We start from the raw sequence: 57,671 nt of genomic DNA on the forward strand, positions 1-57,671 counted from the left end.
CGGGGCTCCGCTTCGCTGCACTCCTCGCGCTCACCGGGCCCGCCTTCCGTTCGCGACTGCGGGGCTCCGCTTCGCTGCACTCCTCGCGCTCACCGGGCCCGCCTTCCGTTCGCGACTGCGGGGCTCCGCTTCGCTGCACTCCTCGCGCTCACCGGTCCACCTCGATTTCCAGGCCCGACGGCAGCGGCGCCACGTCGTCGCCGTACGAACTCTCCTGCGCGCGCTCGACCTCGGCCTGCTCGTAGGCGGTGACCAGGTCGACGTACCCGGGCACGGTGGCCAACAACTCGCTGTGGGTGCCCCGGGCGACCACCCGTCCCTGCTCCACGTAGATGACCTCGTCGGCGAGCGCGATGGTGGCCCGCCGGTACGCCACCACCAGGATCGACGCGGCCGGAACGCCCGCCGCCGCGGTCGACGACCGCAGCCCCGCCAGGATGGCCGCCTCCACTCGGGGATCGACAGCGCTCGTCGCGTCGTCGAGCACCAACAGGCGCGGTCGGCCGGCCAGCGCGCGGGCCAGGGTGAGCCGTTGGCGCTGACCGCCGGAGAGCGAGGTGCCCCGCTCGCCGACCATGGTGTCCAGACCGTCGGGCAGCGCGGCGACGAACCCGTCCGCCTCGGCCAGCCGCAGCGCCGCCCAGACCACCTCGTCGTCGACGCCGGGCCGGTCGAGGGCGATGTTGGCGCGGACCGTGTCGTCGAAGATGAACGGCACCTGGGCGACCAGGGCCACCGTGCCGGCCAGCGAGGCGGAGGTCAGCTCGCGCACGTCCACGCCGTCCAGGCTCACCGTGCCGGAGTCCGGGTCGACGAGCCGCACCGCCAGCGAGGCGATGGTGGACTTGCCGGCGCCGGTGGGCCCGACCAGGGCCACCGTCCGACCGGACGGCACCGTGAAGCCGACCTCGCCGAGGACCTGCGCGCCGGGCGGGTGCGCTTCGGCGGGCGGGTAGGAGTAGTGCACGTCGTGGAAGGTGAGGGTGGCCGGCGCGGTCTCGTTCGGGTCGAGCACCCGCTGCCCGTACGGCATCTCGCCGGTGGCGTCGAGCACCCGGCGGACCCGGTCCCAGCCGGCGACGCTGCGCGGCAGCTCGGCCAGCACCCAACCGATGGCCCGCACCGGAAACGCCAGCACGGTGAAGAGGAAGGCCACGCTGACCAGCTCGGTCACGCTGATCGCGCCCTGGCGCAGCCGGAACGCCCCGACCACCAGCACGGCGAGGGTGCCGAGGCTGGGCAGGGTCTCCAACAGCGGGTCGAAGATGCCGCGCAGCCGACCGACCGCGATCAACGAATCGCGCAGCTCACCGGCTCGGCCCGCGAACCGGGCGGTCTCCTGGGCCTCGCGACCCATCGTCTTGACCACCAGGGCCCCGTCGAAGCTCTCGTGGGCGATGCCGCTGACCTCGGCACGCAGCCGCTGCGCCCGGGCCTGCCGGGGTGCCATCCGGCGGGAGTAGATGACGTTGAGCGCGAACAGCGCGGGGAAGACCGCGAGGCCGACCAGGGCGAGCGCCCAGTCGGTGGCGAAGAGCGACACGATGGCGCCGACCAGCATCACCAACGTGCCGACGGCGAACGGCAGTGGCGCGATCGGGTACCAGGCCGCCTCCACGTCGGAGTTGGCGTTGGACAGCAGGGTGCCGGTGGAGTTGCGGTGGTGCCAGGACAGCGGCAGCTCCAGGTACCGACGGGTGACCCGGCGGCGGTAGGAGGCCTGGAGGCGGTACTGCATGTAGCCGGCGCCGAGGCGGCGGCCGAAGATGCCCGCGACCCGCAGCACGCTGATCCCGAACAACGCGGTCGCGGCCAGCGCCAGGGTGCCGGCGCCCACCTCGCCGCGTTCGATGGCCGGAAGCGCCACCTCACCGACGACCGACCCGACGACCCGGGCGCTGACGATGATCATCCCGCCGAAGAGCACGCTGCCGACGACCGCCACCGAGAAGATCCGCGGCTGCTCACGGATCGCCTGTCGCAGAACCCCCAGCCCTCGACTGAGAACGTCCCGACTTGTCTTGCTCGCCACGCTCTCCCCCGCCGTAAGCCGTAATTATCTCCCTCATCCTTACCGGTCAGGGCCAGCACCGCCGACCCTGACCGGATATGTCGACCGTCACGTACCGGACGACGGTGTCCGCGGGCGGCGACCGGCGTCCGTCGGCGCGCGCCGACGGGCCACCGGGCCTACGATCGGGCCATGCCGCGGTACGCCCGAGCCGAGCGCGAGGCGCTGGCCGATCTTCTGCTGGCCCTCGGGCCGGACGCCCCGACGATCAACGAGGGCTGGGCGACCCGTGACCTCGCCGCTCATCTGGTGCTGCGGGAGCGCCGTCCGGACGCGGCGGGTGGGATCCTGCTGCCGCCGCTGCGCGGATACGCCGAGCGGGTCCGGCAGCGCCTCGCCGCACAGGGGTACCCCGAACTGGTGGCGCAGGTACGGCGCCCGCCGCTGTGGAGCCCGGTCAGCAATCCGCTGACCGACGAACTGGCCAACACGATGGAGTTCTTCATCCACCACGAGGACGTCCGACGGGCCGGCTCCGGGTGGCAGCCGCGCGATCTGCCCACCGGTTTGCAGAGCGCGCTCTGGAAACGCGTGGCCCCGATGGCCCGGCTGGCCCTGCGCCGTTTTCCGGCGGACCTCCTCGTGCAGGCGCCCGGTCACGGTGAGATCTCCGTCGGTCGCGGCGGTGAGCCGCTGCGCCTGGTGGGCTCCCCGGGGGAGTTGGTGCTGTTCCTGTCCGGCCGGCAACGGGTGGCCCGGGTCCAACTGAACGGCTCGACGGAGGTGGCGGGACGACTGCGCGACGCCAGCCTGGGAATGTGACCGTCTGTACGGAAACGGTCACTGAATAGCTGTCGGATTCCCCACACCCAGCGAAGCACGCTGATACGCCCTCCCGTACGCTTCACCGCGCCGCGCCGCGCCGGGCGGCACGGAGTGGGGGCACACTGTGCGGGACTTCGCGATTTCGGCGCTGCGGGAACCGCCGTTCCCCACGGGGCGCCATGGTGCCACGGACCAAGTGGCGAGTGAGAGCATCGAGTGGGCACGCACGTTCGGGCTGGTCGATTCCGGCCAACGTGTGTACCGGCTGGAACGGGCCGACGCCGCCGGCCTGGCCGGCCGCGCCTGCCCGGACGGCTCGGTGGAGGGGCTTCGGCTGCTCACCGACCTGATCAGCTGGCTCTTCGTGATGGATGACGCCTGCGACGAGGACGGCCTCGGCGCCGACCCGGCGCGGTTGGGACCGGCGATCAGCACCCTGCTCGACGTGCTCGACCGGTGCGGTGACCCGGACGTGGCACCGCCCGCCGTCGGGCCCCTGGGTGACGCGCTGCACGACCTCTGCCGCCGGACCCGGCTGCACGATCACGCCGGGCTGCTCCTGCGGTTCGTCAGCCAGATGCGGGAGTATCTGTTGGCGCTGCTCTGGGAGGCGGGCAACCGGGAACGTCGGCGCGTGCCCGAGATGGCGGAGTACGTCCAACTGCGCCGGCACATCGGCGGTGTGCACCCCTGCCTCACCCTGACCGACCTGGCGTCGAGGCGACCCTCCGGGCCGACCCAACGCGCCGACCCGGGCCTGGCCACCCTCGACCTACTGGCGGTGGACCTGGTCTGCTGGTGCAACGACCTCTTCTCGTACGGCAAGGAGAGTCAGGCCGACCCGGACGCGCACAACCTGGTCACGGTGATCGCCCAGGACAGCGAGGCGGACGAGCCGACCGCGCTGCGGAGCGCGGCGCACCGGTTCAACCAGGGTTTGGCGACGTACCTGGACGCGGAGGAGGCGCTCCGCGCCACCGGCGACGACCGGCTGCGCGACGCGTTGGTGGTCCGGCGCAACTGGGTCCGGGCCACCTACGACTGGTCAGTGGTGGCTGCCCGGTACGCCTGATCGACCGTACCGGTTGGTGGGATGGGACGGCCGGACGATCACCAGGGCTAGCCGATGCATGGCGACAGGCAATACTCTTCGGTAACCATCATGACGTGACGACCGTCACGCCACCACCCCCGAAGGCGGCTACAGCGATGGCTCTCGATGTACCGTACCGCTCCATCCCGGACATGTTTCTCAAGCGCGTGGCGGCCACCCCCGACCGAAACGCGTTCGCATCCCCGAACCCCGACGACTCGGGGCCCGTCTGGCTGACCTGGGCGCAGGTCGGTCAGCGCGCCAAGGCGGTCGCCGCCGGCCTGCACGGCCTGGGCGTCGGCCAGGAGGACCCGGTCGCGATCCTCGCCAACACCCGGCTGGAGTGGGTGATCGCCGACCTCGGCATCATGTGCGCCGGCGGCGCGACCACCACCGTCTACCCGACCACCGAGCCGACCGACGCGACGTACATCATCGCCGACTCCGGTTCCAAGGTGCTGTTCGCGGAGAACCCGGCCCAGGCGGCGAAGATCGCCGGGGCGACCCTGCCCGCGCTCACCCACGTGGTGCTCCTCGACGGTGCCGCCGACCCGACCGCGGCGATCGCGCAGCTGACGCTCGCCGAGCTGGAGGAGCGCGGCGCCCAGGCGCTGGCCGCCGAACCGGATCTGATCGACATGCTGGTGGCCGGCATCGGCCCGGACCACCTGGCCACCCTGATCTACACCTCCGGCACCACCGGGCAGCCCAAGGGCGTCGAGCTGCTGCACGGCGGCTGGTGCTGGGAGGCGGTGGCGCAGGCGGACGTGGGGCTGCTACGCGACGACGACCTGCAGTACCTGTGGCTGCCGCTGGCTCACTCGTTCGGCAAGACCCTGCTCTGCGGCGCCATCCACGTCGGCCTGCCCACCTACGTCGACGGCCGGGTGGACAAGCTGGTCGACCTGCTCTCGGTCATCCGTCCGACGCTGATGTGCGGCGCTCCCCGGGTGTTCGAGAAGGTCTACAACAAGGCGGTGACCACCGCGCAGGGTGCCGGCGGCGCGAAGGCGAAGATCTTCGGCTGGGCGGTCGGCATCGGCAAGGAGAAGGTCACCCTTGAGCAGGCCGGCAAGCCGGTGCCGGCCGGGCTGAAGCTGCGCTACGGGTTGGCCGAGAAGCTGGTGTTCAGCAAGCTCCAGGCCCGCCTGGGCGGCCGGATGCGGGTGCTGGTGTCCGGCGCCGCGCCCCTCAGCCCGGAGATCGCCACCTTCTTCGCCGCCGCGAACCTGCCGATCTCCGAGGGCTACGGCCTGACCGAGACCAGCGCGGGCAACTTCGTCAACCCCCCGGCCGGGCTGCGGATCGGCACCGTGGGCCGGGCGATGGGCGACCTCGAGTGCAAGATCGACACCGACGGGGAGATCCTGGTCCGTGGTCGGCCGGTGATGCGCGGCTACCACAACCTGCCGGAGGAGACCGCCGCCGCGTTCACCGAGGACGGCTTCTTCCGCACCGGTGACATCGGCACCCTCGACGAACAGGGTTACCTGCGCATCACCGATCGTAAGAAGGACCTGGTCAAGACCTCGGGCGGCAAGTACATCGCGCCGTCGCACATCGAGGGGATGTTCAAGGCCATCTGCCCGTACACCTCGCAGGCGGTCGTCGTCGGTCAGGCCCGCAACTTCTGCACGATGCTGGTCACCCTGGACCCGGACGCGATCCGCGGCTGGGCCGCCGGCGGCCCCCTCGAAGGGCGCAGCTACTCCGAGATCGTCGCCTCGGCGGAGGCCCAGACGATGGTCGAGGAGTACGTCGCCCAGCTCAACGCCAAGCTCAACCGCTGGGAGACGATCAAGAAGGTGGCGATCCTGCCGCGCGATTTGACGATCGAAGACGGCGAGATCACCCCGTCCTTGAAGATCAAGCGGCGGGGCGTGGAGAGCAACTTCGCCGCCGAGATCGACAAGATGTACGCCGGCACCCTCGCCGAGCTCTGACGCCGTCGAGGGCCCCGTGCCCGGCTCCCGGCCGGCACGGGGCCCTCACAGGTGGTGGCCCCGCCACCTCGTCTGGTCCTCCTCCACGGCGAGCTGCTCCGCCAGCGCCACCTCGCGGACCCCGCGTCGACGCTGGGCGTCGACGATCGTCTGCGCCCCCACTGCCAGCCAGGCGGCCACGGCCAGCATGGTCAACGCGGACAGCTCGGGCAACGACCCGGCCACCGGCACCAGCACGAGCAGCAGCAGGATTCCGCCGATCGTGGGCCAGCGGGGGGCGGCGAGCATTTTCCGGCCGAGCACGATGAGCGCGAGCAGATAGAGCGCGACCCCGCCGTAGAGCGCGAGCAGGTCGAAGCCCGGCAGCGGAACCCCCCAGTTCGGCGTGCTGACGTCGGCTTCGTCGTTGATCAGCCCCTTGAGTCCGAGCGCGAACAGGATGACGCCGGCGATGACCGGCAGGTGCAGGTAGGTGTAGGCGTCGCGGGCCAGGGCGGCGCGGGCGACGGGGTCGCGGGTCCGGTGCAGAGTCTGTTCCATGCCGAGCGCCAGGGTGTCGAAGTAGGCCCACCACAGCGCTGCGGCCACCGCGATGCCGAGCACTGCGGCGATCAGCGCCGGCCAGGTCAGCGGCAGGCCGGCGCTGCCGCCGGGAGCGAACCCGAGCGCGATGATGGCCTCGCCGAGGGCGATCAGGACGATCTGGCTGTGCCGCTCCGCCCAGTGCCCGGCGGAGAGCACCGTCCACCCGGTGCCGCGCAGCGCCAGCCCGGCCCCGTACTCGACGGCCAGGGCGGCGAGCCACAGCGCCAGCCGGAACACCCCCTCGGCGGTGCCGTCGAAGAGCCGCTGCGGCACCAGGGCGGCCACGACGATGAGCGACGTGGCGAGCACCACCGGCAGGGCGAGCATCCGCCAGCGTCGACGCACGCCCCGGTCCCGACGGCCCAGCCACAGGAAGATGGACGTCTCGCCGACCCGGACCAGGAAATAGCCGGCCGCGAAGACCAGCGGGCCGGGCAGCCCACCGGGGCGGTCGGTGAACGCCTTCGGCAGGCTCAGCGCCAGCACGAAGGCGGCGGCCATGGTGGCGAAGCCGACCAGCGGGACGATGCCCTGGTCGGTACGGACCAGGTTGCCCAACACGGCGAATCCCGTCCAGCACCACCAGAGCAGCGCCAGCACCACCAGGCACCGGATCAGCCCGGCAACCGTCGGATTGCCGGCGGTGACGGTGGTGACGTTCAGAAAGGCGAAGACGAAGATCAGGTCGTAGAAGAGTTCGAGGCGGGTCGCCCGGGAGCCAGGCGCGCTCCGCTGGACCCCACGCACTCCCGCGCCCTCGACCACCAGGAGAGTGTGGCAGCCGGACCAGGTCGGATGACATATTCCCGGCATAACGGTGCCGGCGGATGCCCCTGGTGTGTTCGGTGCCGGCTCAGGCGATGACGGCCGGCTCGCGCCACCGCTGACGGGCGGCACGGTCCAGGTCGTAGCGGATCGCCGCGATCCGCCCGACGGCCTCCACGAGGTCCGCTGCGGGCAGGGTGAACGGCAGCCGCAGGAAGCGCTCCAGGGTGCCGTCCAGGCCGAACCGGGGGCCGGGCGCGAGTCGTACGCCGACCTCCTCCGCGGCGCGGGCCAGCGCGCTGGAGACCGGGCCGTCCAACTCGGCCCACAGCGTCACGCCACCGCGTGGCACGGTGACCCGCCACTCGGGCAGTTGGTGCGCCAGCGCGCCGAGCAGGGCATCACGCTGCACGGCCAACTGGACGCGGCGGTCGGCGACGATGGCCTCGGCGTCGGCGAGCAGGTGCACCGCGACCAGTTGGTCCAGCACCGGGCTGGCCATGTCGACTCCGACCCGCACGGCGGCCAGTCGCTGCACCTGCGGCGCGGACGCCCGCACCCAGCCGATCCGCAGGCCACCCCAGTAGGGCTTGCTCATCCCCCCGATGCTGATCACCCGACTGTGCCGGTCGTAGGTGGCGACCGGGGGTGGCGGCTCGGTGCCGTCCATCGACAGGTCCACGAACGACTCGTCGATGACCAGGTCGGTGCCGACCGCGTGCGCGGCGGCGACCACGCGCTCGCGCAGCGCGGCGGGCATCAGGTGCCCGGTCGGGTTCTGGAACTCCGGAATCAGGTACGCCAGCTTCGGCCGGGTCTGCCGCAGACTGCCCAGCAGCAGGTCGGGCTCCCAGCCGGCGTCGGCGGCCAGACCGTGGGTGGTGATCCGGGCCCGCCGGCCGGCCAGCGCGGCGAGGGCGTTGGGGTAGGTCGGGGACTCGACCAGCACGGTGCCGCCCGGGGCGAGGGCGAGCCGCAGCACCAGGTCCAGTGCGTGCTGGGTGCCGCTGGTGACCATGATCTGGTCGGCCGAGGTGGGCAGACCCCGGGCGCTGTACGCGTCGGCCACGGCCTCACGCAGCTCGATGATGCCGGTCGGGTGGTAGCCGGCCCCGCTCAGGTAGCGGGGCAGGTCCTCGGCGGCGGCCCGGGCGGCCGACAGCAGCTGCGGCGGGGCGGCCAGCGCCGCGACGCCGAGGTCGAGCATCTCCCGGTCGTCCAGCGGGGTCCACAGCCCGGTGCTGGCCACCCGGTGGTTGCCGGGCAGCATCGTCCAGCTGCCGGCGCCTCGGCGGCTGGCCAGGTGCCCGCTCTCGCGTAGCTGCCGGTAGGCAGCGGTGACGGTGGTCCGGCTGATCCGCAGCGCCTCGGCCAGTTCCCGTTCGGCCGGGAGGCGGACGCCCAGCGGCAGACGGCCGTCGGCGAGCAGCCCGCGCACCGAGCCGGCCAGCGCGGCGTAGTCGGGGCTGCGTCGCCGACCCGGGAGCGCATGCCACTGCCCGAGCAGACGGGCCAATTGGACACCGCGTACCTGCCCGGTCATGGCCACTCCTCGGATATTGGCTTCTTCCTCGATGAGGATTGGCACCTAGGGTGGCATGCATGGCACTGCTTGGCAATCTGCGGCACCGGCCGGTTCGACGGCTGGTCCAGCTCTACCTCGGGCTCACGCTCTACGGCGTCAGCATGGCCCTGATGATCCGCTCCGACCTGGGCCTCGACCCGTGGGACGTGTTCCACCAGGGGCTCTCCGAGCTGACCCGGCTCTCCTTCGGGACGGTCACCATCGGCGTCGGCGCGCTGGTCCTGCTGCTCTGGATCCCGCTGCGGCAGCGGCCCGGCCTCGGCACGGTCAGCAACGTCGTGGTGATCGGCCTGGTGGTGGACGCCACGGTGGCCCTGCTGCCGGAGGGTGGCCCGCGCAGTGTCCGGATCGCGATGCTGATCAGCGGGATCGTCGCCAACGGCGCCGCCACCGCTCTGTACCTCGGCGCCCAGTTGGGCCCCGGCCCGCGCGACGGCCTGATGACCGGGTACGTGGCCCGCCGGCCCGGCCGGTCGGTCCGGCTGGTGCGCACCGTCATCGAGGTCACCGTGCTGGCGCTGGGCTGGCTGCTCGGCGGCACGGTCGGGGTGGGCACCGTCGCGTACGCGTTGGCCATCGGTCCGTTGGCCCAGTTCTTCATCCCGCTGTTCGCCGTGCCGGAAGCTCCGGCACCCGAGAGCGCCGTGCCGGAGGGCGGCACACCCGACAGCCCCGCACCGCCACCGGGCAGTCCCGCGCCGGTCACCCCCGCCGGCTGAAACCTCACCGACCGTCCGCGAACCGGTACGTGGTGGTGGTGCTGCACACCGGTTGGCGGGTGGGTGTTCCCTTCCGCGACGCGCGCCGTCATCATCTCTGCATGGGGGAGAACGGTTGGCGCTGGACGGACGCCTGGATCTTCGTGTCGCTCGTCATCGCGAGCGGCGCCGGACGGCACCGTCGGTCGGCGACAAGCCGACGACCGGAGGGCGTTCGCCTGGCCGACGTGCTCTCCACCGCCGACCACCTCAACCACGCGATCCCGCAGCGGCACGAGGTGGAGGCCGCGGTCCAGCGGCTGGTCGGCGCCGGGCTGGTCAGCGTCGCCGACGGCTGGTTCCGGATCACCGCCGAGGGTGAGACGCTCTGGCGTACCCGCCCGCGCGCGGGTGTGGCGACCATGGTGGACACCGTGCAGGGTGTGTTGACCCGCCGGCACGCGCCCGGCAGCGCCGACTGGATCCTGGACGAGGCCGACCACGCGGCGGCTGTCCAGGAGTACGCGGTCCGTTCGATCCCCACCCCGCGTCGGTCACCGGAGGGGCACTCCGGTGAGCGCTGAGCGGCTCAGCGCACCGGGTGGCCGTCGAGGCGCAGCGCGTCCTTGACCTCGGCGACGGTCAGCTCGCCGAAGTGGAAGACGCTGGCCGCGAGCACCGCGTCCGCGCCGGCGCCGATAGCGGGCGGGAAGTGGGCCACCTCACCGGCACCCCCGCTGGCCACCACCGGCACGTCCACCACCGCCCGCACCGCGGCGATCAGCTCCAGGTCGAAGCCCGCCTTGGTGCCGTCGGCGTCCATCGAGTTGAGCAGGATCTCCCCCGCGCCCAACTCGGCGCTCCGGTGTGCCCACCACACGGCGTCGATGCCGGTGCCGCGTCGACCCCCGTGCGTGGTGACCTCGAAGCCGCTGGGCGTGGCACCGGTCGACGACCGACGCACGTCGAGGGAGAGCACGAGCACCTGCCGGCCGAACCGGTCGGCGATCTCGGCGATCAGCTCCGGCCGGGCGATGGCGGCGGTGTTGACGCCGACCTTGTCCGCCCCGGCGCGCAGCAACGTGTCCACGTCGGCGACCTGCCGGACCCCACCGCCGACGGTCAGCGGGATGAACACCGACTCGGCGGTGCGGCGCACCACGTCGAGCATGGTGCCGCGGTCGCTGGAGGACGCGGTGACGTCGAGGAACGTCAACTCGTCAGCGCCGGCCCGGTCGTACGCGGCGGCCAGCTCCACCGGGTCGCCGGCGTCCCGCAGGTCGAGGAAGTTGACCCCCTTGACCACCCGCCCGGCGTCCACGTCCAGACAGGGGATCACCCGTACCGCCAGCGTCATGCCGCGAGCCTATCCTCCGCCCGCGGCACGGCGGTCGACCCGATCGGGTCGACCGCCGTGAACGAGGCCTCGGTCACACCTTGACGAGCATCTTGCCGAGGTTGTCGCCGCGCAGCAGGCCGAGGAACGCGGCCGGGGCGTTCTCGATGCCGTCCACGATCGTCTCGTCGTAGGACAGCGTGCCGTCGCGCAGCCAGCCCGCGACGTCGCGCACGAACGCCGGCCGGACGTCGTGGTGGTCGTTGACCAGGAAGCCGCGCAGGGTGAGCCGCTTGCCGATGACCAGCGCCAGGTTGCGCGGCGCGGGCGACGGCTCGGTGGCGTTGTACTGGGAGATCATGCCGCAGATCGCGGCTCGGCCGTGCAGGTTCATGGCCGAGATCGCGGCTTCCAGGTGGTCGCCGCCGACGTTGTCGAAGTAGACGTCGACGCCGTCCGGGGCGGCCGCCCGCAACGACTCACGGACCGGCCCGTCGTGGTAGTCGAAGGCGGCGTCGAAGCCCAGCGCCCGCAGCCGCTCGACCTTGGCCGGCGAGCCGGCGCTGCCGATCACCCGGCCGGCGCCCTTGAGCTTGGCGATCTGGCCGACCAGGCTGCCGACCGCGCCGGCCGCGGCGGAGACGAAGACCGTCTCGCCGGGCTTCATCGCGGCCACCTCCAGCAGCCCGGCGTACGCGGTCAGCCCGGTCATGCCGAGCACGCTCAGGTACGCGCTGACTGGGGCGACGCCCGGGTCGACCTGACGGGCGGCGGTCGCGTCGAGCAGCGCGTACTCCCGCCAGCCGAGCCCGTGCTGGACGGTGGTCCCGACGGCGATGTCCGCCGCCTCGCTGGCCACCACCTCGCCGATCGCGGCCCCGTCGAGCGGCGCGTCGAGCGCGTACGGCGGCACGTACGACTTGACGTCGTTCATCCGTCCGCGCATGTACGGGTCGACCGACATGAACTGGTTGCGGACCACGATCTGGCCCGGTCCGGGCGTCGGGACGTCGGTCTCGACGAGCCGGAAGGTGTCTTCGGTGGGCCAGCCCTGGGGGCGGCTGGCCAGGTGGATCTCGCGGTTGCCGGTCACTGGATGGTTGTCCTCTCGTCCGCGGGTGGGGGCCTGGTGCCGCGGTGTCACGCGGGCAGGGTCTCGCGGACGGTCAGCGTGACGTCGACGTTGCCACGGGTGGCGTTGGAGTACGGGCAGACCTGGTGCGCCTGCTCGACGAGCTGCTCGGCCACCTCGCGGGACGCGGCGGGAAGGTCGACGACGAGCTGCACGGTGAGCCCGAAGCCGCCGCTGCCGTTCGGGCCGATGCCCACCTCGGCGGCGACCACGGAACCGGTCACGTCGGCCTTGGCCCGGCGGGCCACCACCCGCAGCGCGCTGTGGAAGCAGGCCGCGTAGCCGGCGGCGAAGAGCTGCTCGGGATTGGCCGCACCGCCGGCGCCGCCCATCTCCTTCGGCACGGCCAGGTCGAGCGCGACAGTGCCGTCGGAGGTCTCGACGTGGCCGTCCCGGCCGTCGCCGGTGGCGGTAGCGGACGCGGTGTAGAGAACCTGCATGGTGCTCACTGCTCCTTCTGTCGGTGGATGGTGTCGGTGACCCGGGTGAGGGTGTCGCGCAGCGCCACCAACTCGCCGAGGCCCAGCCCGGTGGCCTGAGCGATCCGCAGCGGGACGTCGCAGAGCTGCTCGCGCAGCGCCCGGCCCTGCTCGGTGAGGCCCACCTCGACCCGCCGCTCGTCGCGGGCCGACCGCCGCCGCACCACCAGGCCCGCCCCCTCCAGCCGCTTGAGCAGCGGGGAGAGCGTGCCGGAGTCCAGCCGCAGCTCGGCGCCCAACTCGGACACCGTGGGGGCGTCGTCGGGACGCTCCCAGAGCACCAGCAGCACCAGGTACTGCGGGTAGGTCAACCCGACCTCGTCGAGGATCGGCCGGTAGACGTCGGTCAGTGCGCGCGACGCGGCGTAGAGCGCGAAGCACACCTGCCGGCGCAGCACCAGGTCATCGGTCACCGTTGAAAAGTAGCCCACAATTAAGTTGTGCACAACTTATCTGTCCGTGAGCCGGCCGTCAGGCCGACCGGACGCGTACCTCAGCGATCGCCGAGGTACGCCTCCAACTCCACCTCGACCAGATGCTCCGGGTCCAGCAGACCGGCCACCACCACCAGGGTCGCCGCCGGCCGGACCGCACCGAAGACCGCGTTGTGGGCCCGACCCACCTCGTCGGCGTGCGACCGGTCCGTCACGTACATCCTCGTGCGCACCACATCGCCCGGCTCCGCACCCACCTCGGCGAGCGCGGCCAGCCCGATCCGCAGCGCCTGCGCGGTCTGCGCGGCCGGATCACCCACGTGCACCACCCGGCCGTCCACCGTCGCCGTGCACCCGGCCGTCCAGGCCCGCTCACCGGCACGGACCACCCGGGAGTAGCCGTAACGCTGCTCCCACGGGCCACCCGACCCGAGCCGGGTCGTCGTCACGCCTGCGCCAACGTCCGCAGCGCCTCGGCCACCGTGAAGGCACCCGCGTAGAGCGCCTTGCCGGCGATGACACCCTCCACCCCGACCGACTCCAGGGTCGCCAACGCCCGCAGGTCGTCCAGAGTGGACACCCCACCGGAGGCGATCACCGGCCGGTCGGTACGGGCACACACCTCGCGCAGCAGATCCAGGTTCGGCCCGCGCATGGTGCCGTCCTTGGTGATGTCGGTGACCACGTACCGGCTCGCGCCCGCCTTGTCCAACCGCTCCAGCACCTCGTACAGGTCACCGCCGTCGCGGGTCCAACCCCGCGCCGACAGGGTGTGGCCCCGCACGTCCAGCCCGATGGCCACCCGGTCGCCGTACTCCGCCACCACCCGGTCACACCAGACCGGATCCTCCAACGCGGCGGTCCCGATGTTCACCCGGGCCGCCCCGGTGCCCAGCGCCGCGCGCAGCGACTCGTCGTCCCGGATGCCACCGGAGAGCTCCACCTTCACGTCCAACTGGCGCACCACCTCCGCCAGCAGGTGCGCGTTGGTGCCCCGACCGAACGCCGCGTCCAGGTCGACCAGGTGGATCCACTCCGCGCCGTCCCGCTGCCAGGCCAGCGCGGACTCCAACGGGTCACCGTAGACGCTCTCGCTTCCGAGGGCGCCCTGCACGAGCCGGACGGCCCGGCCGTCAGCGACATCGACGGCGGGTAACAGGGTGAGGCTCACGGTCTTCTCCTCGATCAGGTACGACGGTCCAGGGCGATCACGACGATCGCCGGCAGTACGAGCAGCAAGAGCACGATCAGCGCGATACGCAACGCCAGGTTGTCAACGAACGTCCAGATCAGGATCAACGCCGCGCCGGTGAGCAGCACGATCGCGGCCCGCTCACCCCGACTGTGCCGGGCCAGCCGCCCGGAACGACCCCGCCGCAGCCGCGGCGTCAACCGACGGACCACCGCCCGACGGCGCTGCCGGCGAGCGACCTGGCGCTGCCGGACCGCCCGCTCCCGGGCCTGCTCCGCCTCCCGCTGCGCCCGCCGGCGGGCCCGCTCCCGGCTCACCGCGACACCCGCCGACCGGGCACCGCGCGACGACGCTCACCCACCGTTGGGCAACGTGGCGAGCCAGTTGCGCAGCAACGCGGCACCGGTCTCGGCGGACTTCTCCGGGTGGAACTGGGCCGCCGACAACGAGCCACGCTCCACCGCCGCGACGAAGTCCGTGTCGTGGTGGGCGGTGGTCACCGTGGCCCCCGCGGCGGCCAGCGCCGCCGGGTCGCCCATCGCGTACGAGTGGACGAAGTAGAAGCGGCTCTGCTCCGGCAACCCGGCGAACAGCACCGACTCCCGGGGAGCCCGGACCGTGTTCCAGCCCATGTGCGGCAACCGGGCGGCAGCCAGCCGGGTCACCCCGCCGGGCAGCAACCCCAGCCCCTTGGTCACCACGCCGTGCTCGTCACCGTGCTCGAAGAGCACCTGCATGCCCACGCAGATGCCCAGCACCGGCCGGCCAGCAGCCACCCGCTCGGCGATCACCGGACCGGCGCCCAACGTCTCGATCCCCGCCATGCACGCCGCGTACGCGCCCACACCCGGCACCACCAGACCATCGGCGGCAGCCGCGGCGGCCAGGTCGTCGGTCACCCGGACATCCGCTCCGGCGGCGGCCAGCGCCCGCTCCGCCGAGCGCAGGTTGCCCGAGCCGTAGTCGAGCACCACCACGTCACTCATGCCGTCACCCCGATCACCCGTTCTCCGGCAGCAGCCGCAGAACCCCGGCGACAGTGGCGAGCACCGCGAGCGCCGCGGTGACGAACACGGCGACCTTCGGCGCGCCCTGCCGGTAGAGCGACCAGGTGCCACCCACCAAGACCCCGGCCAGGATCAACAACAACGTCGGCAACGCCGCACCCATCAGAGCCACCGTCCATTCGCGACTGCGGGGCTCCGCTGCGCTGCACTCCTCGCGCTCATCAGAGAGCACCCTTCGTGCTCGGGATCGCACCTGCCGAACGCGGGTCGATCGAGGTCGCCTCGCGCAGGGCGCGGGAGACCGCCTTGAACTGTGCCTCCACCACGTGGTGCGCGTCCGGGTGACCGCCCGGCCGGGCCGCCCGCAGCACGTCCACGTGCAACGTGACCCGGGCCGCCTGGCCGAAGGACTCCCAGATGTGCCGGGTCATGCTGGTCGCGTACACCGGACCGATGTACGGGGCGAGCACCGGCTCGTCGTGCACCACGTACGGCCGACCGGAAAGGTCCACAGCGGCCCGGACCAGCACCTCGTCCATCGGCACCGTCGCCGAGCCGTAGCGCCGGATGCCGGCCTTGTCGCCCAGCGCCTGGTCGAACGCGGCACCCAGGGCGAGCGCGGTGTCCTCGATCGTGTGGTGCGCGTCGATCTCCAGGTCGCCCACGGTGCGCACGGTCAGGTCGAAACCACCGTGCCGGGCGATCTGGTGCAGCATGTGGTCGTAGAAACCGACGCCGGTGCTGATCTCGGCGGCACCGGTGCCGTCGAGGTCGATCTCGACGAGGACCTTGGTCTCCTTGGTGATCCGCTCCACCCGGGCGGTCCGGCTCATTGAACAGTCTCCATCGCAGAAAGGAAGGCGTCGGTCTCGGCGGCGGTGCCGGCGGTCACCCGCAGCCAGCCGGGAAGGCCGACGTCACGGACCAGCACCCCCTGCGCCAGCAGGGCGTTCCAGACTACGGTCTGGTCGCCGCCCACCTCGAAGAGCACGAAGTTGGCGTCACTGTCAGCGACCCGCAACCCCCGCTCGCGCAGCGTCGCCACGATCCGGTCCCGCTGCGCCATGATCGCGCTCACCGTACCGAGAAGGGCATCGCGGTGGGCCACCGCCGCGCGGGCGGCGGCCTGGGTGAGCGCGGAGAGATGGTACGGCAAACGGACGAGCTGCACCGCCTGCACCACCGCCGGGTCGGCGGCCAGGTAACCCAGCCGGCCGCCGGCGAAGCCGAACGCCTTGCTCATCGTCCGGGTGACCACCAGCCGCGGGTGCCCGGGCAGCACCGCGAGGGCGCTGACCGTCCCGGGCCGGGCGAACTCGGCGTACGCCTCGTCGACGACCACCATGCCGGGCGCGACGTCGAGCACCGCGGCGATCACCGCCGGGTCCAGTGCCGTGCCGGTGGGGTTGTTCGGCGAGCAGAGGAAGACCACGTCCGGCTGGTGCTCGCGGACCTGGGCGACCGCCTCCTCGGCGGTCAACCCGAAGTCGACGCCGCGCTCGGCGGGCACCCAGCGGGTGCTGGTGCCGAGGGCCAGCAGCGGGTGCATCGAGTACGCCGGAACGAAACCGAGCGCGCTGCGCCCCGGACCGCCGAACGCCTGCAACAACTGCTGCTGGATCTCGTTGGAGCCGTTGGCCGCCCACACCTGCTCGACGGTGAGCCCGTGCCCGAGATATTCGGCCAGGTCGGCGCGGAGCGCCAACGCGTCCCGGTCCGGGTAGCGGTTCAGCTCGCGCAGCTCGGCCGCGACGGCCTTGCTGATCGCCTCGACCACCGGCTCCGGCACCGGGTGGGAGTTCTCGTTGGTGTTGAGCCGCACCGGCACGTCCAGTTGCGGCGCCCCGTACGGCGACAGCCCCCGCAGGTCGCCGCGGATCGGCAGGTCGTCCAGGCCGCTCACGCCGACCCTCCCGGGAAGCGGGCCTGGACCGCCTGGCCGTGCGCGGGCAGGTCCTCCACGTTGGCCAGGGTGACCACGTGCGGGGCCACGTCGCGCAGCGCGGCCTCGGTGTATTCGATCAGGTGCACGCCGCGCAGGAAGGACTGCACGGACAGTCCGGAGGAGTGCCGGGCACAACCGCCGGTGGGCAGCACGTGGTTGGAGCCGGCGCAGTAGTCGCCGAGCGACACCGGCGACCACGCGCCCACGAAGATCGCCCCGGCGTTGCGGACCCGCAGCGCCCACTCCCGGGCGTCGGCCGTCTGGATCTCCAGGTGCTCGGCCGCGTACGCGTCGACCACCCGCAGCCCCGCCTCGAGGTCGTCGACCAGGACCACGCCGCTCTGCTCACCGGTCAGCGCCGTGGTGACCCGCTCGGTGTGCTTGGTCGCCGGCACCTGCCGGGCCAGCTCCGTCTCGACCGCCTCGACCAACGCCACCGACGGGGTGACCAGCACGCTCGCGGCGAGCGGGTCGTGCTCGGCCTGACTGATCAGGTCGGCGGCCACGTGCGCCGGGTCGGCCGTGTCGTCGGCCAGGATGGCGATCTCGGTCGGACCGGCCTCGGCGTCGATGCCGACCACGCCGCGCAGCAGCCGCTTGGCGGCCGTCACCCAGATGTTGCCGGGCCCGGTGATCAGGTCGACGGGGTCGCAGCGCAGCTCACCCGCCGGGTCCACCGCCGCGCCGTACGCCAGCATCGCCACCGCCTGGGCCCCGCCCACGGCGTACACCTCGTCGACGCCGAGCAGCGCGCACGCGGCGAGCACCCGGGGGTCGGGCAGGCCGCCGTTGTCCTTCTGCGGCGGGCTGACCACCACCAGCGAGCGCACCCCGGCCGCCTGGGCGGGCACCACGTTCATCACCACCGTCGACGGGTACATCGCCAGGCCGCCGGGCACATAGAGGCCGACCCGGTCGACCGGCAGCCACCGCTCGGTGACCGTACCGCCGGGCACCACCTGGGTGGTGTGGTCGGTGCGCCGCTGGTCGGCGTGCACCCGACGGGCCCGGGCGATGGACTCCAGCAGCGCGGCCCGCACCGCCGGGTCGAGCACCCCCTCCGCCTCGGTGATCGCCTCGACCGGCACCCGCAGCACCTCCGGGGAGATGCCGTCGAACCGGACACTGGCCTCCCGGATCGCTGGGTACCCATGCTCACGGACGGCCTCCACCAGGGGCCGGATGCGCTCGACGGCGACGGACACGTCGAGCTGGGCGCGGGGCAGCAGACGGCGCGGGTCTCCGAGACCGTCGCGCAGGTCGATCCGATTCAGCACCCTTGCGAGTCTAGGCGGCCGACCGGAGGTCCACCCGAGCCGCCCGTCCGCCGGGACGGTGAGCCGGGCCACGCCCCGGTGGGCGAGATTGGTTAGGCTCGACCCTGTGACCGCACGGCTGCCGGTGTTCCCGCTCGCAACGGTGCTCTTTCCCGGGTTGGTGCTGCCGCTGCACATCTTCGAGGAGCGCTACCGGGCGCTGGTCCGACACCTGGTCGGCCTGCCCGAGGGCGCCCCCCGTGAGTTCGGCGTGGTGGCCATCCAGGCCGGCTGGGAGGTCGCGCCGGCCGGTCCCGGCGCCCGGGCGACGCCGGGCGTCGGCGAGGTCACCCTGTACGAGGTGGGCTGCACCGCCGAGCTGCGGCAGGTGACCGAGCTGGCCGACGGTGGTTTCGACATCGTCACTGTCGGCCGCCGCCGGTTCCGGATCGCCGAGGTCGACGACAGCACCGAGCCCTACCTGACCGCAGACGTGGAGTGGCTGCCCGACCCGGGTGGCCCGGACGAGTTGGCCGACCTGCTGGCCGCCCGGGTGATCGCGGTGTTCCGGCAGTACCTCGGCCTGATCCGCTCCGACCCGGAGGAGATCTCCGAGCAGCTGCCGGAGGACCCGACGGTGCTCTCGCACCTGGTGGCGGCGACGGCGGCGCTCACCGTCGACGACCGGCAACGGCTGCTGGCGATCGACGACACCACCTCCCGGCTCCGCGCCGAGCTGCGGCTGCTCAACCGCGAGGCGGCTCTGCTGCGTCAGGTGCGGGCGGTTCCGGTGCCGCTGGCGGAGCTGGCGTCCCCGCCGACACCCAACTGAACTCTCCCGGCTCGGGCTCCGGGCGCAGCCCCGGCCACCGTGACCAGCCGGCCAGCAGGGTGTACATGACCGCGGCCCCGAACGCCGGCAGCAGCAGGTTGCCGTGCGGCACCGGCAGCACCCCGAGCAGCCAGTCCACCCCGCCGGCGCGCAGGTCGGCGGGCTTGTTGAAGGCCTGCCCGGCCGGGGCGGTCACCAGTAACCGGTCGAAGGTGGCCAGGCCGATCCGCCGTCCCACCTGCCAGGCCACCGGCGCGGCAACCAGAGTGCCGAGCACCGCGGCGACCAACCCGACCGGGCCCCGCCGCCGACGCAGCACGACCCACACGGCGAGCGCCACGAGCAGCCCGAAGGCGAGCCCGAGCAGGCTGAACCAGCCGTCGGCGGCGATCGGCTGCTCCGGTTGCGGCTCGGCGTAGATCGCCCCCTCGGCGGTCTTCAGCACCGGGGTGTCCGGCGCGAGCGCGGCCCAGAGCAACCCGAGCGGGACACCCAGCGCGGCCAGCGCGAGCACGGCGCCCACCACCGTCGCCACGGCCCGCAGCGGACGACGCGGTTCGTCGAACCGAAGTTCCAAGGAGCTCTGGTACGCCGCCGAGGTGGGCGGCTGACCTGGGTCGAACCCATCCGGCGCCGCCCCGGGCGACGGGTCGGCCTGCGGCGGATCCGCTTCCGGCGTGCGGGGTGGCGCGGGTCGGTCGGGCTCGTCGACGGGCCGCTCACTGTCGGGGTTGTCCGGGCTCACCCGATGATCCTCTCAGGCCCGGTGCGGGACCGGGGCTCCGGTGGCGGCAGACCAGCTCACCGGGCGAACGGCTCCACCATCATCGCCGCGGCCCGCAGCCACGCCTGCCGGGTCTCCGGCTGGAGTTGGTGGTACTCGATCGACGACCCGGTCTCCAGAGCCGGGTCGTACGGCACGACGGCGACGCCACGGGTGCGGGTGGCGAAGTGCCGCTCCAGGTCGTCCTGGAGCGTCGAGCGACCCGGGGTGGGGCAGGAGATGAGGGTGATCGCGTTGTCCGCCAACTCACCCATGCCCTCCTCGTGCAGCAGGTCGAGCATCCAGTCCGCGCTGAACGCCGCGTCCTCCCGGGGCACCGTGGTCACCACCAGCTGGTCGGCGGCCTGCATCACGGTGCGCCAGTTGGGGCTCTCCACGTTGTTGCCGGTGTCCACGCAGACCACGTCGTGGGTACGCCGCAGCAACTCCAGCACCCGCCGGACGGTGAACTGGTCCAGTCGTTGGGCGAAGCGCGGGCTCTCCTCGCCGGCCAGCACGTCGTACGAGCCGTCGGAGGCGTGCCGCAGATAGTCGTCCAGTCGGTCCAGCAGGGTCGCGCCCTCCAGGATCTCGATCTGGGCCAGGTCGCTGATCAGGTGCCGGATCGTCCGGGCGTGCCGGGCGCTGCCGGCGCGCAGGCCGAGGGTGCCGCGCAGTTCGTTGTCGTCCCAGGCCAGCACGCCCTGGCCGCGGACGCTGCCGACCGTCGCCGCGGCGAGCACTGTGGCGGTCGTCTTGTGCACGCCGCCCTTGGGGTTGGCGAAGGCGAACACCCGGGGCGTGCCCAGGTCCCGCTTGAGCACCCCGTTGGCGCGTTCCTGCTCCTGGTCGACGGCCTGCGGCCGCCACTCGATCCGGGCCGGGTAGGCACGTTCGGCGACCGCCGAACCGATCGCCGGGGCGGGTGGCGGAGTGACCGGCGGGACGACCGGCGGTGGCGGGGCGACGACCGGCGGCGGGGCGACCGGCGGTGGCGCGGCCGCCGGGTAGCCGGTTTCCGGCTGGTAGCCGGTCTCCAGCAGGGCGTACCGCGACTCGACCGGCGGTTGACCCGATCGGTAGCCGTTGTCCAGCAGGGCGTAGCGCGACGGGACCGGCTCGGGTCCACGGGCCGGCGGCTCGGGCTCGGCCCGGTACGTCGGCTCGGCCCGGTAGCCCGGATCAGCCCGGTACTCCGGCGTGACGCGGTAGTCCGGCTCGGCGCGGTAGCCGGGATCGGCGCGGTAGCCCGGCTCGGCCCGGTAGTCGGGTTCGGCGCGGTAGTCGGGCTGCTCGGTCCGGTACGCCGGCTCCGCGCGGTAGTCCGGCTCGGCCCGGTAACTCGGCTCGGCCCGGTACGCGGGCTCCGCCCGATAGTCCGGCTCGGCCCGGTAGTCCGGCTCCGCGCGGTACGCGGGCTCGGCCCGGTAGGCCGGGTCGACCCGGTAGCTCGCCTCGGCCCGGTAACCGGGCTCCGCGCCGTACGACAGGTCGGCGGGATGCCCGATGGCCGGTGCCCGCCCGGCGTAGCCGTTCGGGGCCGCCCGCCGGGGCAGCGGGTCTGGCGGCGGCTCCTCGCCGCGCCGCTCGGGCTCGGTCTGCTCGGCGCCGCGACCGCCCAGCCGGGCTCGGTCCAACAACGCACGCCACCGCGGCGCTGGTTCGGCCGGCCGGCCCCAGCCGGTCTCACTGCCCTCCACGGCCCGCCCTCCCAGCGCCATCGATCTCTGTCTGACAGGCTACGAACCCAACCCTATTCGGACCACACCTCAGAGCGCACACCAGCCGGCGCAGATCACGACGACGGCGACGGCGACGGCGGCTCGGCGACGGTGGCGTCCGGCGAGGTGGTGACGCTCGGCGGCGTCGACTCGGTGGGCTCCGGCTCCGACGGTTCGGGTGACGGGGTCGTCACGGCTGGTGCGGGTTCCGACGATTCGCCCACGGTCGGCGAGGGCGCCGGTGCGCTGATCAGTGGCGCGGGCGGCTCGGACCGGGTCGGTGTGGGGCTCAGCCCGCTGTCGGCTGGCGGGCGCGCCACATCGCGCTGCTCGGGCAGCGGCGGCGTGAAGACCGTGCGGTCCAACCGGTACACCTCGGGGGCGGGGTCGACAGCCCGTACGTCCGGCCGGGTCGCGACGCCGCGCAGCGCCACCGGCGTCGCGCGGACCACCGCCGCGTAGACGCAGGCGCAGCCGGCCCGGTAACCGGCCGCCTCGGCGGCGGCCACCTCGGCGCCGCTGGTGTACTGCTCCCGCAGCTCCCGCTCGCCCTCCCCGTCGCCGTCGACCGCGGCGGCCCTGGCCCGGTAGTCGGCGGCCTCGGTCTCCTTACGGGCCGCCACCTGTCGCATTCCGGCGACCACGTCGTCGGGCACCCGCATCGCGGGGATCTTGACGATCTCGGTCTGCCGGCCGGGCAGCGGAACCCGCCCGAAGACGGTCGACACCCCGACGTCGCCGAGCACCGTCGCCAGCCGCTGCGGAGGCAGGTACGCGTCGAGCGTGACCAGCGCGTACGTCGTGCCCTCGGCGGCCGGGGCGGACGCCGGCAGCGCCGCCAGGTCGGCCGCGGCCGACCGCAGGTAGGCGGGGACCGAGTCGCCGTCGACGACGCCGACCCGGGTCACCTCACCGACCGTCCGGTCGCCGACCGGGGCGTCATCGACGGCCCAGACGGCGGTGCCCAGCACCGCCGCCGCGGAGAGCACGGCGGCCCAGCTGAGCACGCCGAACCGCGCCGACCGGTCGCCCAGCCGGGCCACGGCCCGGGTCAGCGGCGGCAGCAGCCGCTGGTCCAACTGCCGCAGCAGGTTGCCGGCGCGCACGGGCGGGATCCCCTCTGTGGATCGGTGTCGGGCGGTCGCCGCTCAGTCACGCAGGATCTGGAGCGCACGGTCCAGGTCGTCAGGGTAGTCGCTGACGAACCGGACCTCGTCCCCCGTTCGGGGGTGCAGGAAGCTCAGTTCGCGGGCGTGCAGCCACTGTCGGGACAGGCCGAGACGGGCCGAGAGGGTGGGATCGGCACCGTAGGTGAGGTCACCCACACAGGGGTGCCGCAGGGTGGAGAAGTGGACCCGGATCTGGTGCGTCCGGCCGGTCTCCAGCCGGACGTCGACCAGGCTCGCCGCCGGGAACGCCTCCAGGGTGTCGTAGTGGGTGATGCTCGGCTTGCCGCCGGAGACCACCGCCCACCGGTAGTCGTGGGTGGGGTGCCTGTCGATCGGCGCGTCGACGGTGCCCCGCAGCGGGTCCAGGTGACCCTGCACCACCGCGTGGTAGCCCTTGTCGACCTCGCGGTACTTGAAGGCCCGCTTCAAGGCCGTGTACGCCTGCTCGCTCTTGGCCACCACCATGATCCCGGTGGTGCCCACGTCGAGCCGGTGCACCACACCCTGCCGCTCGGCGGCGCCGCTGGTGGAGATGCGGTGCCCGATCGCGGCAAGCGCGCCGATCACCGTCGGCCCGGTCCAGCCGGGGCTGGGGTGCGCGGCCACCCCCACCGGCTTGTCGACCACCACGATGTCGTCGTCGGCGTAGACCACGCGCAGGCCGGGCACCGCCTGCGGCACCACTGTCGGCGGTGCGACCGGGGCGGGCAGCGTGACGTCCAGCCAGGAGCCGGCCTTGACCTTGTGCGAGTTGGGCCGGGCGGCGCCGTCGACCAGCGCGTCTCCGGCGTCGACCAGGGCTGCGGCGGCGGTGCGGGAGAGCCCGAACAGGCGGGACACGGCCTGGTCCAGGCGCATGCCGTCGAGGCCGTCCGGAACCGGAAGGGAACGGTGGTCGCCGCCAGCGGCGAACGCGGAGGTCATGCCCGCTCCCGCTGCTCGGCGCCCGACGCGGCGTCCGTGGTGGCCGGGTCGTCGTCGCGCCCCGCCCGCCGGCCGTCACGCTGCCGGCCGGTCAGCTCCAACAGGACGGCCAGCAGCACACCGCAGACCAGCGAGCTGTCGGCCAGGTTGAACACCGGCCAGACCTGACCGTACGGGTCGAAGAGGCTGATCATGTCGACCACGTGCCCGTGGAAGGGGGACGGCGCCCGGAAGATCCGGTCGACGAGGTTGCCCAACGCGCCACCCAGCACCAGGCCGAGGGAGACCGCCCAGGGCAGCGAGCGCAGGCGCAGTGCCATCCAGACGATCCAGCCGACCACACCGATGGTGATCAGCGGGAAGACCCAGGTGTGGTCGGCACCGATGCTCCAGGCCGCGCCGCTGTTGCGGGTCAGGCTCAGGTAGACGAACCCGCCGAGCAGCCGGACCGGTTCCCGGTCGGTCAGCGCGGCCAGCGCGAGGTGCTTGGTGACCAGGTCGGCCAGCAGGGCCACCAGGGCGACTCCGGCCAGAATCGCGACGGCCCGGGGCCGGCGTGTGCCGCCGCCCGGGTCGGTGCGGCCGGGTTCGGCGGACGGTGCTGCGGTCATGCGCTCCCCATCGACAGTCTTGGCGGTGATCGCTCACCGTCTCATCGCCGCCGGGGAGCGGACCTCAGCGCCGCTCCTCCAGCTGCTTGCACGTCACACACAGGGTGGCCGACGGGAAGGCGGCGAGGCGCTCGACCGGGATCGGGTTGCCGCACCGCTCGCACCAGCCGTAACCACCCTCGTCGAGACGCTCCAGAGCGCGCTCCACCTGCGTGATCCGTTCCAGAATGCTGTTGGCGAGAGAGATCTCCTGCTCCCGCTCGAGCGTCTTGGTGCCCGTGTCGGCCTGGTCGTCCCCGGCCGAGTCGGTCAGCCGATCGCGCTGCAGCTCGGTGATCTCACTCAGCGTCTGATCGTACTCGGCACGAAGCTCGTCCCGCCGCGCCGCCAGCGCCGCCCGGATCTTCTCGGTCTCGGCCGTGCTGCGGGTGGCCTTGGCCACCGGCTTGCGCCCGGCGGTCCTGGTGTCGGCTGGCTTCGCCATGGGGTCGCTCCCTCGGCCGGGGAACCGCGCGGTCCGCGGCGCCTGGGTCAGGGGGCGCCGCCCAGGGCGTCCCCTATGTACGAAAAGGGGCGCGCGGCGACGATGGCCGCGCACTCCGGAGGTTGGCAAGAATACGGAACGTACAGGCGTCCGACAACGTGCCGCACCGTCGCACCGTCTAACAGCCCCGAGCCCTGCCAAACTGGGGCAAAGGGAACGCTAGCAGATCAATTGACCACCTCATCCCCGTACTCACCAAACCATCGGGCCAGGTGACCCCGCCGACTGACCGCCCGCAACCGCCGTTCCGCGGCGTCCCGCACCCCGGCGGTCGCCACGATCAGCAGACTGTCGCCGGTCTTCAACCGGGTGTCCGGTGCGGGCACGAAACCCACCCCGTCGCGCAGCACCAGGGTCACCGATGCGCCCAACGGGAGCCGCAACTCGTCGACGTGCACACCCGCCAGTCGCGAGCCCGGCGGCACCTCCACCTGGAGCAGATCCGCCCGCATCCGCTCCAGCGGCGCGGTCTCCACATGAATCTCGGCGGCCTCGGCCGGCGCGGTCACCCGCAACCAGCGGGCGAACGACCCCAGCGTCCCGGTCTGCACCAGCGTGAATATCACCACCAGCACGAAGACCACGTCGAAGAGCCGCTCCGCGCCGGGCACCCGCTCGGAGAGCGGAATGGTGGCCAGCACGATCGGCACCGCCCCGCGCAGCCCGGCCCAGGACAGGAACGCCTGTTCTCGAAGGCCGACCCGGAACGGCAACGCCGAGACGGCCACCGACAGCGGCCGGGCCAGCAGCACCAGCGCCAGCCCGGCGACCACCGCGGGCAGCACCGCCGCGTCCAGCCGGCCCGGCGAGGCCAGCAACCCGAGCAGCACGAACAACCCGATCTGGGCGAGCCAGGCCAGCCCGTCCGCGAAACCGAGAATCGCCTGCCGGTGCGACAGGCGGGCGTTGCCCAGCAACACCCCGGCCACGTAGACGGCGAGGAAGCCCGAGGCGTGCAGAACCGCCCCCGCGGCGTACGCCAGCACCGTGATGCCCACCGCGGCGATCGGGTAGAGCCCGGCCGAGGGCAGGGCCGCCCGGCGCAGCGCCCAGGTGCCGGCGACACCCGCGCCCACCCCCACCGCCGCGCCGACGCCCAGCTCGTAGCAGACCAGCGCGACCTCATACCACCACGGGTGCGAGAAACCCCGGTGGGACAGCAGCACCACCAGCAGCACCACCGGGGCGTCGTTCATCCCCGACTCGGCCTCCAGCGTCGCCACCAGGCGGGGCGGCAACCGCAGCCGGCGCAGGGTGGCGAAGACGGCAGCCGCGTCGGTGGACGAGAGCACCGCTCCGTAGAGCAGCGCCAACCGCCAGTCCAGCCCCAGCAGCAGGTGCACGGCGACGCCGACCACCACGATGCTGACGATCACGCCCACAGTGGAGAGCACGGAGGCCAGCCCGAGCACCGGACGCAGCGTGGTCCACCGGGCGGTGAGGCCGCCCTCCGCGATGATCACGATCAGCGCGCAGAAGCCGAGGGTCCGGGTCAGCTCGACGTCGTCGAAACGGATGCCCAGCCCGCCCTCGCCGATCGCCACACCCAGTGCCAGATAGACCAGGAGGCTGGGCACGCCGAGGCGGGTGGAGAGTCGCACCGCGCCGACCGCTACCAGCAGCACCGCCGCACCGAGCAGCAGCGCGATGTCCAACCCGGGGGTCACGGCTGCCTTGCCCGGGCTGTCCTCACTCGGCGGATCCGTCGCGCAGGCGGCGCAGCACCTCGGGCAGCTCCGGGCCGGGCCGATCGACGATGAAGAGTTTGTCCCGGCTGGCCGCGCCGGAGCGCAGTGACACCGCGGCCCGCCGGACGCCCAGCGCGCCGGCCAACGCCCGCCGGGCCGCCTCGGTGGCCCTACCGTCCACGGCCGGATCGTGGACCGCGATCACGAGGGCGGGGCCGTGCGGGCCGTCGAAGCGGCCACCCACCCGGTCCCGGGAGGCGCCGGGCTTCACCCGCACCGCCACGGTGAGCGTGTCCTGCGCGGGCACCGGGCGCCGCTTCAGATCGGCCGGACGTCGGCGAGGAGAGCGGTCGCCGGCGCGCAGTGCGCGCACGGCGTGAAGCCGAGCTCCACGGCCTCGGCGACCGGCAACGTCTCGGGCTGCCAGCCAACCAGGTGGGGGCAGGTGGCGAGGTGGTAGCGGGGGCGGCCGTCGACGACCTCGACGGCGTCGTGCAGTCGGGCCACCCGGGCCGCCTCGGCGGTAGTGATCTGCTGGGCGGCCGGCTCGTCGACCGCCGTGACCGCGCCGTCGAACCCGTCGTCGGTCGAGGCCACCGTCGGCGACGCCGGACTGACGGGCCGGGCCCGCGAGGACACCTCGTCGGCCACGACCGGCGACGCCTCGTCGACGCGCGGCGGGTCGTACGGCGACGCCTCGTCGATCGGTGGGACGTGGTCGACCGGCGGCCCGGGTGGTTGCCGCCACCCGGTGCCGCCGGTACCAAACGTCGTGGGCACGTGCTGGACCGGCACCTCCGGCTCGACCAGCGGCGGCCCGTACGCGACATCCGGCGTGGCCTGGCTGGCCGTGCGGGGTGCGTCGGGGTGCCGCCGGTCGGTCCGGCCGGGATCCACCATGGCGCGGTTGGCGGCTGCCTGGCGAGCGCCCACCACCAACGCCACGGCGGCCAGCAGACTGGCCGCGATGGAGATGACCAACAAGAAGCTGGAGCCACCGGCCAGGCCGAGCACCAGGAGCACCACCGCGACGAGGATGAGCAGCAGACTTGCGACTATCACGGCTCACCCCCGCCGCGTCGAACCGTCCAGGCCGGGCCGGCGACCGTCACCATTGGCGGACAGCGATCGCCGGCCGGTGCTCAGCGTCCGGCTTCGAGGGCGCCGGAGCGCCCGCCGCCGCCGTACGAACCAGCGAGGCCCGCTGCGGCCAGCCCGTTGCCGCCGGCGACCCGGCCGGCTTCGGAGCGGGTCATCTCGGCCTCGAGGCCCTGGCCACGACCGTCGAGGTCACGCAGCTGGCTCTCCAGGTACGCCTTGAGCCGGGTGCGGTACTCGCGCTCGAACTGCTTGAGCTCCTCGATGTGCTTCTGCAGGGCCGTGCGCTTGGCGTCCAGGCCGCCCATGGCCTCCTGGTGCCGCTGGCGGGCGTCCCGCTCAAGGGCGTCAGCCTTCGCGCGCGCCTCCCGGGTCACCTCCTCGGCCTTGCTGCGAGCCTCGGACAGCAGCTGGTCGGCCTCGCGACGCGCGTCGGACACGTGGTCGTCGGCGGTGCGCTGGGCCATCATCAGCACGCGCAGAGCCTGCTGCTCACCGTCACCGGTGACGCCGCCGGCCGGGCCGCCGGTCGCGCGGACCTGCTCCAGCTCGGCCTGCATCGCGCGGGCAGCCTGCTCGGCCGCCGACTTGTCGCGCTGCACCCGGTCCAGCTGGGCCTTGACGTCGTTGAGCTCCGCCGCCAGTCGGGCGTCGCCGCCGGGGCCGGCGGGGGCACCGCCACGGCCGCCGCGCTCCACCTGGGCGCGCAGCTCGTTGTTCTCCTCGATGAGACGGGCGAGCTCGCGCTCGACCTCATCCAGGAAGGCGTCGACCTCCTCCTCGTCATACCCCCGTTTGCCGATCGGCGGCTTTTTGAAGGCGACGTTGTGGACGTCGGCCGGGGTCAGCGGCATCGAAACTCCTCGGGTCAGTTGCGGCCGCGAAAGCGCGTCGGTCATCAGGCAGATGCCCTGATCGACGGCCCTAACACGAACTCCATCAGCACGAACAGGATAACCAGGAGCACAAGGGAGGCCAGGTCGATGCTCACGGTACCAATTCGCAGCGGAGGGATCACACGCCTCAACGCGTTGAGAGGGGGATCAGTGACGCTCCACACGGATTCCAATCCTGCCGATGCTCCACGCCCCGGTTGCCAGCGACGGCCGTACTGCAGGACGGCGCTCAACACGAACCGGGACAGAAGAAGGAGCAGGAAGACATAAAGGATCAGGTACAGCACTTGCAGTAAGATCGACAACACGGTCAGCGACGTCCCTCGGGTCGGGCGGGGTCAACTCAGACTGAAAAAGCCGCCCTCAGCGATCTTGGCTTTGTCCTCAGCGGTGACCTGGACGTTAGCCGGTGAGAGCAGGAACACCCGATTGGTCACGCGCTCGATCGTACCGCGCAGGCCGAACGCCAGCCCGGCGGCGAAGTCCACCAGACGGCGGGCATCGGCCTCATCCATCTCGGTGAGATTGATGATCACCGGGACGCCGTCGCGGAAGTGCTCGCCGATGGTGCGCGCCTCGCGGTACGTGGTGGGGTGCAGCGTCGTGATCTGGTACCGCTGCTCTTCCTCGGGCAGGGCGCGCTCGCGCGCCGTGACCTGCGGCGCGAGAGCCAGGTTGTCCCGGGTGTGATAGGTCAGCGCGCCGGAGGTCTCGCCCGCCGACGACCGGGTGATCGACCGTACGCTGGACCGCTCGATCCGCTCCGGACGCTCACCGTCACCGCGCTCGGACTCGCTCAACCGCCCGCTCGGCCGCTCGGAGAGTCGGCCCCGCCCGCTGTCGCGCGGCCGCGGAGCCGGCGGCTCCTCGGCGTCGTCCTCGTCGTCGTCGGCGAACTCCTCGGCGTACCGGCTCTGCCGGTAACGCGAGTCGCGGTAGCCACCCTTGTCGTAGCCACCGTCGTCGTAGGCCCGCTCGTCGTCTTCTTCGACCAGACCGAGCCAGACCCCCGCCTTGCGCAGTGCACCCATCCCGCGCCCTTCCGTCCGCCGTGCGGCACGCGCCCCCGTGCCATGTCGCCCGTCGCGAGTGGACAACCATGCCCATCGGACCGGAACGGCAATCCCCCGGCGCGCGATTCGCGTCGCGCGCCACGACCCCCGACTAGGAGACGCCCGCCCCTGAAACAACACTGATGTAATTTGCTTGTCTCGCGGTCAGGCTACCGCAGCGTGGGACGCATTCCGAGCAACGCGCTACCGACGCGGACATGTGTCGCGCCGTAACGGATCGCGATGTCGAAATCTCCACTCATTCCGGCGGACAGCGCGGTCGCTCCCGGATGGACGACCCGAAAGGCGTCGGCGACCTCGGCGAGCCGGGCGAATGCCCGCTCCGGCTCCCACCCCAGCGGGGCGACCGCCATGAGACCGACCAGACGCAGCCCGGGCGCCTCGGCCACCGCCTCGGCCACCGGTTCCAACCCGGCGCCCGGATCCGCCGAGCCGGGCAGTGCCCCGCCCCGGGCCGCGTCGCCGTCGATGCTCACCTGAACCAGGGCGTCGAGCGGCGCCTGCCGTTCGACGGTCGCGGTGGCCAACGCCCGGGCCAGCCGGACACTGTCGACGGAGTGCACCACGTCGGCGTAACGGACCACCGAGCGGGCCTTGTTGCGCTGCAACTGGCCGATGAAGTGCCAGCGGGGACGCACCCCGGCGGCAGCCACCTCGGCGGCCTTACCGGCCGCCTCCTGGTCGCGGTTCTCCCCCATGTCGGTCACCCCGAGCCCGGCCAGCGCCACCACGTCGCTGGCCGGGTAGGTCTTCGTCACCGCGATCATCGTGACCTCGGCGCGGTCCCGGCCGGCCTGCGCGCAGGCGTCATCGATCCGGGACCGAACCTGTGCGAGACCGGCCGCGAGTTCGGCGCGCCGATCCGGTCGTACCGTGGCTGAGCTGTCGGTCATCGGCGGTGCTCAGGACCCGTTCTTGAGGAAGTCGGGAACGTCCACGTCGTCGAAGAGCACGCGACGTGGCGACTGGGCCGGCGCCGGGTTGGTGGCCGGAGCTGGCACCGGGGTGCTCTGCGGTGCCGGCTGGTTGGTGTTGCTCTTGCGGGTCGGCTCGGCCGCCTTGTACGCGGGCGTGCCGCCGTCGAAGCCCGCCGCGATGACCGTCACCCGCACCTCGTCACCGAGCGCGTCGTCGATGACCGCGCCGAAGATGATGTTGGCGTCCGGGTGGGCCGCGTCGGTGACCAACTGGGCGGCATCGTTGATCTCGAACAGGCCCAGGTCGGACCCGCCGGCGATGGAGAGCAGCACGCCCCGCGCGCCGTCCATGCTCTGCTCCAGCAGCGGGCTGGAGATGGCCGCCTCGGCCGCCTCGACCGCGCGGTTCTCGCCACGGGCGCTGCCGATGCCCATCAACGCGCTGCCGGCGCCGCTCATCACGCTCTTGACGTCGGCGAAGTCCAGGTTGATCAGACCCGGGGTGGTGATCAGGTCGGTGATGCCCTGCACACCCGAGAGCAGCACCTGGTCGGCCGTGCGGAACGCGTCCATCATGCTGATGTTGCGGTCACCCAGGGCCAGCAGCCGGTCGTTCGGGATGACGATCAGCGTGTCGCACTGGTTGCGGAGTTCGTCTATTCCCGACTCGGCCTGCACCTGGCGGCGCTTGCCCTCGAAGGAGAACGGCCGGGTCACCACGCCGATGGTCAGCGCGCCGAGCTTGCGGGCGATGTTGGCCACCACCGGCGCGCCGCCGGTGCCGGTGCCGCCGCCCTCGCCGCAGGTCACGAAGACCATGTCGGCGCCCTTGAGCACTTCCTCGATCTCGTCGCGGTGGTCCTCGGCGGCGTTCTTGCCGACGTCCGGGTTGGCCCCGGCCCCCAGGCCACGGGTCAGCTCGCGCCCGACGTCGAGCTTGACGTCGGCGTCGCTCATCAGCAGCGCCTGCGCGTCGGTGTTGATCGCGATGAACTCGACGCCCTTGAGCCCAACCTCGATCATCCGGTTGACGGCGTTGACGCCGCCACCCCCGATGCCGACGACCTTGATGACCGCCAGGTAGTTGTGCGGAGGTGTCATCTCCGGTCCTTTCCTTCGAGATTGGCTTCGGCCGACCGGGTACGGCGTGGCCAGCCCAGCGGCCGACAACAGCTGTCACCAGCGAGGATCAGGGGTGAGCCCTAACCCTCTACTAGAGGCTTACAGTTATGTCAACCACTGATCCTCTTCGGGGCAACGTAAGCGCCACCGCCCGATGAGCCAAGGACCCGGGCGGCGTGTCGCCGAGCGGAGCGCGACGGGTCACCTCCCCGCACGCTCACCGGTCAACGGAAGGTCACCACATCCGGCGCACTCACGTCGATCCGGTCGGTGTCCTCGTCGAGCAGCGCGGTGGCCACCCGGGCCTTGTCAGTGCCCCGCGTCGCGTCCCCCCAGATCACCGTCCGGTCCCCCCGCAACCGCAGGCTGATCCGGGCCAGCCCCTCCACGTTCACGTCCACCAGCTCCGTGCGCAGCTGCGGCGTCAGCGCGACGAGCACCTCCAGCCCGGCCCGGGTGCCCGGGTCGTCGGCGGCCGGCCGGGCCACCGTCACCTGCGGCAGGCCGGCCGGGCGTCGCTCCACAGTCCGGAACGCCACCCCGCTCCCGTCGATCATGGCGAACGCCTCCCCCTGCGGCACCACCGCCACCGCGGTCCGCTCGGTCACCCGCACCACCAGCGCGTCGGGCCAGTCCCGGGACACCGTGGCCCGCTCCACCACCGGCAGCGCGCCGACCCGTCGGGCCGCGGCGGCCAGGTCCACCCGGGCCAACGGCACCCCGTCCGGAACGCCGACCGCGTCGTGCACCTGCACCGGAGTGGCCAGCTTCGCACCCTCCACCCGCACCTCACGCACGCCGAACAGCCCGGTGCCGAGCACCGTCCAGGCGACCAGCCCGGCCAGGGCGAGCACCCCGGCGGCCACCGCCCACGGCAGCGCCGCACGCATGCGACGCTGCCGGGCACGCGCCATGAACCGGCGGGTCGACGGCGGCACCGCGTCGCGGCCCGCCCGGACCAGCTGCCACCGCCGGGCCGGACCTCGGCGCGGGGCGCCGCCGTCGGCGGCGCTGGTCCGCCCCCGGGCCGGGCCGGGACTCATCCGGCCGTCGGCGCCGAGCCGCCGGGCACGGCGGTGCCACCGAGAGCCGCACCGTCGCCACCGGACGTGGCCCCACCCGGTACCGGATCACCGATCGCCGGGGAGGTGGCCACCGGGTCGACGGTCGCGGTGGATGCCGAGCCGGCCGTACGCTCACCCAGGGCGGCCAGCAGCTCGTCGCCCATCAGCGAGATCGGCGGGGCGCCCATGGTGACCACCACGTCCCCCGAACGGGCCCGACGGGCCACCTCGACCGGGGCCTGCTCCCACGACTCCACGAAGACCTTGCGGTCGGCGGGCAGCTCCACCGCCGCGATCAGCGCCGCCGAGCCCTCGCCGGGCTGACGCAACTCACCCGGCCCGAAGACCTCCAACAGCACCACCTCGTCGGCGATGGCCAACGCCGCGGCGATCTCCGCCTGGTTGTCGCGGGTGCGGTACAGCCGGTACGGCTGGAAGACCACGATCAGCCGGCCGTCCCCGGCGACCTCGCGCAGCGTCTGCATCGCCAACGTCATCGACGTCGGGTGGTACGCGTACTCGTCGTAGACCAGCACGCCGTCCGCGACACCCTTGCGCTCGAAGCGCCGACGCACGCCGGGGAAGACCGCCAGCGCGGCCTCCGCCGCCTCCAGCGGCAACTCCAGCAGGTACGCGGTCAGCACCGCGGCGGCGCTGTTCAGCCCCATGTGCCGTCCCGGCACCGGCAGCCGGAACTCGCCCAGCGACCGTCCGTCGATGGCGGCCAGGTAGCGCACCCCCCGGGCGGAGGAGACCATCTCGGTCAACCGCAGGTCGGCGTCGTCCGCCTCGCCGTAGGTGAACACCCGCCGCCCCTCGGACCGCAGGCTCTCGGCCAGCCGTCGACCGCCCGGATCGTCGGCGCAGGTGATGATGAACCCGTCCGGGTCGGTGAGACGGGCGAACTCCACGAACGCCGCCTCCAGCGTCGCGTAGTCACCGTAGGTGTTCAGGTGGTCCGCCTCGATGTTCGTGATGATCGAGACGTACGGGCGGTAGATGAGGAACGAGCGGTCGCTCTCGTCCGCCTCGACCACGAAATGTTCGCCGGTCCCGTGGTGCGCGCCCGAGCCGACCTCGGAGATCTCCCCGCCGATCACGAAGGACGGGTCCACCCCGGCCTGCTGGAGCACCATCGTCACCATCGAGGTGGTGGTGGTCTTGCCGTGCGTGCCGGCGACGGCCACGGCGCGACGGCCGGTCATCGCCGCCGCGAGCGCCTCCGAGCGGTGCAGCACCCGCAGGCCGCGCCGACGCGCCTCGACCAGCTCCAGGTGGTCCTGGGGGATGGCCGACGAGTAGACGACGGTGTCGACCCCGTCGAGGTTGCTGACCTCGTGGCTGAGGTGGATGGTGCCGCCGAGCGCCCGCAGGCCCGCCAGCGACGGCCACTCCCGCAGGTCGCTGCCGGAGACCCGGATGCCCCGGGTGAGCAGCAGCCGGGCCACGCCGAGCATGCCCACCCCACCCACCCCGATCAGGTGGACGGCGCCCAGGTCCTCGGCGGTGAGCGTGCCGGCCGGGGTGAACTGCGCGGTCATCGGGCCACCGCCGCCAGCACGAAGGAACGCAGGGCCTCGTCGCCGTCGCGCCGGCCGTACGCCCCGGCGGCGGCGCCCATCGTGTACAGCCGCTGCGGGTCACGGATGAGCGGGATGACGGTGCGCTCCAGCCAGTCCGGGGTGAGCTCCGCGTCGTCGACCAGCAGCCCGCCGCCGGCCTCCACCACCGGCAGCGCGTTGCGCCGCTGCTCCTGGTTGCTGTGCGGGTACGGCACGTAGATCGTGGGCAGCCCGATCGCGGCCACCTCGGCGACGGTCATCGCCCCGCCCCGGGCCAGCATCAGGTCGGCCGCCGCATAGCCCAGCTCCATCTCGGACAGGTACGGCAGCGTCACGTACGGCACCGGCAGGTCGGTGGGGATCGGCACCGGTTCGTTGCGGGCACCCATCACGTGCAGCACCTGCACGCCGTTGCGGGCCAGTTCCTTGGCCGCGCCGGAGACCGCCAGGTTGATCGAGCGGGCGCCGGACGAGCCGCCGGAGACGAAGAGCACCGGCAGGTCCGGGCGGAGCCCGAAGTGGGCGCGGGCGGCGTTGCGCAGCGCGTACCGGTCCAGACCGGTGATGGCGCGGCGCAGCGGCACCCCGACCACTGTGGCGTCCCGCAACGACTCGGCCTGGCTCGGCTGGTTCGGGAAGCCGACGGCGACGTTCTTGGTGAACTTCATGCCCAGCCGGTTGGCCACGCCCGGTGGCACGTTCACCTCGTGGATCACCATGGGCAGCTCACGACGCCACGCGGCCAGGTAGGCGGGCACCGAGACGTACCCGCCGAAGCCGACGACCACCTCGGCGCGCACCTCGTCGATCACCTTGCCCGCCGCGCGGGCCGCCGTCCACATCCGGCCCGGGGTACGGACCAGGTTCATGTTGACCGACCGGGGCAGCTGGTACGCCGGGATCTGCCGCAGGTCGTAGCCCTGCGGCGGGATCAGGTCGTTCTCCATGCCCCGGGGTGTGCCGAGGCAGGTGATCCGGACGCCCGGGTCGTGTCGGCGCAGGCAGTCGGCGAAGGCGAGCAGCGGGTAGACGTGCCCCCCGGTGCCACCTCCCGCGAGCACCACCGAACGCAGCGGACCCATCAGCGTCTCCTCTCGCTCGCCGTACCCCTGCGGTTGCGGTCCTGGCGGACCCCGCGCGGCACGGCCTGGTCGTCGTGGCGCCGCTCGCGGGACCGGGGCACTGACCCTCGGCCAGCGGGCGGCGACGCCGGCCGGCGACGCCGGCCGGGAAGCGGCGGCAACGGGGCCCAGAGTAGTCGGACCCACCGGGCCGGCGGACGGGCATGCAGTGCTCTGGCCGCATCGGGTTCGGCGCGGGCGAAGGACGCCAGCATGCCGATGCCGGCCAACGTCACCACCAGGGCACTTCCGCCGTCGGAGATGAACGGCAGCGGCAGGCCGGTGATCGGCAGCAGCCCGACCACCCCACCGATATTGATCACGGCCTGGCTGACCAGCCAGGTGGTCACGGCCGTGGCGGCGAGCCGGCGGAACGGGTCGTCGACCCGTCGGGCGATCCGGAACCCGGTGTACGCGAGGACCGCGAACAGGCTGAGCACCACGGTGCAGCCGATCACGCCCAGCTCCTCGGCGATGATCGCGAAGATGAAGTCGTTGTGCGCCTCGGGCAGCCAGTCCCACTTCAGGCTGCCCTTGCCCAGCCCGACACCGAACCAGCCGCCGTGCTCGATGGCCAGCCGCCCCTGGTAGAACTGCAGGCAGTCGTTGAGTTTGCAGGTCTCCGGGTCCGGTGGGTTGAAGAACATGTCCAGCCGCGCGAGCCGGTAGTTGTCCGCGCCGCGCTCGCCGGAGCCGGCGCCCAGCGAGGCCACCGCGACGAGCAGGCCGATCCCGACCAGACCGGCCGCCGCCAGGGCGCCGAACACCCGCATCCGCACCCCCGCGGCCCAGAGCAGGCCGACGACCAGGGCCAGCAGGCAGAGCATCGTGCCCGTGTCGTTGTAACCGACCAGGACGAAGAGCAGGCCCACGATCGGGAACAGCGGGGTCGCCAGTTCGCGCCACCAGCCCAGCGCGGCGCCCTTGCGGGCGACCAGGTGCGCGCCCCAGAGCACCATCGCGAACTTGGCCAGCTCGGACGGCTGCAGCTGGATCCCACCGATGAACAGCCAGTTCAGCCGTGCCTCGACCGGGCCGATCTGCCCTGACTCCTGCCGGGTCAGCCGGGCGTAGGCGAGCAGCAGGTTGAGCAGCAGCAGCAACCCGATCGAGGTGAACAGCAGCGGCCGGCCCAGCGACCGGTAGGTGCTGGCCGGCAGGCGCTGGCAGATCCAGAAGGCGCCGATGCCGATCACCGCGAAGATGGCCTGCTTGGTCACCGAGGCCGAGGCGTTGCCGTCCTCGGCGTAGTCCTTGACGCTGGTCGCCGAGAAGACCATGGTCAGCCCGATCAGCAGCAGCAGGCCGGCGCAGGACAGCAGCAGGTAGTAGGAGGTCAGCGGTCGGTCCAGCAGGCCGCGCAGCGCGGCGAGGCCACCGGCCGCGTCGATGCCGCGCAGCGGGGTGGCCGCCACGGCCTCCGGCTCGCGTCCCGCCGGCCCGGACTCCCGCGCCCCCGGTCCGGACTCCCGGGCCGCCGCGCCGGGCTCCGGGCCGCGCGCCCCGGCGGTCACCGGTGTACGCGCCGCGCTCGGCGACCGTCGCGGCCGTCCGACAGTCCCATCCCCGGTGCCGATTTCCTCCCCCACCCCGACATCATCACCGCTGAACACGCCCCACCGCCCCACAACGCCCCACCGGGCGTGTCGAACCCGCCCCACCGCACTCCCACGACACCGCCCACCCACGTCGATCTTGCACTTTCTGTGCCGACAAAACACCCGTGAAAGGATGTTTCGTCAACCGAAACTGCAAGATCGACGGGTGAGAGGGTGAGAGGGGGCGGGGGCGGGGCCGGGTCAGGTCATGTTGGCGAGGAACTCGCTGTAGAACAGGCCCAGGGCGATGGCCACGCCGATGCCGGCGATGATCCAGAAGCGCACCACGATGTTGACCTCACTCCAGCCGGCCAACTCGAAGTGGTGCTGCAGAGGAGACATCCGGAACACCCGTTTACCGGTGGTCTTGAAGGAGATGATCTGGATCACCACGGACATCGTGATGATCACGAAGAGTCCGCCGATGATCGGCAGCAGCAGGATGGTGCGGGTGGACATCGCCATGCCGGCGATCAGACCGCCCAGCCCGAGCGCCCCCGTGTCACCCATGAAGATCCGGGCCGGAGAGGTGTTCCACCACAGGAAGCCCACACAGGCCCCGGCCGCCGCCCCGGCGATCAGCGCGATCTCCAACGGGTCGCGGACCTCGTAGCAGTACGGCTGGGTGTAGTTCGGGTCGGCGCACCAGTGCCGGTACTGCCAGAACGCGATCAGCGCGTACGCGGCGAGCACCATCACCGACGCGCCGGTGGCCAGACCGTCCAGACCGTCGGTGAGGTTGACGCCGTTCGTCGCCGCCATCACCACGAAGATGAAGATGATCACCGCGCCGACCTTGCTGACCTCCAGGAAGTCGATGTCCCGGATGAAGCTCAGCGTGGTGCTGCCCACCGTCTCGGTGTTGGTCGCCAGACCCGAACCGTTGGTCATCGTGCTCGGGAACCACAGCGCGATCACCCCGAAGACCGCACCGACCAGGATCTGCCCGAGCAACTTGCCGCGCTTGTTCAGCCCGGCACTGTTGCGCTTGCGCACCTTGAGGAAGTCGTCGAGGAAACCCACAGCGCCGGAGAAGACCATCAGACCCAGCAGCACCAGGGCGGTGATGGTCGGCTCCACCTGGGCGATCTGCTGGTCCGGCAGGGTGGTCAGGGCGAGGTGCCCGGCCACGTACGCGATCACCGTGGCCAGGATGAAGACCACGCCGCCCATCGTGGGCGTGCCCTTCTTGCCCTGGTGCATGGCGGGGCCGTCGGACCGGATCGGCTGACCGGCCTTGAGCCGGGTGAACACCTTGATCGCGATCGGGGTGCAGAAGAGCGAGACGAGGAAGGCCACCCCGATGGCGACGATGACCGCCCTCATCGAATCGACTCCCCGTCGGCGTCGGCGCGCAGGGCGTCGGCCACCTCCCAGGTCCGGTACCGGGAACCCTTGACCAGGACGACGTCACCCGGTCGTAGCTCGTTCCGCAGCACCTCGACGGCCGCCGCCTGATCGGTGAGCAGCACCGACTCTCCTCCCCAGTTCGCTACCGCTGTCGCGCCTTCGTGGATCGGCGCAGCCGGCTCACCCACCACGAGCAGCCGGTCGACACCCAGCTCGGCCGCGAGTCGGCCGACCTCGGCGTGGCCGTCGTACTCGAACGGGCCCAGCTCGGCCATGTAACCAAGCACCGCGACGGTACGCCGCCCCTGACCCATGCTGGCCAGAGCCCGCACCGCCACCGCCATCGAGGCCGGGTTGGCGTTGTACGAGTCGTCGATCACGGTCACCCCGTCGGGACGGTCGAAGACGTCCATCCGGCGGGTCGAGACCAACCCCAGCTCGCCCAGGGCCGTGGCCAGCTCGGCCAGCGGCATACCCAGCTCCCGGGCGACCGCCGCCGCCGCGAGCGTGTTCCCGACCTGGTGACGGCCGGCCAACCGAAGCCGCACCGGCGCGCGTCCCTCCGGCGTGACCAGGGTGTACGACGGGTGCCCCCGCTCGTCGAGCGTGACGTCCTCGGCGCGCACGTCGGCGTCGGGCGCCTCGCCGTAGCGGACCACCCGGGCCCGCGTACGGCCCGCCATCGCGTCGACCCTGGGGTCGTCGGCGTTGAGCACGGCCAGCCCGTCCGGCGGCAGCGCCTCGACCAGCTCGCCCTTGGCCTGCGCGATGGCGTCCTGCGAGCCGAACTCACCGATGTGCGAGGTGCCGACGTTGAGCACCACGGAGATCTGGGGCGGCACCAGCTCGCACAGGTACCGCACGTGCCCGACCCCGCGCGCGCCCTTCTCCATCACCAGGTAGCGGGTGTCCCGGTCGGCCTGCAGCGCGGTGTACGGGTGGCCCAGCTCGTTGTTGAACGAGCCGGGCGGTGCCACGGTGGCCCCGAGCCGGGCGGTCAGCTGACCGATCAGGTCCTTCGTGGTGGTCTTGCCGGACGAACCGGTCACGCCGATCACGGTCAGCCCGGGCAGCCGGTCCACCGCGGCGCGGGCCAGTCGACCCATCGCGGTCAGGGCGTCGTCGACGAGCACCATCGGCACCCCGGGCACCTCGCGGCTGCCGAGCACCGCCACCGCGCCGGCCTGGATCGCCGTCTGAGCGTAGTCGTGCCCGTCGACCTTCTCCCCCGGGAAGGCCACGAAGAGCGAACCGGGGCCCACCTTGCGCGAGTCGAACTCCACCGAACCGGTGACGGTGACGTCCGGGTCGGCGGACACCAGCCGACCGTCGACAGCGGCGGCCACCTCGGCCAGGCTCAGCGCGATCACCGCTGGCCCGCCAGGTCCCCGAAGCGGGCCCGCAGGGCCTCGGCCAACTCGGTGCTGTCGTCGAACGGAAACACCTCGCCCGCCACCTCCTGGCCACGCTCGTGTCCCTTGCCGAGCAGCGCGATCACGTCGCCCGGCTCGGCCAGCCGGACCGCCTCGTCGATCGCGGCACGGCGGCCCGCCACCTCGATGATCCGGGCGGACGTGCCGGCCCGGTACGCCCCGGCGAGCACCTCGGCGCGGATCTCCCCCGGGTCCTCGGTACGCGGATTGTCGTCGGTCACCAGCACCACGTCGGCTCCCTCCGCCGCGGCGGCACCCATCACCGGCCGCTTGCCCCGGTCCCGGTCCCCGCCGGCGCCGATCACACAGATCAGCCGGCCGGCGCTCAACTCGCGCAACGCGGCCAGTGCGGCCACTATCGCGTCCGACTTGTGGGCGTAGTCGACCACCCCGCGCACCGGCGCGGCCACGTCGACAAGCTCCAGCCGGCCCGGGACGCCACCGCAGGCGGCCACACCGGCCGCGGCGGTCACCGGGTCGACCCCGGCGCCGACCAGCGCGGCGATGGCCAGCAGCGCGTTGGCCACGTTGTGTCGACCGGGCAGCGCGACACCGGCGGAGAGGGCCACCCCGTCCGGGCCGTGCGCGGTGAACCGCTGTGCGTACCCCTCGCCGCCCACCCCGTCGGCCCACCAGGTCGCACCCTGGTCACCGGCCGCCGAATAGGTGACGGTGCCCGGCTTGAGCAGCGGCTTCAACGCCGGGTCGTCGTGGTTGAGCACCTCGACGGCGCAGCGCCCGTCGAAGAGCTGGGCCTTCGCGGCGAAGTAGTCGTCGCTGTCGGCGTGGAAGTCCAGGTGGTCCGAGCCGAAGTTGGTGTAGCCCCCGACAGCGAACCGCACCCCGCCCACCCGGCCCATGGCCAGGGCGTGGCTGGAGACCTCCATGACCACGGCGGTGACCCCACGCTCGCGCGCGGTGGCCAGCATGGCGTGCAGGTCGGTCGCCTCGGGGGTGGTGCGCACACTGTCGATCACCAGGTCACCGAGCCGGGTCTCCACCGTGCCGACCAGCCCGGTGGTGTGCCCGGCGGCCCGCAGCCCCGACTCGATCAGGTACGCGGTGGACGTCTTGCCGGCGGTGCCGGTCACCCCGATCACGGTGAGACCGGCGGTCGGGTCGCCGTACACGGCCGAGGCCAGTTCGCCGAGCACGGCGCGCGGGTCGGGCACCACCAGGGCGGGCAGACCACTCTGCGCCGCCAGCTCCGCGCCCGCCGGGTCGGTCAGCACCGCCACGGCACCCGCCTCGGCGGCACCGGTGGCGAACTCCGCACCGTGCCGGCGGGCACCGGGCAGCGCCGCGTACAGGTCGCCGGAGCGGACCTCCTGGCTGGCGTGGGTGACCCCGGTGACGACCACCGCGGCGGCGTCCGCCGGGAGGTCGACGGCGAGCCGGATGGCGAGATCACCGAGCCGAACTCCGGTCACGGTACGTGGACGTGGATTGCCGGGCACGGCGTCAGACCCTACCCGGTCGTCCGGTTCCGGCCGCACAGCCGCCCCGGTGGTTCGTCGGCACTCACCGATGATGTCCCGCCATTGCTGCTCAGCGCGGATAGACCACAAACTTGGGCGCGGATCCGGCGGCGGAAGGTGGCACCCGGTAGTGACGCAGAGTGAACTGCATCATGTCCCGGAACGCCGGCCCGGCGACCGCCGCGCCCCCGTTGTTGGGTGCGTACACGAAGACCGAGATCACGTACCGGGGGTTCTCGGCGGGAGCCATCCCGATGAAGGAGGACACCTCACCGGGCTGCTTCTTGCCGTTCACCAGCCGCCACCCGGTTCCGGTCTTGCCGGCCACCCGGTAACCGGGGACGGCGGCGGTCAGACCGGTGGCGCGGTCGACGGTGGTGACCGCCTCCAGCATGGTGCGCAGGGCCGCCGCGTTCTGTGGGCTGAGCACCGAGCGGGTCACCGGGGCCGGCGCGGGGGTGCGCTTGCCGTCCGGGCCGATCACCTCCTTGACCAGGTGCGGCTGCACGTACGTGCCGTTGTTGGCGATGGCGGCGTACGCGGCGGTCATCTGCAGCGGCGTGGCGTCGACGCTGTGCCCGATCGGCACCGACCCGTACGACGACCCGCTCCACTCATCGGCCGGCAACAGGCGCCCGCTGGCCTCCCCGGGCATCCCCTCACCGGTGGGCTTACCCAGCCCGAACCGCTTCTGGTAGTCGATCAGCCGGTCCCGGCCGAGCCGGTCGGCGACAGTGATGGCGCCGACGTTGGACGAGTAGGCGAGCATGCCCGGGATGCTCATCCGCTTGCCGTCGGCCGGGTGGGTGTCGGGGAACCAGGTGTCGCCCATCTTGATGCCGTTGGCGACGGGGAACGTGGTGTCCGGGGTGATCACCCCCTCCTGCAGCGCCGCGCCGTAGGTGATCGCCTTGTGCACCGAGCCCGGGTCGACCACGAAGCTGGTCGCGGCGTCCTCCCGGGCGACCGGGTCGCTGGGGAGCGGCTTCGCCGCGTCGTAGGTGGGGTTGCTGGCCTGGGCCAGCACCGCGCCGGAGGGAATCTCCATGATCACGGCGGCGCCGGTGCCGCCCGGCACCTTGGCCATGCCCGCGCTGAGGATCTGCTGGGTGCGGAACTGCAGGTCACGAACGATGGTGAGGCTCAGGGAGCTGCCCGGCTTGGCGGGAGTGGTCCGGCTGTAGCCGCCCGGGATCGGCGCTCCGAGGTCGCCGAGGCCGGCCTCGTACACCCGCTTGCCGTCCTGCCCGGCGAGCACGTCGTCGTAGCGGGCCTCCAGCCCTTCCAGGCCGTCCATGTCCTGGCTGGTGAAGCCGATCAGGTTGGCCGCCAGGTCACCGCCGGGCACGTCGCGACGTTCGTCGCGGTGCACCCCGATACCGGGCAGCTCCAGCGCCTGCACCCGCTTGGCGGTCGGGATCTCCACACCCCGCGCCAGGTAGGCGAACGTGGACGCGATGCCGTTCTCCAGCTTGCGCGGCCTCATCAGCTCCATCAGCTTCGACACCGGGATGCCGAGCAGCGGCGAGAGCGCCTTCGCGGTGCCAGCGGGATCTTCGACCTTGGTCGGGTCGGCGTACACGTACCGCGCCTCGACGCTGCGGGCCAGCGGCGCGCCGGTGCTGTCGTAGATCGCGCCGCGCGGCGCCGGCAGCTCGACGGTGCGGGTGCGGTCGGTGACGCCACCCCCCGCGTACGCCGGAGCGTCGACCGCCTGGAGGAAGATCAGCCGGATCCCGATGACGGCGAACAGGGTCAGCGCGAGCACGGTGCCCAGCCGCAGCCGCAGCCGCGAGTCGGCGAGCTTCGGTGGGCGTCGCGGCTTGCGGGACGGCCGCCGGGCCGCCGGTCGGTCGGTGCGACGCGGCGCGCGTGGCGTGGTGCGGCGACGCGGCGGCGGCTCGTCCCCACCGGGACCCCGTGGGGTACGCGGCACGACGGTCCGCACCACCCCACCGCGTCCGGCGGCCGGAGCGTCGCGCCGGCCGGAACGGGCGGCGGCCCGGCCGCCGTCGAGCACCTGCAACGCCGGCCGGAACGGGTCACCGGAACGGGTGCTGCGCGGCGTACGCCGCTGCTCGGCACCCTGGCCACGGGTCGGCGTGCCGCGCTCCTCGCGGACCGTGCGACCCCTCGGGGTGTACGCGCGCGCGCCGGAGATGCCCCCGATGCCCGGCTCGCCGGTGCGCGGCTCGCCGTCGACGGGCTTGGCATCACGTGCAGAACCGCGCCGGGACCCCGTAGGGTCCCGGCGCGGCTCGTCCGACCTTGGTGGCACCGGTCAGCCTCCCGCACCCTGGCTGGTCACCGACGGCTGGCCGTTGGCCGGCTGCGGCACCTCGAGGGTCTTGCCGTCCGGCAGCCGGATGTAGCCGGGCTCGCCGGCGTCGACCAGACCCAGCCGCCGCGCCTCGGCGGTCAGGTTGCCCGGCGCCTCGGCCTCGGCGATCTGCTTGTCCAGCTGCTGCTTCTCCAGGTCCAGTCGAGCCTGCTGCTGCTGCAACCGCTCCAACCGGAACGCGTTCTCATTGATCTTGGTGTTGACCGCCAGGATGCCCAGCACCCCGCCGACCACCAGCACCACGATCAGCGCCGCGAACGGCGCACGCGGCACCGAGATCGGCGGCGGCGGCGCCACCCGCAACCGGGGCGGGCGGGCGACGGTCGCACTGCCGGCCTTCTCGACCGGACGCAGCGCGGCGGTGCCCTGAGTCGGGAACTCGCGTGCCCCCCGGGCGCGAGTCTCCCCCTGCCGGTTCACTCGATCGATGCGTGGCGTACCGTTTCCGAGGCGTGGAGCCCGCTCCGCCGCGATCCGGCCCCCCGACCGCGGTGCGCGCTGCCCGCCGCCGGTGACGTCCCGGCGGTCGCGCTTGTCAATGCTCATGTCCCTCCCCCTCAACATCCGTCCCTCTAGCCGTCCCGGTGCCCCTGACCCCCCACGGATCAGGCGGACCCCGTGCCCGGTTGGTGCATTCCCTTCACCCGTCGGCGGGACCGTTCGCGGTCGGTCCGCCCAAGCTCTGTCGCGTTCGGGTCGAGTCGCTCCGCGGCCCGCAGCCGCACCGAGGCGGCCCGCGGGTTCGCGGCGACCTCCGCCTCCCCGGGCAGTTCGGCGCCCCGGCTGAGCAGCCGGAACGTCGGACCGGACCCGGGAAGCTCGACCGGGAGGTCAATCGGGCCCTTACTGCGGACCCGGTCCGTGAGGGCCGCCTTGGTGAGCCTGTCCTCCAGCGAGTGGTAGGACAGGACCACCATGCGACCGCCCACGGTCAGTGCGTCGAGTGCGGATGGCAACGCTGTCTCCAGCGCTGCCAGCTCTCTGTTTACCTCGATCCGTAAAGCCTGAAACGTTCTCTTTGCCGGGTGACCGCCCGTTCGTCGGGCTGGCGCCGGAATGGAGTCCCGAACCAGCTCCGCCAGCAGCGCGGACGAGGTGATCCGGGCCCGCTCCCGCTGCCGGATGATCGCCGAGGCGATCCGACCGGCGAACTTCTCCTCGCCGTAGACCCGCAGCACCCGGGCCAGATCCGGATGCGCATACGTGTTGACCACCTCCTCGGCGGTCACCCCCCGGGTCTGGTCCATCCGCATGTCCAGCGGCGCGTCCTGGGCGTACGCGAACCCGCGGTCGGGCGCGTCCAACTGCAACGACGAGACACCCAGGTCGAACAGGATGCCGTCGATGGCCGGATAGCCCAGCCGCTCCAGCACGTCCGGCAACTCGTCGTAGACGGCGTGCTCCAGGTGCACCCGATCGGCGAACCGGGCCAGCCGGACCCGCGCGTGAGCGAGCGCCTCGGTGTCCCGGTCGAGCCCGATCAGGACCGTCTCCGGATGCGCCTCGAGCACCGCCTCCGCGTGCCCGGCCAGGCCGAGCGTCGCGTCGACGTAGACCGTCCGGCCGCCTCGACCCAGCGCGGGGGCCAGCAGCTCGAGGCACCGCTCGAGCAGCACCGGCACGTGCGTGCCGCGCAACTCCCCCATGTTGACCCCCACTGGTTGAAACGTCCGTTCTTGTCGTGCGCCTGTCGTCGGACGGCGCTGCCGTCGTACCGCCAGATCCCCATCCGCTCCCGCCTGACACCGGACCGTCGCCCAGTGACTGGATCGTGCGCCTGGCACCGGGGAAGTGATGCCAGGAACTCGAAAGCGGCTGGAGATCTCGCAGTACGTCGGGCGCCGTTACCGCCCTACAGACCGCCGGGCAGCACCCCCTCCTCGATGTCGGCGAAGTCGTCTTCGCTCTCGGCGAGGTAGGTCTCCCAGGCGACCTTGTCCCAGATCTCCACCCGCGTGCTCGCGCCGATCACCACCAGCTCGCGGTTGAGTGCGGCGTAGGCGCGCAGGTGGGCCGGAATGGTCACCCGACCCTGCTTGTCCGGAACCTCGTCGTGCGCACTGGCGAAGAAGACCCGGCTGTAGGCCCGGGCCGCCTTGTGTGTCATCGGCTGTGCGCGCAACTGCTCCGCGATCCGCTGGAACTCAGGAGTCGGGAAGACGTAGAGGCAGCGCTCCTGCCCTTTGGTGACCACGACACCCCCCGCCAGCTCATCCCGGAACTTCGCCGGAAGGATCAACCGGCCCTTTTCGTCCAGGCGCGGAGTGTGGGTGCCGAGAAACATCGGCCCAACCCCCTCGCCCTTGAGCGGCGTTCGCGGCGCCGCTGACCCCCCGGGCCGGTGAGCCCTCCCGGCCTCACCATTGGTCCCCACTCTACTCCACTTCCCTCCACCCGCAACCAAATTCACCCGCGCGGCGCGCCTTACTCGGGGGCAAAACCGCACGTCACGAGGGGTGGAGCGGAGTGGAGGGCGCCGGCCGCCCCTCGGCGTGGTCCGCTTTCCGACATAGATCGACTCCGTCCGGGGGACGCCGACCCGGCCGCCCGCGCAGCCACCACGGCCGAACGGTTCACCGTCGGCGGCGATCTGGTGGGGCCAGCGGTCCGGTAACCTCGCTCGCGTGACGGACGCGAAAATGCCCCTACGGGCCAAGGTGGCCAGCTCCGTGTCACGGACCGCCGCGGCGCTCTCCCGGGCGGCTGGCCGTGGCGACGGTTCGGTGATCGGCGGGTGGATCGGCCTGAAGATCGACCCGGACCTGCTGGCCCACCTGTCGGCCGGGCGCGCGATCGCGCTCGTCTCCGGCACCAACGGCAAGACCACCACCACCCGGTTGACCTCCGCCGCGGTCGGCGTGCTCGGCCGGGTCGCCACCAACTCGTTCGGCGCCAACATGCCCAGCGGGCACACCTCGGCGCTGGCCAAGGCCGGCAGCACCCCGTACGCGGTGCTGGAGGTCGACGAGCACTATCTGGCCCAGGTGCTGGAGGCGACCGAGCCACACGTGGTCGCGCTGCTGAACCTCTCCCGCGACCAGCTCGACCGCGCCAAGGAGGTCGCCATGATGGCGCAGCTCTGGCGCGCGGCGCTGGTCCGGCACACCGACGTACGGGTGGTGGCCAACGCCGACGACCCGCTGGTGGTGTGGGCCGCCACCCCGCCCGGCGACCCCGCCCGGGGCATCAAGCCGCCGCACGTGACGTGGTTCAGCGCCGGCCAGCGCTGGCACGACGACTCCTGGGTCTGCCCCGAGTGCGGCTCGACGATCCAGCGCTCCGGCGAGCAGTGGTGGTGCACCGGCTGCCCGCTACGGCGACCGGAGCCGCACTGGGTCGTCGAGGACGAGGGCGTGCTCGACCCCAGCGGCGCCTGGCACAAGGTCTCCCTCCAGCTGCCCGGCAAGGTCAACCTCGGCAACGCGGCGACGGCGCTGGCGGTGGCGGCCGAGTTCGGCGTCCGCCCGGTCGACGCGGTGTCCCGCCTCGGCATCGTCACCTCGGTCGCCGGCCGCTACGCGCAGGTCGACAAGGACGGGCGCAACATCCGGCTGCTGCTGGCCAAGAACCCGGCCAGCTGGCTGGAGGCGTTCGACATGGCCGACGAAGCGCCGACCCTGCTCTCCATCAACGCGCGCGACCCCGACGGCATGGACACCTCCTGGCTCTACGACGTCGACTTCGCCCCGCTCCGGGGCCGGCAGGTGCTGATCACCGGCGACCGGGCGTACGACCTGGCGGTGCGGCTGGACGTCAACGACGTCCCGTTCCAGCACGTCCGGACGTTCGACGACGCGCTCCGGGCGGTCCCGCCCGGGCGGCTGGAGGTCATCGCGAACTACACCGCGTTCCAGGACATCCGAGCGGAGTTGGACCGTGTCATCTGAGAGTCTGCGCATCGTCTGGATCTACCCCGACCTGCTCTCCACCTACGGAGACCGGGGCAACGCCCTGATCCTCGCCCGTCGGGCCCGTCAGCGCGGGATGCCGGTCGAGGTGCTGGAGGTCCGCTCGGATGAGCGGCTGCCCGCGACCGCCGACATCTACCTGGTCGGCGGCGGCGAGGACGGCCCGCAGGCGCTGGGCGCCCAGCGGCTGCTCGCCGACGGCGGCCTGCACCGCGCTGTCGCCCAGGGCTCGGTCGTGTTCGGCGTCTGCGCCGGCTACCAACTGCTCGGCACGTCGTTCTTCGCCAAGGGCGTGCAGTGCCGCGGGCTGGAGCTGCTCGACCTGCAGTCCGACCGGGGTGAGACCCGGGCCGTGGGCGAGCTGGCCGGCGAGATCGACCCCCGGCTGGGCCTGCCCCCGCTCACCGGCTTCGAGAACCACGGCGGTCGCACCCACCTCGGTCCGGAGGTCTCGCCGTTGGCCCGGGTCACCGCCGGGGTGGGCAACGACGGCGCCACCGAGGGCGCGTGGCGCGGCAAGCTCCTGGGCACCTACTCGCACGGCCCGGCGCTGGCTCGCAACCCGGCCCTGGCCGACCTGTTGCTGCGCTGGGCCACCGGGGCGCACCAGCTCCCGCCGTTGGACGACACCTGGTCGGACCGGCTCCGCAACGAGCGCCGCTCCGCGGTGGCCGCCGCCCGGGCATGATCCGCGCCGTCCGGCGGCTGCTCCGGCAGCCGTCGGCCGTCCGGTTCGCCCTGCTCGTGCTGCTGATCGGCGCCTGCGGGTTACTGCTGCTGCTGGTGCCCCACCCGGATCCGGAGCAGCTGCCGCTGGTCGCCGACCGGCTGGGCGATTTGGCCCCGGTGGCGGCGATCCTCGGGGGCGCGCTGCTGCTGGTGGCGCTGGTGCCCCGGACCTTCATCACGCTCGCCGCGGGCGCGATCTTCGGCCCCCTGGAGGGCGCCGGGTACGCACTGGGCGCCGCGCTGCTGGCCGCGGCGATCGGGTTCACCGTCGGCCGGTTGCTCGGTCGGGAGTTCGTCGCCGAACGGGTCCGCGGTCGACTGGCCCGCCTCGACCGCTGGTTCGCCCGGCAGAGCGTGCTCGGGGTGGTCACCGTCCGGCTGCTGCCGATCGCCGGCTTCGGGCTGGTCAGCTACGGCTACGGCACGACCGGCGCCCGGGTGCTGCCGTTCCTGGCCGGCAGCGTGATCGCGTCCGCGCCGACAGCCTTCGGCTACGCGGCGATCGGTGCGGCGGTCAGCTCCCCGGGCGAGGTCAACTGGTACGCCGCCGCCCCGGCCAGCCTGGGCCTGATCGCCAGCCTGGTGCTCATCCACCAGTGGTGGCGCGCCGAACGCCGCCGCCGCGCCACCCAACCCTGACCCCACCCCACCCCACCCCCAGCCCCGCCGATCTTGCAGTTCCTGTCCCGACATACCGTGCTGCGACGGGCGAAACGACATCCGAAAGTGCAAGATCGACGAGGCCGGGGCGACGAGGCCGGGGCGACGCGGGCAGGGCGACGCGGGGCGGGGACGGGGTGCGGGTCAGGCGACCACGGAGACCATGCGGCCCTTGACCACGATGACCTTGCGGGGTTCCTTGCCGCCCAGGGTCGCGGCCACCGCGTCCAGGGCCGCCGCGCGGACGGTCTCCTCGGCGGCGTCGGCGGCGACCTCGATGCGGCCACGAACCTTGCCGTTGACCTGCACCGGGTAGGTCACCGTGTCGGCCACCAGCAACGCCGGGTCGGCGCTCGGGAAGTCCGCGTACGTCAGCGAGGTGTCATGGCCCAGCTTGCGCCACAACTCCTCGGCCAGGTGCGGGGCGAACGGCGCCACCATCAGCACCAGCGGCTCGGCGACCTCGCGGGGCGTCGCCGACAGCCCGGTCAGCCCGTTGGTCAGCTGGATCAGCTTGGCGATGGCGGTGTTGAACCGGATGCCGTCCATGTCGCCACGGACCCCGTCGATGACCTTGTGCAGCAGCCGGCGGGTCGCCTCGTCGGCCGGGTCCTCGGTGATCCGCAGGGCACCGGTCTGCTCGTCGACAACGGCCCGCCAGACCCGCTGCAGGAACCGGTACGAGCCGACCACCGCCCGGGTCTCCCAGGGGCGGGACACCTCCAGCGGGCCCATCGACATCTCGTACACCCGGAAGGTGTCAGCGCCGTAGGCGGCGCACATCTCGTCGGGGGTCACCACGTTCTTCAGCGACTTGCCCATCTTGCCGTACTCGCGGTTCACCGCCAGGTCGCCCAGGTAGTAGGCGCCGTCGCGCTCGAAGACCTCCTCGGCCTGCACGTAGCTGCCGCGCGAGTCGGTGTACGCGTACGCCTGGATCATGCCCTGGTTGAACAGCTTGCGGAACGGCTCGAACGACGACACGTGCCCCAGGTCGAACAGGACCTTGTGCCAGAAGCGCGCGTACAGCAGGTGCAGCACGGCGTGCTCGGCGCCGCCGACGTACAGGTCGGTGCCCCCGCAGTCGCCCTCGCCGCGCGGACCCATCCAGTAGCGCTCGTTCTCCGCGTCCACGAACCGGTCGGAGTTGCTCGGGTCCAGGTAGCGCAGCTCGTACCAGCAGGAGCCGGCCCACTGCGGCATCACGTTGGTCTCGCGGGTGTAGCGCTTCGGCCCGTCGCCCAGGTCCAGCTCCACCTCGACCCAGTCGCGGCGACGCGACAGCGGGGTCTCCGGGTTGGAGGCCGCGTCGTCCGGGTCGAACGTCTTCGGGGAGAAGTCCTCCACCTCCGGCAGCTCGACAGGCAGCATCTCCTCCGGCAGGGCGATCGCGGCGCCGGTCTCGTCGTAGACGATCGGGAACGGCTCACCCCAGTAGCGCTGCCGGGAGAACAGCCAGTCGCGCAGCCGGTAGGTCACCGCGCCGGTGCCGTGTCCGTTCGCCTCCAGCCACGCGATGATCGCCGCCTTGGCGTCGGCGACCCCCAGGCCGTCCAGGTCCAGGCCGCGCTCGGGCGCGGCGCTGTTGATCGCCGGGCCGTCACCGGTGTACGCCTTGCCGTCGAAGCCCTCCGACGGCTGCACGGTCCGCACGATGGGCAGCTCGAAGACCTCGGCGAACGCCCAGTCCCGCTCGTCCTGCGCCGGCACCGCCATGATCGCGCCGGTGCCGTAGCCGGCCAGCACGTAGTCGGCGATGAAGATCGGGATCTGCCCGCCGGTGACCGGGTTGGTGGCGTACGCGCCGATGAAGACGCCGGTCTTCTCCTTGCTGTCGGACTGCCGCTCGACGTCGGTCTTGGCGGCTGCCGCCTTCCGGTACGCCTCGACGGCCTCCCGGGGGCCGGCGTGCCCGCCGGTCCAGACGTCTCGCGTGCCCGCCGGCCAGCTGGTCGGCGCCAGCGTGTCGACCAGCTCGTGCTCCGGCGCCAGCACCATGTAGGTGGCGCCGAAGATGGTGTCCGGCCGGGTGGTGAACACCCGGATCGGCGCCCCGGCCGTGGCGAAGTCGATGTGCGCGCCCTGCGAGCGGCCGATCCAGTTGCGCTGCATCAGCTTGATCGGCTCGGGCCAGTCCAGGCTGTCCAGGTCGTCCAGCAGCCGGTCACCGTACGCGGTGATCCGCATCTTCCACTGCTTCAGGTTGCGCTTGAAGACCGGGAAGTTGCCCCGGTCGGAGCGACCGTCGGCGGTGACCTCCTCGTTGGCCAGCACGGTGCCCAGCCCTGGGCACCAGTTCACCGGCGCCTCCGAGACGTACGCCAGCCGGTGGTCGTCGACGACCTGCCGGCGCTCGGCGACGCTCAGCTCCGCCCAGGGGCGGCCGTCCGGGGTGGACCGGTTGCCGCCCTCGAACTCGGCGATCAGCTCGGCGATGGGCCGGGCCTTCGCGGCGTCGCGGTCGTACCAGGAGTTGAAGATCTGCAGGAAGATCCACTGCGTCCAGCGGTAGAAGTCGGTGTCGATCGTCGCCACCGAACGCCGCTCGTCGTGCGCCAGACCCAGTCGGCGCAGCTGCGCCTTGTACCGCTCGATGTTCGCCACCGTGGTGGTGCGCGGGTGGGTGCCGGTCTGCACCGCGTACTGCTCGGCGGGCAGACCGAACGCGTCGAAGCCCATCGCGTGCAGCACGTTGCGCCCGGCCATCCGCTGGTAACGGGCGTAGCAGTCGGTGCCGATGTAGCCCAGTGGGTGGCCGACGTGCAGGCCCGCACCGGAGGGGTACGGGAACATGTCCAGCACGTACAGCTTCTCCGCGCCGGCGCGCGGGTGGGTCGGGTCGGCCAGCGGCCCGGTCGGGTTCGGTGCGTGGAAGGTGCCCTCGCGCGCCCAGGTGTCCTGCCAACGGATCTCGATCTCGTCGGCCAGGGCCGCAGTGTACCGGAACGGGGGAATGTCGCCCGCCGGTGCGGCTGCCTCACTCATCGTCTCTCCTCGCTTCGCTTCGCTTCGTCTCGGCACCACCGGGCCGGGCCGGCGGCGGGCACAAAAAAGCCCCTCGCGCAGGAGGGGCCGCCGTGCTGTCGCTGCGTTCAGCGCATCAGCACGGCCCGGTAAGAAGCAGGAAGACTCCGGCCATGCCCCGCAGTGTACCTCGCCCACGGTTCGTCCTGCCGGCCCCCGGGCGGCTCGAAGCCGTTCCCCCGAGCTGGCGAAAATCGGTGCGTAACCGACGGACTACCTGCGGGGGTCGGCGATAACGACAAACATGGTTAGCCTGAGAGACCAGTGAGATTCCTGCGGCAAACGAGGCTCGGCGTCGCGAACCCAACGGCGGGTCCAGGTGCTCTCTGTGCAGAGCTGCCGTGACGGCGACGAGGAGGAGGCCCGTGACACAACAGACCTGGGACGAGGTGGGCGGCCTATTGCCGCACGACGAGTTCCGCGCCGCCAGCGAGGCCATCGTGGCCAACATCGAGCAGGTCATCGAGGGTAAGACCGCCACCGTGCGGCTCGCCCTGGCCGTCCTGCTCGCCGAGGGTCACCTCCTGATCGAAGACGTCCCAGGTGTCGGCAAGACCAAGCTGGCCAAGGCCCTCGCGCGGTCCATCGACTGCACGGTGCGGCGCATCCAGTTCACCCCCGACCTGCTGCCCAGCGACGTCACCGGGGTCAGCGTCTACAACCAGGAGACGCACGACTTCGAGTTCCGTCCGGGCGCCGTGTTCGCCAACCTGGTGGTCGGCGACGAGATCAACCGGGCCTCGCCGAAGACCCAGTCGGCGTTGCTGGAGTGCATGGAGGAGCGGCAGGTCACCGTCGACGGGGTGACGTACCAGCTGCAGACCCCGTTCATGGTGATCGCCACCCAGAACCCGATCGAGATGGAGGGGACCTATCCGCTGCCGGAGGCGCAGCGCGACCGGTTCACCGCCCGCATCGCGATGGGTTACCCGGACTCCAACGCCGAGCTGGCCATGCTCGACGGTCACGGCGCCACCGACCCGCTGCACGAGCTGCGCGCGGTCTCCGACGCGGCCATCGTCCGGCAGCTCATCGCCACCGTCCGGCAGGTGCACGTCGCGGACGCGGTCAAGCAGTACGCGATCGACCTGGTCACCGCCACCCGCGAGGCCCCCGACCTGCGGCTCGGCGCGTCCCCCCGGGCGACCCTGCAGTTGCTGCGCACCGCCCGCGCGGTGGCCGCCCTGGAGGGCCGCGACTACGTCCTCCCCGACGACCTGCAGGCCCTGGCGGTGCCGGTGCTCGCCCACCGGATCATCCCGACCGCCGACGCGCAGCTCGCCCGACGCACCACCGACGCCATCGTCTCCGAGCTGGTGCACCGCCTGCCGCTCCCCCACGACCGGCAGCGCAACCCGTACGACACCCGGCCCGCCACCGGAAACGGCCGCGCGCCCTACGAGCCGCGGAGGCCATGACGTGCGTGCCGGGCTACGCGGGCTGACCACCCGCGGGCGGTCCTTCCTCGCCGCCGCGGTCGCGGCGGCGATCTCGGCCGGCATCCTCGGCGAGAAGGACCTGCTGCGGGTGGCCGTGCTGTTGGCCATCCTGCCGTTGCTGGCCGCCGCCTACGTCGGGCGCAGCCGCTACAAGCTGGCCTGCAACCGTTCGCTGGACCCGCACCGGGTTCCGGTCGGGGCCAACTCCCGGGTGGTGCTGCGCCTGCAGAACCTGTCCCGGCTGCCGACCGGCACCCTGCTCCTGGAGGACCGGCTGCCCTACGCGCTGGGCAGCCGGCCCCGGGTCGTGTTGGAGCGGCTCGGCGCGCACCAGGCCAGCTCCGTGGCGTACACGGTGCGGGCCGACGTGCGGGGCCGCTACGACGTGGGCCCGCTGGTCGTCCGGATGACCGATCCGTTCGGCCTCTGCGAGCTCACCCGCTCGTTCCCCAGCACCGACCACCTGACGGTCATCCCGCAGGTCACCCCGCTGCCGTCGGTCCGGCTCCCCGGGGAGTACGCGGGCAGCGGCGACAGCCGGGCCCGCTCGGTGGCGGTGCACGGCGAGGACGACGCGGCGACCCGGGAGTACCGGCGCGGCGACGACCTGCGCCGGGTGCACTGGAAGTCCACCGCCCGCACCGGTGAGCTGATGGTGCGCCGCGAGGAGCAGCCCTGGGAGAGCCGCGCCACCGTCGTGCTGGACACCCGGGCGTACGGCCACCGCGGCGAGGGGCCGACGGCCAGTTTCGAGTGGGCGGTCTCGGCCGCCGCGAGCATCGCCGTCCACCTGCGGCAGGCCGGTTACAAGTTGCGGCTGGTCACCGGCGCGGGGGCGGACGTGGACGCCTCGGAGGCCGGCGGGGACGGGGCGCTGCTCGACCACCTCGCCGAGGTACGACTGGATCAGCGTGCCGAGGTCACCGGCCTCGTGCAGCGGGTCCGCCAGCGCTCCGACGGTGGTCTGATCATCGGCCTGTTCGGCACTGTCAGCGTCGCCGAGGCGGAGCTGCTGGCCGGGCTGCGGGGCAACAACGCCACCTGCGTCGGCTTCCTGTTGAACAGCTCCACCTGGCTCAGCCTGCCCGAGAAGGCCCGCGCCGAGGCGGAACACGCGCACGCCGCCGCCGTCCTCGCCATGTTGCAGAGTGGCTGGCGGGTGGTCGGCGTCGACCACGGCGGCCGGCTACCGGCGCTGTGGCCGCAGGCCGGCCGGGGTGCGCAGGGGTTCGCCATGCGGGCCGCGCTGGCCGAGACGGTCGCCGGCGGTGTGCGATGAACGGAAGGCTCCCCTCATGATCAGCAGTCGGAACATCGGCGTGGTGGCGGCGGTGGCCACGCTGCTGGCCGCCGCACCGCTGTCGGCCATCTTCCAGGGCTGGACGTGGTTGATCGAGTCCATCATCGCGGTCGCCGTGGTGGCCGGGGTGGCCGCGCTGACCCGACTCGTCCGGGCACCGCTGTGGGGTCAGGTGCTGGGCATGCTGGCCGGCCTGATGCTTGCCCTGACCTGGTTGTTCCCCAGCGGCGAGGAGCTGCTCGCGATCCTGCCGACCCCGGGCACATTCGCGTACTTCGGTGACCTGCTCGCCGGCTCCATGCAGGACATGCGTTCGTACGGGGTCGAGGTCCCGGACACTGACCCGCTGCTGTTCATCGCCGTCCTCGGCGTCGGTGCGGTCGCCGTGCTGGTGGACGTGCTGGCCGTGGGGTTGCGTCGGCCCGCCCTGGCCGGGCTGCCGATGCTCGCCATCTACTCGGTGCCGGTCGCCGTCTACGTCGACAGCGTCCCCGCGGTGCCGTTCGTGGTGGGCGCCGCCGGTTACCTCTGGCTGCTGGTCACCGACAACGTCGACCGCGTACGCCGCTTCGGGCGGCGGTTCACCGGTGACGGCCGCGACGTCGACGTGTGGGAGGCCTCCCCGCTGGCGTCCGCCGGCCGCCGGCTCGCGGCGGTCGGGGTGGCCCTGGCGGTGCTGCTGCCGTTGGCGGTGCCCGGCATGACCGGCGGGCTGCTCGACTCGCTCAGCCGAGGGTCGGGCAACGGCACCGGGAACGGGGGCGGCTCGGGTGGCACGTCGGGTCGGATCGACCTGTTCGCCTCGCTCGCCGGCCAGCTCAACCAGTCCCAGGTAGCCGACCTGGTGAAGGTGAAGACGTCCGAGCAGAACCCGTTCTACCTGCGCTACGCGGTCGCCGACGAGCTGCGCCCCAGCGGTTTCCAGGCGCGCAACCCCAGCGGCCGGTCGGTGAACCGGGACCTGCCGAACCCGGCCGAGAGGGCCGGCCCAGGCGTGCAGCAGGCCACCTACCAGGCGACGGTCGAGGTCACCAAGAGCCTCAGCATGTCGCTGATGCCGGTGTACGCCGAGCCGACCCGCACCGACGACCTCAGCGACAACTGGCTCTACGACACCAACCAGCAGGTGGTCTTCTCCAACCGGGAGAACTCCCGGGGCCGGAAGTACTCCTTCGACTACGTCCGCTCGACCTTCACGCAGGCGGCGTTGCGGGCCGCGCAGCCACTGCCGGCCGACCATCCCGTACGCCGCCAGATGACCGCCACCCCCGCGCCGGTGCCCGAGGTGGAGGAGCTGGTCAAGGGGTTGATCCAGGGCAAGCGCACGGACTACGACCGGGTGTTGGCGATCTACCAGCACTTCTCGGCGGACAACGGGTTCAGCTACCGGTTGAGCACCGAGAGCGGCAGCAGCGGTCAGGACATCGTCAACTTCCTGACCAACAAGGTCGGCTACTGCCAGCAGTACGCCGCCGCGATGGCCTGGCTGGTCCGCTCGGCCGGCATCCCGGCCCGGGTCGCGTTCGGGTTCACCAACGGCAGCAAGCGCGACGGTGACACCTACACGCTGACCAACCTCAATCTGCACGCCTGGACCGAGGTCTACTTCGACGGGGCCGGTTGGGTGCCGTTCGACGCCACCCCGGCGTACGGGGTGCCCGGCGCGACCCGGTCGCCCTGGGCGCCGGACAACGACGCACCGGAGACGCCCAGCCCGGACACTGAGGTCCCGACCACACCGACGGACCCGGGAGCCTCGGCCGGGCCCTCCAGCCCGGACAACGCCGACCGGGAAACCGACGAGGGGTTCGCAGCCGGTGGGACGACGCCGGACGAGCAGCCACCGGTCTGGCCCTGGTGGGCGGCGGGCCTGGTGGCACTGCTGGCGCTGCTCGCGGTGCCGGCACTGCGCCGGTTGGCGCTACGCCGCCGACGGGGTGGCCGCGAGGTGCGCGCGGCGGTGGCCTCCGCCAGTGTCGACGGCGACAGCGAGCCGGGGGCGCGACCGGTGGTGGTCAGTGTGGACGCCAGCCGGGCCCGCGCGGACGCGCACGCCGCCTGGGCGGAGCTGCTCGACACGCTGGTGGACTTCCGGGTCCCGGTCGATCCGACCGAGACGCCCCGGGCGACCGCGGACCGACTTGTCCGGGACGCTCTGGACGACGACGAGGCGATCGGGTCGGCGCGGCTGCTCGGCCGGGCGGAGGAGCGGGCCCGCTACGCGCGGGATCCGCTGACCGGTGAGCGGTTGTTGCCGGCGCTCCGCGCGGTCCGTGCGGCGCTCGCCACCCGGGCGGACCGACGGACCCGCCTGCTCGCCACGGTGCTGCCGCCCTCGGTGTTGCTGCGCTGGCGTACCACCCTGGCGGACAGGTCCGGCCGGATGGTGGCGTTCACCGGGCGGGCCCGGTACCGCCTGCTGCGGTGGAACCCTCGACGGATGCTGGCCGACCGGGCAGCTCGCTGACAGGGCAGTTCCCCGACTCGCTGACAAGGGCAGTTCCAGATCCGGGGCGGCGGCCACCACCGCCGCCCCACCTGTCTGCCCGCCTACGCTGCCGCCACCCAAGATCGTGCCCGATCCAGGAAAGAGGCCCCTCCCTGGCGCACGATGCCACTACATCCGGGATCGAGCACGATCATGCGGAAGGGTGGTCCTGCGGAGAGTGGTTAGCGGGGAAGAAGGGCGCGCGGATACGACGGAGGTCGCCGGTCGCCGGGGGCTGTGCCCGGCGACCGCTCGTCGCGGCGTACGGCCCGCCTCAGCGGCGGGACCGGCTCAGCGGTGCCCCTCCGGGCGCTGCCGCCACCTGTCCTCCATGCGGTCCAGGATCGACGACCGGCGACCGGATCGGCCACCGCGCGGACGACGGCGACTCGTCGTGCCGCCCACCACGTGCAGGTCGGGTGACTGCGCCCGCCGGTGCGACTGCACCGCGAACGCGGCCGACGCCAGCATGACGACAAAGCCCGCCACCGCCAGTGGTGGAGTCTTGATCACCGCGCCATAGACCAGTAGA

General features: G+C 72.5%; 53 protein-coding genes and 1 pseudogene (1 of these 54 running past the window's edge). 12 read left to right on the top strand and 42 right to left on the bottom strand.

What is annotated here, in order from left to right:
- Positions 1-148: 148 nt before the first annotated feature.
- A complete protein-coding gene (locus AB0C03_RS11690; protein WP_030334448.1) occupies positions 149-2,032 on the bottom strand; it encodes an ABC transporter ATP-binding protein in 1,884 nt (627 codons plus the stop codon).
- Between the two features lie 171 nt (positions 2,033-2,203).
- Between AB0C03_RS11690 and AB0C03_RS11695 the strand changes: the two genes are divergently transcribed.
- The 3 genes from AB0C03_RS11695 (at position 2,204) to AB0C03_RS11705 (ending at position 5,872) form a co-directional block, all read left to right on the top strand.
- Positions 2,204-2,833, top strand: a complete 630-nt coding sequence (locus AB0C03_RS11695; protein WP_030334450.1) for a TIGR03085 family metal-binding protein — start codon at positions 2,204-2,206, stop codon at positions 2,831-2,833.
- A gap of 199 nt (positions 2,834-3,032) precedes the next feature.
- Positions 3,033-3,908: a terpene synthase family protein gene (locus AB0C03_RS11700; protein ID WP_357636374.1), complete on the top strand. Its 876-nt coding sequence runs from the start codon at positions 3,033-3,035 to the stop codon at positions 3,906-3,908.
- Between the two features lie 137 nt (positions 3,909-4,045).
- The gene (locus tag AB0C03_RS11705) at positions 4,046-5,872 is read left to right on the top strand and encodes an AMP-dependent synthetase/ligase (protein WP_030334453.1); all 1,827 of its coding nucleotides are present in this window, start codon (positions 4,046-4,048) and stop codon (positions 5,870-5,872) included.
- Between the two features lie 45 nt (positions 5,873-5,917).
- Here AB0C03_RS11705 and AB0C03_RS11710 read toward each other — a convergent pair whose 3' ends face one another.
- Together AB0C03_RS11710 and yczR are read right to left on the bottom strand one after the other, a co-directional pair.
- Positions 5,918-7,354 carry a low temperature requirement protein A gene (locus AB0C03_RS11710; RefSeq protein WP_425339852.1) on the bottom strand — a complete coding sequence of 479 codons (1,437 nt, stop codon included), beginning with the start codon at positions 7,352-7,354 and terminating at the stop codon, positions 5,918-5,920.
- On the bottom strand, positions 7,311-8,765 hold the full coding sequence (yczR, locus tag AB0C03_RS11715) for a MocR-like transcription factor YczR (RefSeq protein WP_030334455.1): 1,455 nt from the start codon (positions 8,763-8,765) through the stop codon (positions 7,311-7,313). The genes AB0C03_RS11710 and yczR overlap by 44 nt, the downstream gene beginning before the upstream one ends.
- 59 nt (positions 8,766-8,824) lie before the next feature.
- On the opposite strand from yczR, the gene yczE reads away from it, so the two are divergent.
- Positions 8,825-9,526: a membrane protein YczE gene (yczE, locus tag AB0C03_RS11720; protein ID WP_357636379.1), complete on the top strand. Its 702-nt coding sequence runs from the start codon at positions 8,825-8,827 to the stop codon at positions 9,524-9,526.
- 101 nt (positions 9,527-9,627) lie between these two features.
- Positions 9,628-10,089, top strand: a complete 462-nt coding sequence (locus tag AB0C03_RS11725; protein ID WP_030334457.1) for a hypothetical protein — start codon at positions 9,628-9,630, stop codon at positions 10,087-10,089.
- Between the two features lie 5 nt (positions 10,090-10,094).
- Here the strand turns inward: AB0C03_RS11725 and hisF are convergent, their stop codons facing one another.
- The 12 genes from hisF to hisD all read right to left on the bottom strand — a co-directional run bounded on the left by hisF (position 10,095) and on the right by hisD (position 18,307).
- On the bottom strand, positions 10,095-10,862 hold the full coding sequence (gene hisF, locus AB0C03_RS11730; protein WP_210860672.1) for an imidazole glycerol phosphate synthase subunit HisF: 768 nt from the start codon (positions 10,860-10,862) through the stop codon (positions 10,095-10,097).
- 73 nt (positions 10,863-10,935) lie between these two features.
- Entirely contained in the window at positions 10,936-11,934 is a 999-nt protein-coding gene (locus AB0C03_RS11735; protein WP_030334461.1) for an NADP-dependent oxidoreductase, read from the bottom strand.
- A gap of 47 nt (positions 11,935-11,981) precedes the next feature.
- Complete coding sequence (locus tag AB0C03_RS11740) at positions 11,982-12,413, bottom strand: organic hydroperoxide resistance protein (RefSeq protein WP_030334464.1); 432 nt, start codon at positions 12,411-12,413, stop codon at positions 11,982-11,984.
- Between the two features lie 5 nt (positions 12,414-12,418).
- On the bottom strand, positions 12,419-12,865 hold the full coding sequence (locus AB0C03_RS11745) for a MarR family winged helix-turn-helix transcriptional regulator (RefSeq protein ID WP_030334465.1): 447 nt from the start codon (positions 12,863-12,865) through the stop codon (positions 12,419-12,421).
- Between the two features lie 80 nt (positions 12,866-12,945).
- On the bottom strand, positions 12,946-13,335 hold the full coding sequence (locus tag AB0C03_RS11750; RefSeq protein ID WP_030334468.1) for a RidA family protein: 390 nt from the start codon (positions 13,333-13,335) through the stop codon (positions 12,946-12,948).
- The gene (gene priA / locus AB0C03_RS11755; protein ID WP_030334470.1) at positions 13,332-14,057 is read right to left on the bottom strand and encodes a bifunctional 1-(5-phosphoribosyl)-5-((5-phosphoribosylamino)methylideneamino)imidazole-4-carboxamide isomerase/phosphoribosylanthranilate isomerase PriA; all 726 of its coding nucleotides are present in this window, start codon (positions 14,055-14,057) and stop codon (positions 13,332-13,334) included. The genes AB0C03_RS11750 and priA overlap by 4 nt, the downstream gene beginning before the upstream one ends.
- Before the next feature lie 14 nt (positions 14,058-14,071).
- Complete coding sequence (locus AB0C03_RS11760) at positions 14,072-14,395, bottom strand: hypothetical protein (protein WP_030334472.1); 324 nt, start codon at positions 14,393-14,395, stop codon at positions 14,072-14,074.
- A gap of 36 nt (positions 14,396-14,431) precedes the next feature.
- Positions 14,432-15,064 (bottom strand): imidazole glycerol phosphate synthase subunit HisH, encoded by a 633-nt coding sequence (gene hisH / locus AB0C03_RS11765; RefSeq protein ID WP_357636384.1) that lies wholly within the window; start codon positions 15,062-15,064, stop codon positions 14,432-14,434.
- Between the two features lie 13 nt (positions 15,065-15,077).
- Entirely contained in the window at positions 15,078-15,248 is a 171-nt protein-coding gene (locus tag AB0C03_RS11770) for a CG2302 family histidine operon protein (protein ID WP_167337319.1), read from the bottom strand.
- Positions 15,249-15,306: 58 nt separating this feature from the next.
- A complete protein-coding gene (gene hisB / locus AB0C03_RS11775) occupies positions 15,307-15,918 on the bottom strand; it encodes an imidazoleglycerol-phosphate dehydratase HisB (RefSeq protein ID WP_030334475.1) in 612 nt (203 codons plus the stop codon).
- Positions 15,915-16,988, bottom strand: coding sequence for a histidinol-phosphate transaminase (locus tag AB0C03_RS11780; RefSeq protein WP_357636387.1), 1,074 nt, complete (start codon positions 16,986-16,988; stop codon positions 15,915-15,917). The genes hisB and AB0C03_RS11780 overlap by 4 nt, the downstream gene beginning before the upstream one ends.
- Positions 16,985-18,307 carry a histidinol dehydrogenase gene (hisD, locus tag AB0C03_RS11785; protein ID WP_357636390.1) on the bottom strand — a complete coding sequence of 441 codons (1,323 nt, stop codon included), beginning with the start codon at positions 18,305-18,307 and terminating at the stop codon, positions 16,985-16,987. The genes AB0C03_RS11780 and hisD overlap by 4 nt, the downstream gene beginning before the upstream one ends.
- A gap of 106 nt (positions 18,308-18,413) precedes the next feature.
- Between hisD and AB0C03_RS11790 the strand changes: the two genes are divergently transcribed.
- Positions 18,414-19,118, top strand: coding sequence for an LON peptidase substrate-binding domain-containing protein (locus AB0C03_RS11790; RefSeq protein WP_357636392.1), 705 nt, complete (start codon positions 18,414-18,416; stop codon positions 19,116-19,118).
- Here the strand turns inward: AB0C03_RS11790 and AB0C03_RS11795 are convergent.
- The 25 genes and pseudogenes from AB0C03_RS11795 to mraZ all read right to left on the bottom strand — a co-directional run bounded on the left by AB0C03_RS11795 (position 19,033) and on the right by mraZ (position 45,875).
- Entirely contained in the window at positions 19,033-19,863 is an 831-nt protein-coding gene (locus AB0C03_RS11795; protein WP_357636395.1) for a DUF2567 domain-containing protein, read from the bottom strand. The two genes, AB0C03_RS11790 and AB0C03_RS11795, sit on opposite strands and share 86 nt — an antisense overlap.
- Positions 19,864-19,919: 56 nt before the next feature.
- Complete coding sequence (locus tag AB0C03_RS11800) at positions 19,920-21,602, bottom strand: MinD/ParA family ATP-binding protein (protein WP_357636398.1); 1,683 nt, start codon at positions 21,600-21,602, stop codon at positions 19,920-19,922.
- A gap of 74 nt (positions 21,603-21,676) precedes the next feature.
- On the bottom strand, positions 21,677-22,708 hold the full coding sequence (locus AB0C03_RS11805) for a hypothetical protein (RefSeq protein ID WP_210866153.1): 1,032 nt from the start codon (positions 22,706-22,708) through the stop codon (positions 21,677-21,679).
- Between the two features lie 42 nt (positions 22,709-22,750).
- Positions 22,751-23,695 carry an RluA family pseudouridine synthase gene (locus AB0C03_RS11810; RefSeq protein WP_030334488.1) on the bottom strand — a complete coding sequence of 315 codons (945 nt, stop codon included), beginning with the start codon at positions 23,693-23,695 and terminating at the stop codon, positions 22,751-22,753.
- Positions 23,692-24,306: a signal peptidase II gene (gene lspA / locus AB0C03_RS11815; protein ID WP_285795250.1), complete on the bottom strand. Its 615-nt coding sequence runs from the start codon at positions 24,304-24,306 to the stop codon at positions 23,692-23,694. Before lspA ends, AB0C03_RS11810 begins: the two co-directional genes overlap by 4 nt.
- Before the next feature lie 64 nt (positions 24,307-24,370).
- Positions 24,371-24,790 (bottom strand): TraR/DksA family transcriptional regulator, encoded by a 420-nt coding sequence (locus AB0C03_RS11820; protein WP_030334492.1) that lies wholly within the window; start codon positions 24,788-24,790, stop codon positions 24,371-24,373.
- A gap of 227 nt (positions 24,791-25,017) precedes the next feature.
- Positions 25,018-26,517 (bottom strand): potassium/proton antiporter, encoded by a 1,500-nt coding sequence (locus AB0C03_RS11825; protein WP_030334494.1) that lies wholly within the window; start codon positions 26,515-26,517, stop codon positions 25,018-25,020.
- A gap of 22 nt (positions 26,518-26,539) precedes the next feature.
- Positions 26,540-26,845 carry a DUF167 domain-containing protein gene (locus AB0C03_RS11830; protein ID WP_210862042.1) on the bottom strand — a complete coding sequence of 102 codons (306 nt, stop codon included), beginning with the start codon at positions 26,843-26,845 and terminating at the stop codon, positions 26,540-26,542.
- An 11-nt stretch (positions 26,846-26,856) separates the two neighbouring features.
- Entirely contained in the window at positions 26,857-27,600 is a 744-nt protein-coding gene (locus AB0C03_RS11835) for a hypothetical protein (RefSeq protein WP_030334498.1), read from the bottom strand.
- 80 nt (positions 27,601-27,680) lie between these two features.
- Positions 27,681-28,490: a DivIVA domain-containing protein gene (locus AB0C03_RS11840; protein WP_036411965.1), complete on the bottom strand. Its 810-nt coding sequence runs from the start codon at positions 28,488-28,490 to the stop codon at positions 27,681-27,683.
- A gap of 44 nt (positions 28,491-28,534) precedes the next feature.
- Positions 28,535-28,840 carry a YggT family protein gene (locus tag AB0C03_RS11845; protein ID WP_030334503.1) on the bottom strand — a complete coding sequence of 102 codons (306 nt, stop codon included), beginning with the start codon at positions 28,838-28,840 and terminating at the stop codon, positions 28,535-28,537.
- Positions 28,841-28,870: 30 nt separating this feature from the next.
- Complete coding sequence (locus AB0C03_RS11850) at positions 28,871-29,563, bottom strand: cell division protein SepF (RefSeq protein WP_210862902.1); 693 nt, start codon at positions 29,561-29,563, stop codon at positions 28,871-28,873.
- Positions 29,564-29,754: 191 nt separating this feature from the next.
- Positions 29,755-30,498: a YggS family pyridoxal phosphate-dependent enzyme gene (locus AB0C03_RS11855; protein ID WP_030334507.1), complete on the bottom strand. Its 744-nt coding sequence runs from the start codon at positions 30,496-30,498 to the stop codon at positions 29,755-29,757.
- A gap of 9 nt (positions 30,499-30,507) precedes the next feature.
- Entirely contained in the window at positions 30,508-31,623 is a 1,116-nt protein-coding gene (gene ftsZ / locus AB0C03_RS11860; protein WP_030334509.1) for a cell division protein FtsZ, read from the bottom strand.
- 245 nt (positions 31,624-31,868) lie between these two features.
- Positions 31,869-32,687 (bottom strand): cell division protein FtsQ/DivIB, encoded by an 819-nt coding sequence (locus tag AB0C03_RS11865; RefSeq protein WP_030334511.1) that lies wholly within the window; start codon positions 32,685-32,687, stop codon positions 31,869-31,871.
- A complete protein-coding gene (gene murC, locus AB0C03_RS11870) occupies positions 32,684-34,249 on the bottom strand; it encodes a UDP-N-acetylmuramate--L-alanine ligase (RefSeq protein WP_210861549.1) in 1,566 nt (521 codons plus the stop codon). Before murC ends, AB0C03_RS11865 begins: the two co-directional genes overlap by 4 nt.
- Complete coding sequence (gene murG / locus AB0C03_RS11875; RefSeq protein ID WP_210861547.1) at positions 34,246-35,352, bottom strand: undecaprenyldiphospho-muramoylpentapeptide beta-N-acetylglucosaminyltransferase; 1,107 nt, start codon at positions 35,350-35,352, stop codon at positions 34,246-34,248. Before murG ends, murC begins: the two co-directional genes overlap by 4 nt.
- Positions 35,352-36,806: an FtsW/RodA/SpoVE family cell cycle protein gene (locus tag AB0C03_RS11880; protein ID WP_030334516.1), complete on the bottom strand. Its 1,455-nt coding sequence runs from the start codon at positions 36,804-36,806 to the stop codon at positions 35,352-35,354. The genes murG and AB0C03_RS11880 overlap by 1 nt, the downstream gene beginning before the upstream one ends.
- A gap of 384 nt (positions 36,807-37,190) precedes the next feature.
- Positions 37,191-38,315, bottom strand: coding sequence for a phospho-N-acetylmuramoyl-pentapeptide-transferase (gene mraY, locus AB0C03_RS11885; RefSeq protein WP_030334519.1), 1,125 nt, complete (start codon positions 38,313-38,315; stop codon positions 37,191-37,193).
- Positions 38,312-39,709 carry a UDP-N-acetylmuramoyl-tripeptide--D-alanyl-D-alanine ligase gene (locus AB0C03_RS11890; protein WP_030334521.1) on the bottom strand — a complete coding sequence of 466 codons (1,398 nt, stop codon included), beginning with the start codon at positions 39,707-39,709 and terminating at the stop codon, positions 38,312-38,314. The genes mraY and AB0C03_RS11890 overlap by 4 nt, the downstream gene beginning before the upstream one ends.
- Positions 39,706-41,268 (bottom strand): UDP-N-acetylmuramoyl-L-alanyl-D-glutamate--2,6-diaminopimelate ligase, encoded by a 1,563-nt coding sequence (locus tag AB0C03_RS11895; RefSeq protein WP_030334523.1) that lies wholly within the window; start codon positions 41,266-41,268, stop codon positions 39,706-39,708. Before AB0C03_RS11895 ends, AB0C03_RS11890 begins: the two co-directional genes overlap by 4 nt.
- Positions 41,269-41,320: 52 nt before the next feature.
- On the bottom strand, positions 41,321-43,528 hold the full coding sequence (locus tag AB0C03_RS11900) for a penicillin-binding transpeptidase domain-containing protein (protein ID WP_357636409.1): 2,208 nt from the start codon (positions 43,526-43,528) through the stop codon (positions 41,321-41,323).
- A gap of 3 nt (positions 43,529-43,531) precedes the next feature.
- Positions 43,532-44,137 (bottom strand): cell division protein FtsL, encoded by a 606-nt coding sequence (ftsL, locus tag AB0C03_RS11905; protein ID WP_030334527.1) that lies wholly within the window; start codon positions 44,135-44,137, stop codon positions 43,532-43,534.
- Positions 44,127-45,237: pseudogene (rsmH, locus tag AB0C03_RS11910) on the bottom strand (16S rRNA (cytosine(1402)-N(4))-methyltransferase RsmH). The gene ftsL and the pseudogene rsmH overlap by 11 nt, the downstream one beginning before the upstream one ends.
- 206 nt (positions 45,238-45,443) lie before the next feature.
- Positions 45,444-45,875 carry a division/cell wall cluster transcriptional repressor MraZ gene (gene mraZ / locus AB0C03_RS11915; protein ID WP_030334529.1) on the bottom strand — a complete coding sequence of 144 codons (432 nt, stop codon included), beginning with the start codon at positions 45,873-45,875 and terminating at the stop codon, positions 45,444-45,446.
- 355 nt (positions 45,876-46,230) lie between these two features.
- Here mraZ and AB0C03_RS11920 point away from each other — a divergent pair, with 355 nt between their 5' ends.
- The 3 genes from AB0C03_RS11920 to AB0C03_RS11930 are packed head-to-tail and all read left to right on the top strand — an operon-like array spanning position 46,231 to position 48,867.
- On the top strand, positions 46,231-47,478 hold the full coding sequence (locus tag AB0C03_RS11920; RefSeq protein ID WP_030334532.1) for a MurT ligase domain-containing protein: 1,248 nt from the start codon (positions 46,231-46,233) through the stop codon (positions 47,476-47,478).
- A complete protein-coding gene (locus tag AB0C03_RS11925; protein WP_030334533.1) occupies positions 47,468-48,187 on the top strand; it encodes a type 1 glutamine amidotransferase in 720 nt (239 codons plus the stop codon). The genes AB0C03_RS11920 and AB0C03_RS11925 overlap by 11 nt, the downstream gene beginning before the upstream one ends.
- On the top strand, positions 48,184-48,867 hold the full coding sequence (locus tag AB0C03_RS11930; RefSeq protein ID WP_036411969.1) for a TVP38/TMEM64 family protein: 684 nt from the start codon (positions 48,184-48,186) through the stop codon (positions 48,865-48,867). The genes AB0C03_RS11925 and AB0C03_RS11930 overlap by 4 nt, the downstream gene beginning before the upstream one ends.
- A gap of 165 nt (positions 48,868-49,032) precedes the next feature.
- Here the strand turns inward: AB0C03_RS11930 and leuS are convergent, their stop codons facing one another.
- Positions 49,033-51,873, bottom strand: coding sequence for a leucine--tRNA ligase (gene leuS / locus AB0C03_RS11935; RefSeq protein WP_357636414.1), 2,841 nt, complete (start codon positions 51,871-51,873; stop codon positions 49,033-49,035).
- Between the two features lie 404 nt (positions 51,874-52,277).
- Between leuS and AB0C03_RS11940 the strand changes: the two genes are divergently transcribed.
- From AB0C03_RS11940 to AB0C03_RS11950, 3 genes are read left to right on the top strand one after another with little or no spacing between them, the layout of a single operon-like run.
- A complete protein-coding gene (locus AB0C03_RS11940; protein WP_030334536.1) occupies positions 52,278-53,330 on the top strand; it encodes an AAA family ATPase in 1,053 nt (350 codons plus the stop codon).
- Between the two features lies 1 nt (position 53,331).
- Entirely contained in the window at positions 53,332-54,630 is a 1,299-nt protein-coding gene (locus tag AB0C03_RS11945; RefSeq protein ID WP_030334538.1) for a DUF58 domain-containing protein, read from the top strand.
- A 16-nt stretch (positions 54,631-54,646) separates the two neighbouring features.
- Positions 54,647-57,118, top strand: coding sequence for a transglutaminase TgpA family protein (locus AB0C03_RS11950; RefSeq protein WP_357636416.1), 2,472 nt, complete (start codon positions 54,647-54,649; stop codon positions 57,116-57,118).
- A gap of 312 nt (positions 57,119-57,430) precedes the next feature.
- Here AB0C03_RS11950 and AB0C03_RS11955 read toward each other — a convergent pair whose 3' ends face one another.
- Positions 57,431-57,671 carry the 3' portion of an SCO2097 family morphological protein gene (locus tag AB0C03_RS11955; RefSeq protein WP_030334542.1) on the bottom strand. Its footprint extends 158 nt past the window's final position, so 241 of the gene's 399 nt are visible here — the last part of the coding sequence; its start codon lies off the right edge, out of view — the gene reads right to left on this strand; the stop codon is at positions 57,431-57,433.

Source organism: Micromonospora parva, assembly GCF_040649675.1.
Classification (GTDB): domain Bacteria; phylum Actinomycetota; class Actinomycetes; order Mycobacteriales; family Micromonosporaceae; genus Micromonospora; species Micromonospora parva.

Coding starts and splice junctions, on each gene's coding strand:
- AB0C03_RS11705 (WP_030334453.1), top strand. CDS start 4,046: ATGGCTCTCGATGTACCGTACCGCTCCATCCCGGACATGTTTCTCAAG.
- hisF (WP_210860672.1), bottom strand. CDS start 10,862: ATGACGCTGGCGGTACGGGTGATCCCCTGTCTGGACGTGGACGCCGGG.
- AB0C03_RS11820 (WP_030334492.1), bottom strand. CDS start 24,790: ATGGCGAAGCCAGCCGACACCAGGACCGCCGGGCGCAAGCCGGTGGCC.
- mraY (WP_030334519.1), bottom strand. CDS start 38,315: ATGAGGGCGGTCATCGTCGCCATCGGGGTGGCCTTCCTCGTCTCGCTC.
- ftsZ (WP_030334509.1), bottom strand. CDS start 31,623: ATGACACCTCCGCACAACTACCTGGCGGTCATCAAGGTCGTCGGCATC.
- AB0C03_RS11695 (WP_030334450.1), top strand. CDS start 2,204: ATGCCGCGGTACGCCCGAGCCGAGCGCGAGGCGCTGGCCGATCTTCTG.
- leuS (WP_357636414.1), bottom strand. CDS start 51,873: ATGAGTGAGGCAGCCGCACCGGCGGGCGACATTCCCCCGTTCCGGTAC.
- AB0C03_RS11950 (WP_357636416.1), top strand. CDS start 54,647: ATGATCAGCAGTCGGAACATCGGCGTGGTGGCGGCGGTGGCCACGCTG.
- yczE (WP_357636379.1), top strand. CDS start 8,825: ATGGCACTGCTTGGCAATCTGCGGCACCGGCCGGTTCGACGGCTGGTC.
- yczR (WP_030334455.1), bottom strand. CDS start 8,765: ATGACCGGGCAGGTACGCGGTGTCCAATTGGCCCGTCTGCTCGGGCAG.
- AB0C03_RS11865 (WP_030334511.1), bottom strand. CDS start 32,687: ATGAGTCCCGGCCCGGCCCGGGGGCGGACCAGCGCCGCCGACGGCGGC.
- ftsL (WP_030334527.1), bottom strand. CDS start 44,137: ATGAGCATTGACAAGCGCGACCGCCGGGACGTCACCGGCGGCGGGCAG.
- AB0C03_RS11855 (WP_030334507.1), bottom strand. CDS start 30,498: ATGACCGACAGCTCAGCCACGGTACGACCGGATCGGCGCGCCGAACTC.
- lspA (WP_285795250.1), bottom strand. CDS start 24,306: ATGACCGCAGCACCGTCCGCCGAACCCGGCCGCACCGACCCGGGCGGC.
- AB0C03_RS11770 (WP_167337319.1), bottom strand. CDS start 15,248: ATGGGTGCGGCGTTGCCGACGTTGTTGTTGATCCTGGCCGGGGTCTTG.
- AB0C03_RS11740 (WP_030334464.1), bottom strand. CDS start 12,413: ATGCAGGTTCTCTACACCGCGTCCGCTACCGCCACCGGCGACGGCCGG.
- mraZ (WP_030334529.1), bottom strand. CDS start 45,875: ATGTTTCTCGGCACCCACACTCCGCGCCTGGACGAAAAGGGCCGGTTG.
- AB0C03_RS11850 (WP_210862902.1), bottom strand. CDS start 29,563: ATGGGTGCACTGCGCAAGGCGGGGGTCTGGCTCGGTCTGGTCGAAGAA.
- murC (WP_210861549.1), bottom strand. CDS start 34,249: ATGACCGCGCAGTTCACCCCGGCCGGCACGCTCACCGCCGAGGACCTG.
- AB0C03_RS11800 (WP_357636398.1), bottom strand. CDS start 21,602: ATGGCGCTGGGAGGGCGGGCCGTGGAGGGCAGTGAGACCGGCTGGGGC.
- hisH (WP_357636384.1), bottom strand. CDS start 15,064: ATGAGTGACGTGGTGGTGCTCGACTACGGCTCGGGCAACCTGCGCTCG.
- murG (WP_210861547.1), bottom strand. CDS start 35,352: ATGGGTCCGCTGCGTTCGGTGGTGCTCGCGGGAGGTGGCACCGGGGGG.
- AB0C03_RS11810 (WP_030334488.1), bottom strand. CDS start 23,695: ATGACCTCCGCGTTCGCCGCTGGCGGCGACCACCGTTCCCTTCCGGTT.
- AB0C03_RS11840 (WP_036411965.1), bottom strand. CDS start 28,490: ATGCCGCTGACCCCGGCCGACGTCCACAACGTCGCCTTCAAAAAGCCG.
- AB0C03_RS11725 (WP_030334457.1), top strand. CDS start 9,628: ATGGGGGAGAACGGTTGGCGCTGGACGGACGCCTGGATCTTCGTGTCG.
- hisB (WP_030334475.1), bottom strand. CDS start 15,918: ATGAGCCGGACCGCCCGGGTGGAGCGGATCACCAAGGAGACCAAGGTC.
- AB0C03_RS11920 (WP_030334532.1), top strand. CDS start 46,231: ATGCCCCTACGGGCCAAGGTGGCCAGCTCCGTGTCACGGACCGCCGCG.
- AB0C03_RS11930 (WP_036411969.1), top strand. CDS start 48,184: ATGATCCGCGCCGTCCGGCGGCTGCTCCGGCAGCCGTCGGCCGTCCGG.